Source organism: Gracilibacillus orientalis (assembly GCF_900114645.1).
GTDB lineage: Bacteria > Bacillota > Bacilli > Bacillales > Amphibacillaceae > Gracilibacillus > Gracilibacillus orientalis.
In genome coordinates, this window is record NZ_FOTR01000004.1 from 115,344 (window position 1) to 173,014 (window position 57,671).

Annotated in this window: 61 protein-coding genes, 6 tRNA genes and 1 other annotated feature (1 of these 68 only partly in view); of the genes, 50 read left to right on the forward strand and 17 right to left on the reverse strand. The window is 34.8% G+C overall.

Annotated elements, in window-relative coordinates; all coding sequences use genetic code 11:
- The 19 genes from BM121_RS08840 to BM121_RS08930 form a co-directional block, all read left to right on the forward strand.
- On the forward strand, positions 1 to 176 hold the final stretch of the coding sequence (locus BM121_RS08840) for a hypothetical protein (RefSeq protein ID WP_091483280.1). 334 nt of this gene lie to the left of the window's left edge; 176 of the gene's 510 nt are visible here — the last part of the coding sequence; the start codon falls outside the window, past its left edge; it ends in the stop codon at positions 174 to 176.
- A gap of 196 nt (positions 177 to 372) precedes the next feature.
- Positions 373 to 654: a sporulation protein YqfC gene (gene yqfC / locus BM121_RS08845; RefSeq protein WP_091483281.1), complete on the forward strand. Its 282-nt coding sequence runs from the start codon at positions 373 to 375 to the stop codon at positions 652 to 654.
- 25 nt (positions 655 to 679) lie between these two features.
- On the forward strand, positions 680 to 1,879 hold the full coding sequence (gene yqfD / locus BM121_RS08850; RefSeq protein ID WP_091483282.1) for a sporulation protein YqfD: 1,200 nt from the start codon (positions 680 to 682) through the stop codon (positions 1,877 to 1,879).
- A gap of 2 nt (positions 1,880 to 1,881) precedes the next feature.
- Positions 1,882 to 2,835 (forward strand): PhoH family protein, encoded by a 954-nt coding sequence (locus BM121_RS08855; protein ID WP_091483283.1) that lies wholly within the window; start codon positions 1,882 to 1,884, stop codon positions 2,833 to 2,835.
- Positions 2,836 to 2,974: 139 nt separating this feature from the next.
- The gene (locus BM121_RS08860) at positions 2,975 to 5,116 is read left to right on the forward strand and encodes an HD family phosphohydrolase (protein ID WP_091483284.1); all 2,142 of its coding nucleotides are present in this window, start codon (positions 2,975 to 2,977) and stop codon (positions 5,114 to 5,116) included.
- 2 nt (positions 5,117 to 5,118) lie between these two features.
- Complete coding sequence (ybeY, locus tag BM121_RS08865; protein ID WP_091483285.1) at positions 5,119 to 5,589, forward strand: rRNA maturation RNase YbeY; 471 nt, start codon at positions 5,119 to 5,121, stop codon at positions 5,587 to 5,589.
- Positions 5,590 to 5,614: 25 nt separating this feature from the next.
- Positions 5,615 to 5,929 carry a diacylglycerol kinase family protein gene (locus BM121_RS08870; RefSeq protein ID WP_245780774.1) on the forward strand — a complete coding sequence of 105 codons (315 nt, stop codon included), beginning with the start codon at positions 5,615 to 5,617 and terminating at the stop codon, positions 5,927 to 5,929.
- 126 nt (positions 5,930 to 6,055) lie between these two features.
- Entirely contained in the window at positions 6,056 to 6,961 is a 906-nt protein-coding gene (gene era, locus BM121_RS08875) for a GTPase Era (protein WP_091483287.1), read from the forward strand.
- 159 nt (positions 6,962 to 7,120) lie between these two features.
- Positions 7,121 to 7,255 carry a YqzL family protein gene (locus tag BM121_RS08880; protein ID WP_091483288.1) on the forward strand — a complete coding sequence of 45 codons (135 nt, stop codon included), beginning with the start codon at positions 7,121 to 7,123 and terminating at the stop codon, positions 7,253 to 7,255.
- Between the two features lie 25 nt (positions 7,256 to 7,280).
- The gene (gene recO / locus BM121_RS08885) at positions 7,281 to 8,033 is read left to right on the forward strand and encodes a DNA repair protein RecO (RefSeq protein WP_091483289.1); all 753 of its coding nucleotides are present in this window, start codon (positions 7,281 to 7,283) and stop codon (positions 8,031 to 8,033) included.
- 48 nt (positions 8,034 to 8,081) lie between these two features.
- Positions 8,082 to 8,256: a binding site (T-box leader), on the forward strand.
- A gap of 230 nt (positions 8,257 to 8,486) precedes the next feature.
- Positions 8,487 to 9,380, forward strand: coding sequence for a glycine--tRNA ligase subunit alpha (gene glyQ / locus BM121_RS08890; RefSeq protein ID WP_091483290.1), 894 nt, complete (start codon positions 8,487 to 8,489; stop codon positions 9,378 to 9,380).
- The gene (gene glyS / locus BM121_RS08895; protein WP_091483291.1) at positions 9,367 to 11,466 is read left to right on the forward strand and encodes a glycine--tRNA ligase subunit beta; all 2,100 of its coding nucleotides are present in this window, start codon (positions 9,367 to 9,369) and stop codon (positions 11,464 to 11,466) included. Before glyQ ends, glyS begins: the two co-directional genes overlap by 14 nt.
- A gap of 16 nt (positions 11,467 to 11,482) precedes the next feature.
- Positions 11,483 to 12,322, forward strand: coding sequence for a pyruvate, water dikinase regulatory protein (locus tag BM121_RS08900; protein WP_091483292.1), 840 nt, complete (start codon positions 11,483 to 11,485; stop codon positions 12,320 to 12,322).
- Between the two features lie 444 nt (positions 12,323 to 12,766).
- On the forward strand, positions 12,767 to 14,590 hold the full coding sequence (gene dnaG, locus BM121_RS08905) for a DNA primase (RefSeq protein WP_091483293.1): 1,824 nt from the start codon (positions 12,767 to 12,769) through the stop codon (positions 14,588 to 14,590).
- 20 nt (positions 14,591 to 14,610) lie between these two features.
- Positions 14,611 to 15,726, forward strand: coding sequence for an RNA polymerase sigma factor RpoD (gene rpoD, locus BM121_RS08910; protein ID WP_091483294.1), 1,116 nt, complete (start codon positions 14,611 to 14,613; stop codon positions 15,724 to 15,726).
- A 134-nt stretch (positions 15,727 to 15,860) separates the two neighbouring features.
- Positions 15,861 to 16,400 carry a hypothetical protein gene (locus BM121_RS08915; protein WP_091483295.1) on the forward strand — a complete coding sequence of 180 codons (540 nt, stop codon included), beginning with the start codon at positions 15,861 to 15,863 and terminating at the stop codon, positions 16,398 to 16,400.
- A 146-nt stretch (positions 16,401 to 16,546) separates the two neighbouring features.
- Positions 16,547 to 16,906: a cytochrome c550 gene (gene cccA / locus BM121_RS08920; RefSeq protein ID WP_091483296.1), complete on the forward strand. Its 360-nt coding sequence runs from the start codon at positions 16,547 to 16,549 to the stop codon at positions 16,904 to 16,906.
- A gap of 613 nt (positions 16,907 to 17,519) precedes the next feature.
- Entirely contained in the window at positions 17,520 to 18,290 is a 771-nt protein-coding gene (locus BM121_RS08925) for a tRNA (adenine(22)-N(1))-methyltransferase (protein WP_342714417.1), read from the forward strand.
- A complete protein-coding gene (locus BM121_RS08930) occupies positions 18,277 to 19,389 on the forward strand; it encodes a Nif3-like dinuclear metal center hexameric protein (RefSeq protein ID WP_091483297.1) in 1,113 nt (370 codons plus the stop codon). Before BM121_RS08925 ends, BM121_RS08930 begins: the two co-directional genes overlap by 14 nt.
- 36 nt (positions 19,390 to 19,425) lie before the next feature.
- Here BM121_RS08930 and BM121_RS08935 read toward each other — a convergent pair whose 3' ends face one another.
- Positions 19,426 to 20,370, reverse strand: coding sequence for a 4-hydroxy-3-methylbut-2-enyl diphosphate reductase (locus BM121_RS08935; protein WP_091483298.1), 945 nt, complete (start codon positions 20,368 to 20,370; stop codon positions 19,426 to 19,428).
- A 135-nt stretch (positions 20,371 to 20,505) separates the two neighbouring features.
- Here BM121_RS08935 and BM121_RS08940 point away from each other — a divergent pair, with 135 nt between their 5' ends.
- Both BM121_RS08940 and BM121_RS08945 read left to right on the forward strand, forming a co-directional pair.
- The gene (locus tag BM121_RS08940; protein WP_091483299.1) at positions 20,506 to 21,819 is read left to right on the forward strand and encodes a DEAD/DEAH box helicase; all 1,314 of its coding nucleotides are present in this window, start codon (positions 20,506 to 20,508) and stop codon (positions 21,817 to 21,819) included.
- Between the two features lie 17 nt (positions 21,820 to 21,836).
- A complete protein-coding gene (locus BM121_RS08945; RefSeq protein WP_091483300.1) occupies positions 21,837 to 22,730 on the forward strand; it encodes a deoxyribonuclease IV in 894 nt (297 codons plus the stop codon).
- 212 nt (positions 22,731 to 22,942) lie between these two features.
- Here the strand turns inward: BM121_RS08945 and BM121_RS08950 are convergent, their stop codons facing one another.
- Positions 22,943 to 23,227 carry a DUF2624 family protein gene (locus BM121_RS08950; RefSeq protein ID WP_091483301.1) on the reverse strand — a complete coding sequence of 95 codons (285 nt, stop codon included), beginning with the start codon at positions 23,225 to 23,227 and terminating at the stop codon, positions 22,943 to 22,945.
- Positions 23,228 to 23,411: 184 nt separating this feature from the next.
- On the opposite strand from BM121_RS08950, the gene BM121_RS08955 reads away from it, so the two are divergent.
- Complete coding sequence (locus tag BM121_RS08955) at positions 23,412 to 24,119, forward strand: lytic transglycosylase domain-containing protein (protein WP_091483302.1); 708 nt, start codon at positions 23,412 to 23,414, stop codon at positions 24,117 to 24,119.
- An 87-nt stretch (positions 24,120 to 24,206) separates the two neighbouring features.
- Complete coding sequence (locus BM121_RS08960) at positions 24,207 to 24,626, forward strand: DUF4190 domain-containing protein (RefSeq protein ID WP_091483303.1); 420 nt, start codon at positions 24,207 to 24,209, stop codon at positions 24,624 to 24,626.
- 50 nt (positions 24,627 to 24,676) lie between these two features.
- Here the strand turns inward: BM121_RS08960 and ispG are convergent, their stop codons facing one another.
- Positions 24,677 to 25,786 (reverse strand): flavodoxin-dependent (E)-4-hydroxy-3-methylbut-2-enyl-diphosphate synthase, encoded by a 1,110-nt coding sequence (gene ispG, locus BM121_RS08965; RefSeq protein WP_091483304.1) that lies wholly within the window; start codon positions 25,784 to 25,786, stop codon positions 24,677 to 24,679.
- A 247-nt stretch (positions 25,787 to 26,033) separates the two neighbouring features.
- Here ispG and BM121_RS08970 point away from each other — a divergent pair, with 247 nt between their 5' ends.
- The 16 genes from BM121_RS08970 (at position 26,034) to phoU (ending at position 38,779) form a co-directional block, all read left to right on the forward strand.
- The gene (locus BM121_RS08970; protein ID WP_091483305.1) at positions 26,034 to 26,687 is read left to right on the forward strand and encodes an NfeD family protein; all 654 of its coding nucleotides are present in this window, start codon (positions 26,034 to 26,036) and stop codon (positions 26,685 to 26,687) included.
- A gap of 468 nt (positions 26,688 to 27,155) precedes the next feature.
- Entirely contained in the window at positions 27,156 to 28,793 is a 1,638-nt protein-coding gene (locus tag BM121_RS08975) for a Na/Pi cotransporter family protein (RefSeq protein ID WP_091483306.1), read from the forward strand.
- A gap of 165 nt (positions 28,794 to 28,958) precedes the next feature.
- Positions 28,959 to 29,033: transfer RNA gene (locus BM121_RS08980), tRNA-Asn, on the forward strand.
- A gap of 4 nt (positions 29,034 to 29,037) precedes the next feature.
- A tRNA-Met gene (locus BM121_RS08985) sits at positions 29,038 to 29,111 on the forward strand.
- A gap of 16 nt (positions 29,112 to 29,127) precedes the next feature.
- A tRNA-His gene (locus BM121_RS08990) sits at positions 29,128 to 29,203 on the forward strand.
- A 15-nt stretch (positions 29,204 to 29,218) separates the two neighbouring features.
- Positions 29,219 to 29,295: transfer RNA gene (locus tag BM121_RS08995), tRNA-Ile, on the forward strand.
- A gap of 10 nt (positions 29,296 to 29,305) precedes the next feature.
- Positions 29,306 to 29,398, forward strand: a tRNA-Ser gene (locus BM121_RS09000).
- Between the two features lie 30 nt (positions 29,399 to 29,428).
- Positions 29,429 to 29,504, forward strand: a tRNA-Phe gene (locus BM121_RS09005).
- Positions 29,505 to 29,667: 163 nt separating this feature from the next.
- On the forward strand, positions 29,668 to 30,279 hold the full coding sequence (gene sodA, locus BM121_RS09010) for a superoxide dismutase SodA (RefSeq protein ID WP_091483307.1): 612 nt from the start codon (positions 29,668 to 29,670) through the stop codon (positions 30,277 to 30,279).
- A 212-nt stretch (positions 30,280 to 30,491) separates the two neighbouring features.
- A complete protein-coding gene (locus BM121_RS09015) occupies positions 30,492 to 31,721 on the forward strand; it encodes an MFS transporter (RefSeq protein WP_091483308.1) in 1,230 nt (409 codons plus the stop codon).
- 63 nt (positions 31,722 to 31,784) lie between these two features.
- Positions 31,785 to 33,923, forward strand: coding sequence for a peptidoglycan D,D-transpeptidase FtsI family protein (locus BM121_RS09020; RefSeq protein ID WP_091483309.1), 2,139 nt, complete (start codon positions 31,785 to 31,787; stop codon positions 33,921 to 33,923).
- Between the two features lie 272 nt (positions 33,924 to 34,195).
- Positions 34,196 to 35,227, forward strand: a complete 1,032-nt coding sequence (locus BM121_RS09025) for a PstS family phosphate ABC transporter substrate-binding protein (protein ID WP_091483310.1) — start codon at positions 34,196 to 34,198, stop codon at positions 35,225 to 35,227.
- Between the two features lie 107 nt (positions 35,228 to 35,334).
- A complete protein-coding gene (gene pstC, locus BM121_RS09030; RefSeq protein ID WP_091483311.1) occupies positions 35,335 to 36,291 on the forward strand; it encodes a phosphate ABC transporter permease subunit PstC in 957 nt (318 codons plus the stop codon).
- Positions 36,291 to 37,175, forward strand: a complete 885-nt coding sequence (pstA, locus tag BM121_RS09035; protein ID WP_091483312.1) for a phosphate ABC transporter permease PstA — start codon at positions 36,291 to 36,293, stop codon at positions 37,173 to 37,175. Before pstC ends, pstA begins: the two co-directional genes overlap by 1 nt.
- Positions 37,176 to 37,228: 53 nt before the next feature.
- Complete coding sequence (pstB, locus tag BM121_RS09040) at positions 37,229 to 38,062, forward strand: phosphate ABC transporter ATP-binding protein PstB (protein WP_091483313.1); 834 nt, start codon at positions 37,229 to 37,231, stop codon at positions 38,060 to 38,062.
- Positions 38,063 to 38,119: 57 nt separating this feature from the next.
- Positions 38,120 to 38,779, forward strand: coding sequence for a phosphate signaling complex protein PhoU (gene phoU, locus BM121_RS09045; RefSeq protein WP_091483314.1), 660 nt, complete (start codon positions 38,120 to 38,122; stop codon positions 38,777 to 38,779).
- A 35-nt stretch (positions 38,780 to 38,814) separates the two neighbouring features.
- Here the strand turns inward: phoU and BM121_RS09050 are convergent, their stop codons facing one another.
- Together BM121_RS09050 and BM121_RS09055 are read right to left on the reverse strand one after the other, a co-directional pair.
- The gene (locus BM121_RS09050) at positions 38,815 to 39,291 is read right to left on the reverse strand and encodes an endolytic transglycosylase MltG (RefSeq protein ID WP_091483315.1); all 477 of its coding nucleotides are present in this window, start codon (positions 39,289 to 39,291) and stop codon (positions 38,815 to 38,817) included.
- Between the two features lie 27 nt (positions 39,292 to 39,318).
- The gene (locus BM121_RS09055; RefSeq protein WP_091483316.1) at positions 39,319 to 39,663 is read right to left on the reverse strand and encodes a hypothetical protein; all 345 of its coding nucleotides are present in this window, start codon (positions 39,661 to 39,663) and stop codon (positions 39,319 to 39,321) included.
- A 164-nt stretch (positions 39,664 to 39,827) separates the two neighbouring features.
- Between BM121_RS09055 and rpmG the strand changes: the two genes are divergently transcribed.
- From rpmG to BM121_RS09070, 4 genes are all read left to right on the forward strand, one after another.
- The gene (gene rpmG, locus BM121_RS09060) at positions 39,828 to 39,977 is read left to right on the forward strand and encodes a 50S ribosomal protein L33 (RefSeq protein ID WP_091483317.1); all 150 of its coding nucleotides are present in this window, start codon (positions 39,828 to 39,830) and stop codon (positions 39,975 to 39,977) included.
- Between the two features lie 224 nt (positions 39,978 to 40,201).
- The gene (locus BM121_RS09065; protein WP_091483318.1) at positions 40,202 to 40,780 is read left to right on the forward strand and encodes a 5-formyltetrahydrofolate cyclo-ligase; all 579 of its coding nucleotides are present in this window, start codon (positions 40,202 to 40,204) and stop codon (positions 40,778 to 40,780) included.
- A gap of 52 nt (positions 40,781 to 40,832) precedes the next feature.
- Positions 40,833 to 41,009: a hypothetical protein gene (locus BM121_RS22035; RefSeq protein ID WP_175495374.1), complete on the forward strand. Its 177-nt coding sequence runs from the start codon at positions 40,833 to 40,835 to the stop codon at positions 41,007 to 41,009.
- A 75-nt stretch (positions 41,010 to 41,084) separates the two neighbouring features.
- A complete protein-coding gene (locus tag BM121_RS09070) occupies positions 41,085 to 42,635 on the forward strand; it encodes a rhomboid family intramembrane serine protease (RefSeq protein WP_091483319.1) in 1,551 nt (516 codons plus the stop codon).
- Between the two features lie 10 nt (positions 42,636 to 42,645).
- On the opposite strand, the gene BM121_RS09075 is transcribed toward BM121_RS09070, so the two are convergent.
- Positions 42,646 to 43,515: a hypothetical protein gene (locus BM121_RS09075; RefSeq protein ID WP_091483571.1), complete on the reverse strand. Its 870-nt coding sequence runs from the start codon at positions 43,513 to 43,515 to the stop codon at positions 42,646 to 42,648.
- 107 nt (positions 43,516 to 43,622) lie between these two features.
- On the opposite strand from BM121_RS09075, the gene BM121_RS09080 reads away from it, so the two are divergent.
- From BM121_RS09080 to BM121_RS09095, 4 genes are all read left to right on the forward strand, one after another.
- Entirely contained in the window at positions 43,623 to 45,083 is a 1,461-nt protein-coding gene (locus BM121_RS09080; protein WP_091483320.1) for a spore germination protein, read from the forward strand.
- A gap of 53 nt (positions 45,084 to 45,136) precedes the next feature.
- The gene (locus tag BM121_RS09085; RefSeq protein ID WP_091483321.1) at positions 45,137 to 45,328 is read left to right on the forward strand and encodes a YqgQ family protein; all 192 of its coding nucleotides are present in this window, start codon (positions 45,137 to 45,139) and stop codon (positions 45,326 to 45,328) included.
- A gap of 12 nt (positions 45,329 to 45,340) precedes the next feature.
- A complete protein-coding gene (locus tag BM121_RS09090) occupies positions 45,341 to 46,300 on the forward strand; it encodes an ROK family glucokinase (RefSeq protein WP_091483322.1) in 960 nt (319 codons plus the stop codon).
- 145 nt (positions 46,301 to 46,445) lie between these two features.
- The gene (locus BM121_RS09095; protein ID WP_091483323.1) at positions 46,446 to 48,341 is read left to right on the forward strand and encodes an LTA synthase family protein; all 1,896 of its coding nucleotides are present in this window, start codon (positions 46,446 to 46,448) and stop codon (positions 48,339 to 48,341) included.
- 667 nt (positions 48,342 to 49,008) lie between these two features.
- Here BM121_RS09095 and BM121_RS09100 read toward each other — a convergent pair.
- The gene (locus tag BM121_RS09100; RefSeq protein ID WP_091483324.1) at positions 49,009 to 49,188 is read right to left on the reverse strand and encodes a DUF2759 domain-containing protein; all 180 of its coding nucleotides are present in this window, start codon (positions 49,186 to 49,188) and stop codon (positions 49,009 to 49,011) included.
- 152 nt (positions 49,189 to 49,340) lie between these two features.
- Here BM121_RS09100 and BM121_RS09105 point away from each other — a divergent pair, with 152 nt between their 5' ends.
- Complete coding sequence (locus tag BM121_RS09105; RefSeq protein ID WP_091483325.1) at positions 49,341 to 49,964, forward strand: MBL fold metallo-hydrolase; 624 nt, start codon at positions 49,341 to 49,343, stop codon at positions 49,962 to 49,964.
- Positions 49,965 to 50,004: 40 nt separating this feature from the next.
- Here BM121_RS09105 and BM121_RS09110 read toward each other — a convergent pair whose 3' ends face one another.
- The 8 genes from BM121_RS09110 to comGA all read right to left on the reverse strand — a co-directional run bounded on the left by BM121_RS09110 (position 50,005) and on the right by comGA (position 54,214).
- A complete protein-coding gene (locus BM121_RS09110) occupies positions 50,005 to 50,247 on the reverse strand; it encodes a DUF2626 domain-containing protein (RefSeq protein ID WP_091483326.1) in 243 nt (80 codons plus the stop codon).
- Between the two features lie 140 nt (positions 50,248 to 50,387).
- The gene (locus BM121_RS09115) at positions 50,388 to 50,741 is read right to left on the reverse strand and encodes a hypothetical protein (RefSeq protein ID WP_091483327.1); all 354 of its coding nucleotides are present in this window, start codon (positions 50,739 to 50,741) and stop codon (positions 50,388 to 50,390) included.
- Positions 50,707 to 51,096, reverse strand: a complete 390-nt coding sequence (locus BM121_RS09120; protein ID WP_175495375.1) for a ComGF family competence protein — start codon at positions 51,094 to 51,096, stop codon at positions 50,707 to 50,709. Before BM121_RS09120 ends, BM121_RS09115 begins: the two co-directional genes overlap by 35 nt.
- A gap of 13 nt (positions 51,097 to 51,109) precedes the next feature.
- Positions 51,110 to 51,454, reverse strand: coding sequence for a type II secretion system protein (locus tag BM121_RS09125; RefSeq protein ID WP_091483329.1), 345 nt, complete (start codon positions 51,452 to 51,454; stop codon positions 51,110 to 51,112).
- Positions 51,441 to 51,881, reverse strand: coding sequence for a competence type IV pilus minor pilin ComGD (comGD, locus tag BM121_RS09130; RefSeq protein ID WP_091483330.1), 441 nt, complete (start codon positions 51,879 to 51,881; stop codon positions 51,441 to 51,443). Before comGD ends, BM121_RS09125 begins: the two co-directional genes overlap by 14 nt.
- A gap of 1 nt (position 51,882) precedes the next feature.
- Complete coding sequence (comGC, locus tag BM121_RS09135) at positions 51,883 to 52,191, reverse strand: competence type IV pilus major pilin ComGC (RefSeq protein WP_091483331.1); 309 nt, start codon at positions 52,189 to 52,191, stop codon at positions 51,883 to 51,885.
- A gap of 15 nt (positions 52,192 to 52,206) precedes the next feature.
- Positions 52,207 to 53,256 carry a competence type IV pilus assembly protein ComGB gene (gene comGB / locus BM121_RS09140; RefSeq protein WP_091483332.1) on the reverse strand — a complete coding sequence of 350 codons (1,050 nt, stop codon included), beginning with the start codon at positions 53,254 to 53,256 and terminating at the stop codon, positions 52,207 to 52,209.
- Positions 53,228 to 54,214, reverse strand: coding sequence for a competence type IV pilus ATPase ComGA (gene comGA, locus BM121_RS09145; RefSeq protein WP_091483333.1), 987 nt, complete (start codon positions 54,212 to 54,214; stop codon positions 53,228 to 53,230). The genes comGB and comGA overlap by 29 nt, the downstream gene beginning before the upstream one ends.
- Positions 54,215 to 54,325: 111 nt before the next feature.
- Between comGA and BM121_RS09150 the strand changes: the two genes are divergently transcribed.
- Both BM121_RS09150 and BM121_RS09155 read left to right on the forward strand, forming a co-directional pair.
- On the forward strand, positions 54,326 to 54,823 hold the full coding sequence (locus BM121_RS09150) for a shikimate kinase (protein ID WP_091483334.1): 498 nt from the start codon (positions 54,326 to 54,328) through the stop codon (positions 54,821 to 54,823).
- A 42-nt stretch (positions 54,824 to 54,865) separates the two neighbouring features.
- Positions 54,866 to 55,057 (forward strand): YqzE family protein, encoded by a 192-nt coding sequence (locus BM121_RS09155; protein ID WP_425432223.1) that lies wholly within the window; start codon positions 54,866 to 54,868, stop codon positions 55,055 to 55,057.
- A 28-nt stretch (positions 55,058 to 55,085) separates the two neighbouring features.
- On the opposite strand, the gene BM121_RS09160 is transcribed toward BM121_RS09155, so the two are convergent.
- Together BM121_RS09160 and BM121_RS09165 are read right to left on the reverse strand one after the other, a co-directional pair.
- Positions 55,086 to 55,883: a YqhG family protein gene (locus BM121_RS09160; RefSeq protein WP_091483336.1), complete on the reverse strand. Its 798-nt coding sequence runs from the start codon at positions 55,881 to 55,883 to the stop codon at positions 55,086 to 55,088.
- Positions 55,880 to 57,532 carry a DEAD/DEAH box helicase gene (locus tag BM121_RS09165; RefSeq protein WP_091483337.1) on the reverse strand — a complete coding sequence of 551 codons (1,653 nt, stop codon included), beginning with the start codon at positions 57,530 to 57,532 and terminating at the stop codon, positions 55,880 to 55,882. The genes BM121_RS09160 and BM121_RS09165 overlap by 4 nt, the downstream gene beginning before the upstream one ends.
- Positions 57,533 to 57,671 lie beyond the last annotated feature (139 nt).

A 57,671-nucleotide genomic window follows, 5' to 3' on the forward strand; every position in this document is an offset into this window, starting at 1 on the left:
CCATTAAGAATGGTCCGACACAAAAAGCATACCGTAAAGATAATGAAAAAGAAATTTCTCTTTCAATTGAAAAAAACTTAACGTCAAAAGGGATTGCTCAAGGTATTATTATGTCAGAAGTATTGGGGCCGCCACGTGCCTATCAAAAAAGAAAATACTATCGGAACGACCGATAAAAAAAGCCGAATGGAAAAACCATTCGGCTTTTTTCTATACATTAAAAATTCATGAAAGAACTCCACCTCACCGACAATTTTGCTAAGTGTCGGTTTAGCTGTCTTTGATCTGATTTTCTAGCACTTAACTTTACGTATAACTGTTCTTATTTTTATATATTTTCATAGAATGAAGGTGAGGGGAGGCATATGCTCAGTGAAAAAGATAAAAGAAAAATTTATGTCTGCTTTTACACGTACTTTTGATTTGCCTTCTGAAGTTACGTTGGAACTGCCACGAATTACAATGATCGGATCGATTCATGCGTACATAGAAAATCATCAAGGTCTTATCATCTTTTCTTCTACCGAATTGCTTTTAAAAGTTCACCAAGGACATGTTCGAATAACAGGAGATAACTTTGTACTGAAAACAATGATAGATAAAGACATTTTATTAGAAGGTAATATAAAAGATATTACCTTTGAGAAATCGTAAAGTCTAAATTCGGAGGGAAAGGCTTATGTTTTTCAAACGCAAAAATTGGTTATCAGGATATATTACAATTGAAATAAAAGGAGAGTATCCAGAACGTTTTTTTGATTTGTGTGCAAAATTTAATATTGCGTCATGGGATATCGAAAAAAAGAACGAAACAATAGCAATAGGAAAAATAAAATTAGCTGATTTGCCTAAACTAAGGGTAGTAAAAAGAAAGACCATTCACAAAGTATATTTTAAAGGACGCAATGGACTACCATTTTTTCTTCATCACCTGACCTATCAAAAACCACTACTAATTGGATTCTTTATCGCTATAGCAGTTATATTCTTCATGTCTAATATTGTTTGGAGAATTGATGTATCTGGCTTAGATGAAGAAATCGAAACAAAAGTCATTCATCAGTTGGAAGATTATGGTTTGGAAGAAGGCAGTTTTCAGTGGAATATAGCTTCTCCAGCAACTATCCAAAAACAGTTATTAACAGATGTTCCTGAATTATTATGGATTGGTGTGAAAAGAAATGGATCTGCTTTTCATCTGGAAGGTGTCGAAAAGACCATAGTTGAAAAAGAAGAAGAGGAAGAAGCTGGACATTTGGTAGCTACAAAAGAAGGGGTTATTGAAGATTTGTTCGTTTCAAGAGGACAACCTCTTGTAAGCGCCAATGATGTAGTTTATCAAGGAGATATTTTAGTATCTGGTTATCTTAAAGAATCTGAAGAAGATGATGATGAAAGGAAGCCTGTGGCAGCAGAAGGAGAGGTAATTGCAAAAGTATGGTATAAAAGTGAAGTAACCGTACCGTTGGACAACCAGTATCTTGTACTTACTGGTGAAATGGAACAAAAACATTACTTGCATATTTCTAAATATTTAATTCCAATTTGGAACTTTGAAAAGCCTGAATATAAACATCATCAAGTTGATGTTGAAGAAAAAAATTTTTATTTTTTGAAATGGAAACTTCCAATAAGTTATGTAAAGCAATCCATTTATGATGCAGAATTAAAAGAGGAAAAAGTAAGTAAAGAAAAAGCAAAAAATATTGCATTAGAGCAAGGTAAGAGGGAGTTAATGAGGGAAATTCCACACGATGCAGAAATTACGGATGAAAAAGTTTTGCACGAAAGTGTAGAGAGTGGTAAAGTAAAATTAACCTTGTATTATACTGTACTAGAAAATATTGCAAAGAAACAACCAATTACTCAAGGAGATTGATTATGTCAGAAGATCTAAAAATGATTGATTTACAATTAGAAAATCCAAATGAAGCACTAACACTTTTTGGGACAGAAGATCGACATTTAAAGCAGTTAGAAGAACAATTACAAGTATCGATTACTTCTCGTGGTGAGCAAATTAGTGTTTCTGGTAGTAATACAGATGTAAACGTAATTCAAGAAGTATTAAACGGACTGTTGGCTATCATTAGAAAAGGAATTACAATCACAGAGCGGGATGTTATTTATGCAATAGACCTTGCAAAAAAAGGGAAAATTAATCAATTAGAAACGTTATTCGAGGATGAGATTACAAAGAATGCAAAAGGAAAATCGATTCGTGTAAAAACACTAGGACAACGCCACTACTTGCAAACAATGAAACAGAATGATCTTGTCTTTGGGATAGGACCAGCTGGGACTGGTAAAACGTACTTGGCTGTGGTGATGGCTATCCATGCACTAAAAAATGGTAGAGTAAAGCGAATTATTTTAACCAGACCAGCAGTAGAGGCAGGAGAAAGTTTAGGATTCTTACCTGGAGATTTAAAAGAGAAGGTCGACCCTTATTTACGCCCATTATACGATGCTTTACATGATGTACTGGGTACGGAACATACGATGCGCTTAATTGAAAGAGGCACGATCGAAATTGCTCCTCTTGCCTACATGCGTGGAAGAACATTAGACGATGCTTTTGTAATTTTAGATGAAGCACAAAATACGACCAATGCACAAATGAAAATGTTTTTAACCCGTTTAGGTTTTGGATCAAAAATGGTTATTACTGGTGATGTTACACAAATTGACTTGCCCAAAGGGGTTCAGTCAGGTTTAACTGAGGCAAAAGAGAAGTTATCCAATATGAAAGGGATCGGTGTAGTCTATTTATCACAATCTGATGTAGTCCGACACCCTATTGTTCAAAAAATTATTGAAGCATATGAAAATTAAATAAACTGCTTTGAATAGTCATAAGGAGTTGTCTCAAAAGTTATGTATGTTTACACCAAAAGAATATGCGAGACTTTTCGGGCAACTCTTTTGTAGAACAGTAATGTGAAAGGTATGCCCGAAGAATGGGGGAATCAAAATGAAAAAATTTTGGTTGTTAAAGCAACAATTCGTTTCTTTTTTTCAGCATAATAGTATGCAATTAGTCACAGCATGCTTCGTTATTGCAAGTATATTCTTTGTCGTAACATTCCAAAATGTTAATACAGAAACATATGATATCGAAAAATTCTCTGCAGCTAAAGAAACGATTCGTTCCCCTATTTCGATCGAGAATACCGAAGAAACTGAACGGAGAATCAGAGAAGTTGTCCAATCTGTTGAGGAGCATTTTGAAGTTTCCGGAGAAATTACAGAAGAGCAAATTACATATATAAATGAAGTTTTCGAAGCGATTGATAAGATCGAAACAGGAAATATTGAGTTAGATTCAAAGGAAGAAAACCTGGAGACTATTTCAAATAAAGTTGCTTATCTTGAGAATTTAGTTCACGATGAACTACTACTTGAAGTTGATGCAGAAACATTTAGAGCATTATTTCAAGCTACAAATGAAGAGAGAGTGTTAGCGAAAGAATTGATTACGACAGCCCTTTACGATGCGTATTATAATGGCATTAAAGTCGAAGAAGTTGATCAAGCTATTCAGGAAGCACAGCAAAAGCTGACTTACTCTACGTTAGAAGATTCTTTTGTTGAGGCTTTACGTCCACTTATAGTATTTAGCATACAACCTAATTCATTTTTCTCTGCTGATCAAACAAATGAAGCCCAACAACAAGCAAGAAATAGTGTAGAACCCGTTATGATACGAGCAGGTGAAGTGATTGTTGAAGAAGGTCAATTGATTACTAATGAAATATACGAAGAGTTAGAAGTTACTGGGCTTTTAAACGAAGAACGGAATTTTTATCCGATGTTTGGTTTATTTCTGTTAGTTTCCTTAATTGGCTTATTTTTATTTTTTGAATTACGTCACCATATGAATAGTTCTGATTTTCATTTTCGTAAATTAATAGCAGTTGGCGTGTTAAGTATTTTTATTGTGTTAGTGATGAAAGTAGTAAGCTTTTATACAACATCGATTAATCCTTTATATTTAGTCACTCCAGTAGCCACGGTATCTATGTTATTAAAAATTTTAGTTAACGAACGAATTGCTATTGTAATGTCGATATTTTATGCTGTGATCGGCAGTGTCATATTTAATGCGGATATTCCAGGCCTGTTAAATATGGAAGCTGGAATTTTTATCATGTTCTCCCAGTTAGCTAGTATTTTCTCCTTATCGGCGATTAAAGATAGAGGATCAATTATTAAGAGCGGGTTAGCTACATCCATCGTTAATATTGTAACAATCTATTTATTTTTATTCTTATCATTTGAAAAATATACATGGTTGGATTATTTATCTTTAGGTGGGTATGGATTTCTGTCTGCTATTATCGCTACAGTGCTAACGATGGGGATGTTGCCTTTTTTTGAGTCGGGATTACGCATTTTATCCGATACAAAGCTTTTAGCTTTATCAAGTCCCAATCAATCATTATTACGCAAACTGTTAATTGAAGCTCCTGGAACTTATCATCACAGTATCATGGTAGCTAATTTAAGTGAGGCTTCCAGTGAAGCGATTGGAGCAAATGGTTTATTAGCTCGCGTTGCAGCTTACTATCATGATCTTGGCAAAACAGTCAGACCACATTATTTTATTGAAAATCAGATGGGGATGAAAAATCCTCATGACTATCTTGACCCTTATCAAAGTGCAGAAATTATTTTGCAACATCCTGTAGATAGCGCAAAGTTGCTAAAAAAAGAAAAATTACCTAACGAGATTATTGAGATTGCTCTACAACATCACGGTACGACTTTACTGAAATATTTTTATTATAAGGCGAAAGAGCGGAATGATAAAGTAAATGAAGGGGACTTTCGATATGAAGGTCCAAAGCCAAAGACGAAAGAAGCTGCAGTTGTATCCATTTGTGATTCCATTGAAGCAGCTACACGATCGTTGGCTAACCCTACTCAAGAAGAGATTGAAAAAGTTGTTTCTTCTATTTTTGAAGACCGATTATTAGACGGCCAGTTGAATGATAGTACATTAACATTTAAGGAATTGGAACAAATGAAATTAGTTATTTGTGAGACATTAAAAGGTATCTATCACTCCCGCATTCAGTACCCAAAGGAATCTAATATGAAAGAGGCGAAATAGACATGGAAATAGATTTTTATGATGAAACTGAAGAAGTATCACAGGAACATTTTGATTTAATAACCCAATTGCTTTCGTACGCTGCACAACAGGAGAAGTTGGCAGAAGATTCAGAATTGTCGATTTCGTTTGTAGATAATAAGGAAATTCAACTGTTAAACAAACAATATCGTGGACTGGATAATCCTACAGATGTATTATCATTTGCTCTTGAAGAAGAAGCTGATCAAGAAATTAGGATAATTGGGGCTGATATTCCAGTTACGCTAGGAGACATCATTATTTCTGTTGATAAAGCAAATGAACAAGCCGGGGAATACAATCATTCTTTCACAAGAGAATTAGGGTTTTTAGCTTTGCATGGTTTTTTGCATTTGCTTGGGTATGACCATATGAATGAAGATGATGAAAAGAAAATGTTTTCAAGACAAGAGGAGTTATTGAATGGGTTCGGATTATCGCGGGAGAAATAAATTTCATTTTGGTTTGCGGTATGCGTTGAAAGGACTTAAAGTTGCCATTTTGACTGAACGAAATATTAACATTCATATCATTGCGGCGATGATTGTATTTGTTGCAGGCTTACTCTATTCCATATCAATGATAGAATGGGCAATTTTATCTTTGACGGTTGGTGCAGTTATAAGTATGGAGATGATGAATACTGCCTTGGAAAGAGCTTTAGACCATTTAGAACCTGAGCATCGGCCTGCGATCGGAGTTGCAAAGGACATGGCTGCAGGTGCAGTCTTAGTTACTGCTATTGTGGCAATTCTCGTCGCAATTCTCATTTTCATGCCAAAGATTTTATGATCAAAAAATAAGGAATACACATTTTTAAACTTTACCACTAGTTTTGTCGAAAGTATGAAATCTTAGAGAAGATATAGTATTATTATGTTATAGAAAAACAACAGGAATTAAAGCGGAGGAAAAGTTATGCATAACAATTTTAAATCAGGATTTGTAGCAATTATCGGTAGACCCAATGTAGGAAAATCAACCTTTATGAATCATGTTATTGGTCAAAAAATTGCAATTATGAGTGACAAAGCACAAACAACCAGAAATAAAATACAAGGTGTATACACGGATGAGCAAAAACAAATCATATTTATTGATACCCCTGGAATTCATAAGCCTAAGCACAAATTAGGCGATTTTATGGTAAAAATAGCCGAAAATACCTTGAATGAAGTAGATGCGATTATGTTTATGATTAATGCGGATGAAGGATATGGTATGGGTGATCAGTATATTATGGATCGCTTAGAGTCGATCAAAAAACCGGTATATCTAATCATCAATAAAATTGATCTTGTTCATCCAGATCAACTGTTGCCACTTATAGACCAATATAAGGACAAGTATCCATTTAAAGAAATTATTCCTATTTCAGCTCTGGAAGGAAATAACGTAAATCATTTAATGGAAGTCATTACGGAGAACCTTCAGGAGGGTCCCCAATATTATCCGGAGGACCAAGTTACTGACCATCCTGAGCGTTTTATCATTAGTGAGTTGATACGTGAAAAGGTTTTACAATTAACAAGGGAAGAAGTACCACATTCAATTGCTGTTGTAATGGACGGTATTGATAATCGTGATGAAGATGAAAAAGTATTAGTCCAGGCTACAATTGTGGTTGAAAGAAAATCACAAAAAGGCATTATTATCGGTAAACAAGGCCAAATGTTAAAAGAAGTTGGAAAACGAGCAAGAAAGGATATTGAACGGCTATTAGGTTCGAAAGTGTATTTGGAGTTGTGGGTAAAAGTTCAAGAAAACTGGCGAAACAAAGACCATCAATTAAGTGAATTCGGTTTTAAGCAGGATGAATATTAAAAGTTGTATGATATATAATATCTCAGCTGTGAAGGTTATATAAGTTTGTTGTTTGTAGTTTGATACATGGTAAATATTTTAACTAATTGAATTAGAATTTCAGGAAAATCTAATATTGAACACAATGAAAGATTACCATAAGGAAAGGTGAGGTTTATTGTGATCGATGTACCATGGAAAATATTTAGCCAAACAGGAAATATCGAAGCGTACTTATGGATGAAACAAGTTGAGTCAGATGATTTTGACGAAGAAGAAGAAGACGATCCGTTATTTGAGGATACACATTTTTAATGAGTGAAAGGGAAAGGTGAAGCTTGTGTTTGAAAAAGTTGAAGGCTTCATTTTGAAAACACAGGATTATGGGGAAACACATAAAATTGTGACTATATTAACACCAACACTAGGAAAAGTTGGTGCTATAGCAAGAGGTGCAAAGAAAACAAAAAGTAGAATGGCTGCTATTACGCAGCCATTTATTCATGCTTCGTTTCTTATTCAGCCTGGATCAGGTCTTGCTGTTATTCAGCAAGGAGAAATGATTACTTCTTTTCGTAAAATACGGGAAGATATATTTAAGACTGCCTATACAAGTTACTTAGCAGAATTAACAGATAAATTGATCGATTCTAAAAGGTATAACCCATTTGTCTATCAACAATTATTACATACGGTCGAACGGATAAATGAAGGTAATGATGCGGAGATACTAACCATGATTTATGAATGGAAGATGTATCATGAAGCTGGATTTGCTCCTGTAGTAACAAAATGTGTTTCTTGCGGAAATCCACATAATTTAAAAGCATTTTCTATTTCAAATGGTGGGCTGTTATGCAGGAATTGCTTACGTCTAGATGAAAATGCTATCGCTATTCCCGAGAAAGTTGCTAAACTAATGGCGTTATTCGCCTGGATTGAGGTGGAACAAATCGGGAATATTTCAGTAAAGCCAGAAAATAAAATGATCCTTCAAAAAATTATGGAGCAATATTATGAAGAACATGGTGGGTATTATTTGAAGTCTAAAAGATTTTTGAACCAAATGAATCAGTTAAATGATAAATTATAATTGACAATTGGCGTAATGTTGCGTATTATGTAAAAATGAAATGAATAGCGGAATGCAAAGAAAGAGAGTAGTACTGATCATTGTCTTTCAAGCGAATTCAGGTTGGTGGAAGCTGAATAAGATCAAAATCAGGAAGGCACTCTGGAGCAACTTTTTTGAAAGTGGTCATCCTATTTCACTGGGTGACAAGTAGGGTGGAACCGCGGGCAAACCCGTCCCTATGCTTTATCTATTGATAAGGCATAGGGACGGGTTTTCAATTTTTCTAACGTTTTGAGTACAAAATCATAAACGGAGACACTCTTGCCCGAGAGAATGGGGAAAAGTCTCGCCAATTGATAATTTTCACTCGTGCGATGTCCGTAAAATTAACTGATGGAAGTCTCACTTTATAACATACTTTGCTAATTAACGATTTACAAAACGTTCTATACATAGGAGGATGAAGTACTGATGAATATTCAAGAGATGATCTTAACATTACAAAAGCATTGGTCAGATCAAAACTGTATCTTAATGCAAGCATATGACGTTGAAAAAGGGGCTGGAACGATGTCGCCAATGACCCTTTTACGCAGTCTTGGTCCGGAACCATGGAACGTAGCATATGTTGAGCCATCACGCCGTCCAGCAGATGGTCGTTATGGACAAAACCCAAACCGATTATATCAACACCATCAATTCCAAGTCATTATGAAACCTTCTCCTGACAATATTCAGGAGCTATATTTGGAATCATTAGAAAAGTTAGGTATTGACCCAGCGTATCATGATATTCGTTTTGTTGAAGATAACTGGGAAAATCCAACACTAGGTGCAGCAGGATTGGGATGGGAAGTTTGGTTAGATGGTATGGAAATAACACAATTTACTTATTTTCAGCAAATTGGCGGTTTGGAAGCGAATCCTGTAGCCGTGGAAATAACTTATGGGCTTGAACGTTTAGCTTCCTACATTCAAGATAAGGAAAATGTATTTGATTTAGAATGGACAACAGGTGTAACAGTTGGAGATATCTTCTATCAGCCAGAGTATGAACACTCAAAATATACATTTGAGGAATCCAATACCGAGATGCTTTTTGAATTATTCTCTACATACGAGGGAGAAGCAAAGCGGGCAATGGAAAAAGATTTAGTTTTTCCTGCTTACGATTACGTTCTGAAGTGCTCTCACACCTTTAATTTATTAGATGCGAAAGGTGTTATTTCGGTAACAGAACGAACAGGATATATTGGACGTGTCCGAAATTTAGCGAGAGAGATTGCTAAACTATATGTAGCAGAAAGAGAAAGACTTGGATTCCCCATGTTGAAAGGAGAAGAAAATAGTCATGAAAACAACTAATGTTTTGTTTGAAGTTGGTTTAGAAGAAATGCCAGCTCGTTTTATGAATGATACCGAAAAGCAATTAAAGAATAAAACGATCGACTGGCTGAAAAATATTCGATTAGCTTATCAAAATCTAACAATATATATTACACCAAGGAGATTCGCTGTATTAATTGAAGGGTTAGCTTATAAACAAGCAGATCAAGAAGAAGAAGCAAAAGGACCTGCTATGAAAATTGCCCAGGATGATGCTGGTAATTGGACTAAAGCAGCGATCGGTTTCTCTAAAGGTCAAGGGAAGTCTGTAGATGACCTTTATGTAAAAGAAGTTAACGGAACGAATTATATTTTTGTGAACAAATTTTTAAAAGGCAAAACACAAGAAGAGTTGTTACAAGATTTTAAAGATATTATTCTAAGTTTAAACTTTCCTAAAAATATGCGTTGGGCTGATCAAAACTTACGTTATATTCGCCCAATAAAATGGCTTGTGGCATTACAAGATGAAAAAATTATTCCTTTTGAGATAGCTGGTGTACACACAAGTAATGTGAGCTTTGGACACCGATTTTTAGGAGAAAAAATAACAATAAATACTCCATCTTCATACGCCAAACTATTAAATGACCAATATGTGATTGCGGAAACAACGAAGCGAGAAAAAATGATTACAGACGGTATTAAACAACTGGAACAGGAAAAGGGATGGAAAATTCCGGTTGATGATGATTTGTTAACAGAAGTAACTCATCTAGTAGAGTATCCAACTGTATTTTTTGGCCATTTTAGTGAGCAATTTTTGCATATACCACAAGAAGTACTTATTACATCCATGAAAGAACATCAACGCTACTTCCCTGTACAAACTGAAGAAAATCAGTTATTGCCATACTTTATCGGGGTGCGTAATGGTACAAGTGATCACATTGAAACGGTAGCAAGAGGTAATGAGAAGGTATTACGGGCGAGATTACAGGATGCACAGTTTTTCTATGAAGAAGATCAAAAACAATCGATTGACCATAACTTAAAACAATTAGATCGCATGGTTTTCCAGGAAAGCCTTGGTACAATTGCCGATAAAGTAAAACGTGTAACAGAAATATGCGAAATAATTGCAGAGGAATTAGACCTCTCTGAGCAAGAAAAGACTCAAGTTGACAGAGCTGCTAAGATAAGTAAATTTGATCTGGTTACTAACATGGTTAATGAATTCACGGAGCTACAGGGTACAATGGGAAGAAAATATGCCACCATATTTGGTGAAGATGATGTAGTAGCACAAGCAATCGAAGAACATTATATGCCAAGAAATGCCTATGATGAATTGCCAAATAGTGTTGTAGGATCTGTTGTGAGTATTGCGGACAAAATTGATACCATTGTCGGATGTTTTGCGGTAAGGTTGATACCTAGTGGTTCTCAAGACCCTTATGCTTTAAGAAGACAAGCATTAGGAATCTTGCAGATCAATCAACATAGTAGTTGGGATTTAAATATTAATCAATTACTCGAAAAGGTATTTGAATTATTTGATGCAAAAGATATTTCAAAAGCTGAAAAATCTCAGGTATTAATTCAATTAGAATCATTTTTTAAACAACGTGCTGCATATATTATGAAAGAAGCAGACATTGAAGCAGATATCATTGATGCGGTTCTTGTCAGTGAATTGTCCGATTTCTCTTTACTGTTAGAAAAAGCCCAATTATTGAAAGACAAACGTGCAGATTCTAATTTTAAAGACAAACAAGAAGCTTTTGTCCGTGTATTGAATTTAGCAACTAAAGCAGAAGGGCATATTGTTGAATCTAGTCTTTTTGAACAGGATGAGGAATATAAGTTGTATCAAACATATTTAGATATAAAAGATTATTATCAGAGTGCACTTGCCAAAAAAGATGCAAAAGCAGCGCTGGATCAATTAACACCATTAGTAAAGCCTATCCATCATTTCTTTGATAATACAATGGTAATGGCTGATAATGAAAGGATTCGTCATAATCGTTTAGCATTATTAAAAGTAATTGCCAATGAAATTAATAAATTTGCAGATTTAACCAAAGTCCAATGGAAACAAACGCAGATCGTAACGGACTGAGGAGGACATCACGTTCATGGAAAAAGCAATCATTTATGTTGTTTCTGACTCCGTCGGAGAAACAGCAGAATTTGTTACAAAGGCAGCACTCAGTCAGTTTATGAGTGAAAATGACTATGATTTATATCGCATACCATATGTAGAGAATATTGAAGTTTTGCGTGGTGCAGTTTACCACGCAAAACAATTAGGTGCGATGATTGGCTTTACGTTAGTCAACCCAATGTACAGAGAGTTTTTAATTCAGGAAGCCACCAATAAAAATGTCGAATGTGTTGATATAATGGGACCGATGCTTCAGGCAATGGAACGGAAATTTCAAAAGAAACCAAAACAAGAACCAGGACTTATTCATAAGTTGGATGAAGATTATTTTAGAAGAGTGGAAGCGATAGAATTTGCAGTCCGATATGATGATGGTAGAGACCCAAGAGGAGTAGAGCAAGCCGATATCATATTAATAGGGGTTTCTAGAACGTCTAAAACACCGTTATCACAATATTTAGCACACAAGCAATTAAAGGTTGCGAATGTCCCGATCGTACCAGAAGTAGAACCACCATCTTCATTATTTAATATTCCATCCCATAAGTGTATAGGATTAAGAATTAGTCCCGAAAAATTAAACAGCATTAGAAAAGAGCGATTAAAAAGTCTTGGATTGGACGATCAAGCTGCATATGCGAATCTAGACCGCATTGAATCTGAATTAGATCATTTTGATAAGATCATTCATCAACTTGGGTGTCCAGTTATCGATGTGTCGAATAAAGCTGTCGAAGAAATCGCTAATATCATTTTAAATTTGATCAATCAACCTTATTGGGATTTACATGATAATAAGGCGAGTGATTAAATAAGCTAAGATGTTGGAAATTAATATGAATATATATTATAATTATATTTTGTGAAAATGTTTATATTATTAATAAAATGTACATTACTGACTAATATAATAAACTTTAGTTAGTTATTTCAACATTTGATGATAAATAAAAATGTTACAACATTGTGTTATGTTTCAACATTTTTTCAAAAAAACTTTGAATCAAGCAGGAATTTGCGGTTTTGTGTAGAATAATGTAACGAGTAAGATCTTTTGTTATTCGACATTTTTTAACTCAGTGTCATCATATAAATAATGTTAATTATATTAATATGGTGTTTATATCATCTAGGTTGGAGGTATTATCTTAACAAGAGGCTGTTTAGCATAACACAGTGATAGATGTGTTTATACCAAGAATGAGAAAAATGTCGAACTTTTGAATTGAGAAGTTTTGAGAAATGGTGGTAAATAGTGGCCTATCAAGTGTCAGATGAAACAATTGAATCGCTTCGTCATGCTAATGATGTTGTCGATATTGTTGGGGAATATGTTCAATTAAAAAAGCAAGGTCGTAATTATTTTGGGCTTTGTCCATTTCACTCAGAAAATACACCTTCTTTTTCCGTTAATCAAGATAAACAAATTTATCATTGTTTTGGATGTGGTAAGGGTGGCAATGTTATTACATTTATTATGGAAATGGAAGGATACACTTTTCAACAGACTATTCGCTATTTAGCTGAAAAATCTGGTCAGTCTATTCCTGAATTAAAAGAATCATCAACTGAAAGGGTTAATAACGAGGAACAGGCGATTTTAGATGCTTACCAATGGTTAGTAAAACTTTATCATCATTTATTACGCCATTCAAAAGATGGAAAAAAAGCTCTGGAATACCTATATGACAGAGGCTTTTCAGATGAGGCAATCGATCAGTTTCAAATTGGCTATTCACCAACATCAAGAGACTTTATTGCACAATTTTTAGAGAAAAAAGGTTTCCATAAACAAGTAATGGCCAATGCAGGATTATTAACTGCTGGCAATGAAGGAAACTATTATGATCGGTTTCAAGCAAGAGTTATTTTTCCTATCCGTAATCATTTAGGTAAAACAATTGGATTTGTAGGAAGAACCATTACAGATCAGGAACCTAAATATCTAAATAGTCCTGAATCATCTTTGTTTAAAAAAAGCAAATTACTCTACAACTTTGATCTAGCTAGAAGTGAAATTCGGAAAAAAGGAGCAGTAATTCTTTTTGAAGGATCTGCAGATGTTATAGCAGCGCATCAGGCTGGAGTTATGAATGGTGTAGCATCGTTGGGAACTTCTTTAACAGAATCACATACCAGTCTTTTAAGAAGGTATGTCGATACAGTTTTACTTTGTTATGATGGCGATGATGCTGGCCAAAACGCTACTTATAAAGCTATTCAGTTATTCAAAAAAGTTGGTTGTAACATAAAAGTAGCAGCATTACCTCATAATTATGATCCAGATCAATATATTCAAGAGTATGGAAGTGACAAATTCCGAGAACAGGTAATTGGAACTGCAGATACAGAAATGGTCTTCTTAATGAAGTATTTAAAAAAGAATTTTAATTTAAAACTTGAAGGAGATCGACTGCAATATGTAGAAAGAGTAATTGGGGAAATTGCACAGTTAGAGAGTTCTATTGAACGGGATCATTATATTCGAGAATTAGCAGAAGAATTTAATCTCGCTTATGATGCTTTATCACAAGAATTAAAGTCTCGAATACGAAATATCAAAAAAAATGATGATAACCGGCAAAGGTTTGGTAATACTAATGGTGGAAATCAACAGAAATATGCACCAAAACCGTTAAATGCCTTACCACCAGCATATCAAAATGCAGAACGCCGTTTGATTGCATTTATGTTACAAAATACTCACATTGCAGAAAAAGTCAGAGAAACGATTGGATCTAAGTTCAATTCAGAGCAACATCAAATTATTGTAACCCATTTGTACGGATATTATGAAGAAGGGAATTCACCTGATCCCAGTCATTTCTTAACATATCTGGATGATGCAAATCTTCAACAAACTGTTGTTGAATTATCAATGATGGATTATTCTTGGGAAATGTCAGAGAAGGAGCTCCAAGACTATATTCGTCTTATTCAATCAGAACAGACAGAAAGCGAAAAAATAAAGCAACTACAACAACAAATGAAACAGTTAGAGAAAACAGATCCAAAAGAAGCAGCTAAGGTGGCAATGGAGATTATAAAGATAAAACAACAATCGAAAAATTGGAGTTAGTTTTGGAAGGAGGGGCACTCATGGCAGAAAACAAGCCATCACGTTCAAAAGAAGCTGAGTTAACTATTGAGCAGGCCAAAGACCAATTATTGGAATTGGGTAAAAAACGTGGTGTATTAGCATATGAGGAAGTAGCAGAAAGATTATCAAATTTTGAATTAGAATCCGAACAAATGGATGAATTCTATGAGTACCTAAATGAACAAGGTGTAGAAGTGATAGGGGATTCAGATGAAGATCCTACCATGCAACAGCTTTCAAAAGAGGAAGAATTCGATCTGAATGACTTAAGTGTACCGTTAGGAATTAAAATTAACGACCCAGTTCGTATGTATTTAAAGGAAATTGGTCGAGTCGATTTATTATCTGCCTCAGAAGAAATAGACCTTGCCAAAAGAATTGAAGAGGGTGAGGAATACGCCAAAAAAAGATTAGCTGAAGCTAACCTTCGTCTTGTTGTAAGTATCGCAAAACGTTATGTAGGCCGTGGTATGTTATTTCTGGATCTTATTCAAGAAGGAAACATGGGGCTTATTAAAGCAGTAGAAAAATTTGATTTCCGTAAAGGATTTAAGTTTAGTACCTATGCTACATGGTGGATTCGACAAGCGATTACAAGAGCAATCGCAGACCAGGCGAGAACGATCAGAATTCCTGTTCATATGGTAGAAACAATTAATAAACTTATTCGTGTTCAACGTCAATTATTACAGGATCTGGGAAGAGAACCAACTCCAGAAGAGATTGCGAAGGACATGGAATTAACACCTGACAAGGTAAGAGAAATCTTGAAAATTGCTCAAGAACCAGTATCATTGGAAACACCAATTGGTGAAGAAGATGACTCGCACCTTGGAGACTTTATTGAAGATCAAGAAGCTACATCTCCATCTGATCATGCAGCATATGAGTTATTAAAAGAGCAATTAGAAGATGTTTTAGATACACTAACAGATCGTGAAGAAAACGTATTACGATTGCGTTTCGGTTTAGATGATGGCAGAACAAGAACATTAGAAGAAGTAGGTAAGGTATTTGGCGTTACCCGTGAAAGAATTCGTCAAATTGAAGCAAAAGCATTAAGAAAATTACGTCATCCAAGTCGTAGCAAAAGATTAAAAGATTTCTTGGAATAAATTTCTAAGTGTGATAGATGAACTATCTTCTTTAAAAGAGGATAGTTCATTTTGAATTTTCACTAAGGCTATCAATGTTTCACATAATTATCCGATATAATGGTTAAAGTGAATCAGACTTGGAGATGGTATTAATGGACGAGGAACGTAAGCAAACAATTATTAATGAAATTAATTACTGGAAGAAATCTCAATTGTTACCAAATCAGTATTGTGATTTTTTACTAGCTCTATATACGGAAGGTGAAGGGGTTACTACAGAGGAAGATAAAGGAGCGAAGCAAACACCATATTACTTACTATTTTATTTTCTGGATACATTACTCATATTATTACCTTTTTTAATATTTCAGGTTACAGATAATCTTCTTGCACAAATGATTGGTATCGTTCTCACATTATGTACTGCGTTTGTTATGATAAAACTTTTTTCACGACATGATGAATTGCAAGATTCTTATGCAGTTATGATATGCTTTGTAGTGTTTTTATTTTCTACTGTGTTATGGATGACTGATTATATACGTATATCGGGAATAGTGTATATATGGATTTTTATCAATAGTATCTCTTGGATTACCTTTGGTAAGATAAAAAAACAATTTTTCTTGCAAATAGCAGGTGTTTTTATTTTAATTATTCTAACAATCATGTTAGGTTTTCACTATTTTTAGACAATTTCATGAATTTTAATGAGTATCACTTTTCTATTTGCTTATTTTGAAGTAAAATAAAGATGGTTTTCCATTATACATATTTGAAACATTTATTGGGTTGTACAAACCAAATTTGACGTGTAATTGAAGGAGGAAAAAAAACGATGAAAAAAAATCCAATTATACCTTTTGCACTTATTGCTGTTCTTGGGATTTTAGCAATGATCATTTTATCCGTAGTGGGGCAAAATGAACAAGAAAAAATTGCAAATGGTGGGGATGAAGGAGAAACAACAGAAGCAGCAGATCCAGAAGCATTAATCCAAAGCTGTATCGGGTGTCATGGTGGTGATTTAGAAGGTGGAAGTGGTCCATCTCTTAATGATGTTAATGAGAGACTAAGTGTTGAGGAAATTGAAAGTATGATTATTAACGGTTCCGATAATGGTAATATGCCTGGAGGATTAGTAAGTAATGAAGAAGCTACAGTATTAGCTGAATGGCTGTCTGAAGGGCAAGAATAAATTTGCAAAAGCTTTCTGTCTCGACAGAAGGCTTTTTTCATAAGACTATATAGTTGTAACATATGCACAAAAACCATAAACTGCGCAGTAACTAATTGCGTAGATTTGCTTTCTTCCACCTTTTTGATGGTGAGTGCTGGGAAATGCTCCGGCAGAATACTTCGCTTTCACCCGAGGGCACAAGTGCGACATCTGTTCAACTTACAGTGTCTTCTATGCCACGGGCACGGCCTCAGCCTCCTCAGAAAACAAAGAACGTTTTCTTGTGGGGTCTTCGGCTCGCGCTGTTCCTGTAGGAGTCTGCGTATTCTGCCTCCGCTTTGCGTAGTGTTCTGATTATCGAAAGAAGTGAACTTTTGGGAATATATTCTGTGAATTCTTTCTTACTTGATAAGAAATACACACTAAGCTGCGGAAAAATGCGACACTCCTGGGGAAACAGTGCGAGCCGAAGATCCACTTGGTGAAGTGATTTTCTTCACCAAGTTAGCTGAGGCCGTGCCCCCGGAAAGGGAGTGTTTTTCCGCAGCGACGAATTAGCACACTCAACTTCAGAGGAATGGAAGAAAGCTCATTAAACAGAATTTTCACAACTTCGCAGTTTGTATCTTTTGTGAATCAGAATAGAGCAGGGCCGGGTGGGTTTTATCCGGTTTTCTTATCTTTAAATAGTGAAGGGACAAGAATCATGTTATCAAAAAGACTAGAACAATTAGCTGACTATCTCCAGGAGCCTATATATTTTGCCGATATTGGTTCTGATCATGCTTATTTACCATGTTATGTTTGTGCACGGCATGAGAATGCAACTGCCATTGCTGGGGAGGTTAATCAAGGTCCGTTTGAAAGGGCAAAGCAAACCGTTAGAGAACAGGGGCTAGGCGATCGTATTGAAGTAAGAAAAGGAAATGGCTTAGAAGTAATTAGAGAAGAAGAAGAAGTCAATCAAATTACCATTGCCGGTATGGGAGGTAAACTGATCCGTACCATTCTGGAGGAAGGTAAATCTAAATTATCTGGTGTTTCACGCTTAATTTTACAACCTAATATTGATGGCCCAATCGTCCGTAAGTGGTTAATAGAGCATCAATATCAGATTGTTGCAGAAGACATTATTTCAGAAGATGGCTATATTTATGAGATCATTGTCAGCGATTATCGAAATGCTCCTATTGAACTTTCGGGAAGAGAACAATTATTTGGTCCATATCTTCTGAAGAAAAAAAGTAATGTTTTTTACGAGAAATGGTTTAATGAGAAAGAGAAACGTATGAAGCTGATTAACCAGATGAACCAAGCAACTGACTTACCTATTGAAAAAATCAAAAAGTTAGAAATAGAAATGGAATGGATAGAGGAGGTAATAGGAGATGACGACCGTTAAGGATGTAATCCGTTTATTTGAAAAATGGGTTCCTAAGCACTACGCAGAGTCTTGGGATAACGTCGGCTTACAAGTGGGGGACAAAAATCAAAAAGTTAATAAACTAATGGTCACTTTAGATGTAATAGACGCTGTTGTAGATGAGGCTATTGAAAATAACGTTGATCTCATTATTGCGCATCATCCACTATTATTCAAAGGGTTAAAGAATATTGACTTTCAAGATCCCAAAGGGCGCGTAGTTAAAAAATTAATCCAGCATAATATATCCGTTTATGCTGCACATACCAATCTTGATGTAGTCAATGGCGGTGTGAATGACTTGTTGGCAGAACGATTAGAACTTACTATGACAAAGGTTTTAGTGCCAACAGTAGAGGAACAATTTTTAAAATTTATCGTCTATGTTCCGCAAACACACTTAAATGATCTGGTAGATGCTTTAGGGGACGCTGGAGCCGGATATATTGGTAACTACAGCCATTGTACTTTCCGAACTACAGGAACCGGTGCATTCAAACCGTTAGAGGGAACTAATCCATTCCTTGGTAGACAAGGTGAAATAGAAGAAACCATTGAATATAAGGTTGAAACTATTATTAAAAAAACACAATTGTCTTCAGTCATACAGGTAGCAGAGAAGGCACATCCATATGAAGAAATGGCATATGACTTAGTACCGCTCGCTAATAAAGGAAAACAAGAGGGATTAGGTCGTATTGGTAAGCTGCCTCAGCCGATGAAGTTATCAGAGTACGCTGAAGTCGTAAAACGCAATTTAAATATTTCGACATTGCGTTATATTGGGGACCAAGATCAAATGATTAAGAAAGTTGCTGTACTAGGTGGTAGTGGTAAAGGATTTATCGATATAGCTCGTAATGCTGGTGCTGATCTATATATTACCGGCGATTTAACCTTTCACGAAGCACAAGACGCCGAAGAAGCTGGTCTTTGTCTGATTGATCCAGGTCACCATGTGGAAGAAGTAATGAAAGAAGGGGTAAAAGATTATTTCTTAACAAACCTTGATGCTTTACCAGAAAAAATAGAGGTAGACATCTCACGACTATCAACGGATCCATTTCATTATCAATAATACTGAAGAAGCAAGCGCCATAATGGCGCTTGCTTCTTATTTTTTAGCTTTTACTTTTGGTAAGATCTTGTCTTTCTGTACTTTCGAAGTGCGATCCCAAGTTTCAGGATCATTTGGGTTATATTGTTCGATAAATTTGATTACTTCTTTTGCGATTGGTGTCGGTGTAGAAGCACCAGCAGTAACGGCAACTTTGGAAACACCTTCTAACCATTCATATTGAATTTCAGATACATCAGCTATTCGATAAGCTTGAGTATCAGCTTTTTCAATGGAAACTTGAGCTAAGCGGTTGGAGTTATTACTGCGTGGATCTCCAACAACTAAAGTTAAATCGGCATCCTTTGCTTGTTCTGCTACTGCTTCCTGTCGAACCTGGGTTGCCATGCAGATTTCCTGTTCCAACTCTGTTTGTGGATATTTTTCTTGTACTCTTAACATCACATCATGAACATCCCATTGACTCATCGTAGTTTGATTTGTTACTAATATTTTTGCTGAATCGATCTTAAGTTTTTCGGCATCTTCCTGATTTTGTATTAAATGAACATGGTCCGGTGCTACACCTACTGCACCCTCAGGTTCAGGATGGCCTTTCTTGCCAATATAGACAATTTCATAATTATCTTTTACTTTATCGCGTATTAAATCATGTGTTCTCGTAACATCAGGACACGTTGCATCCAGTACAGTCAGCCCTTTTTTTTCTGCACGATTTTTTACCTCTGGTGAGACACCATGAGCTGTAAAAATAACAGTACCGTCTTCAATGTTTTCTAAAAGCTCACCGCGATTATTTCCGTCTAATGTGTAAACACCTTGTTCTTGAAAGGCGTTGGTTACATGCGAATTATGAACAATCATACCAAGTATATAAATAGGGCGAGGTAGATTGGGATCTTTCACTGCATTTTGAGCAATTACCATTGCATCGACAACTCCATAACAATATCCTCTAGGAGCAATCTTAATTACTTCCATCGTGGTTCCCCCTCTGTACTTTCTACTAGAGATCAAGTAAAATGTTAATAACGGACTTGAATTTGTCCAATACTTATATTATAAAGGTATTTGCTACAATTGACAAAGATATTTGCTAACTAGAAGGAGATTAACATGGAAAAACATTTATTTAAACAATACGCATTGGATGATTGGATGAATGAAGTGATTGGTAAGCTAGGATTTTATGAGCCAACTGCCATTCAAGCCAAGGTCATTCCAGAGGCTTTAAAAGGAAAAGACATTATCGGACAATCGGAAACCGGATCAGGCAAGACTCACGCCTTTTTGATTCCATTATTGAATAAAATCGATATCGATCAATCCAAAACACAAATTGTGTTAACCGCACCAACTAGAGAACTTGCTACTCAAATATATGATGAAGCGAAAAAAATCATGCAATTATCTAATGATGAAGATAAGTGGCGTGCGAAACTCATTATAGGCGGCACAGATAAAAAACGAATGGTGGAAAAAATGAAACAAGCACCACACATAGTGGTAGGTACACCCGGACGAATTTTAGATCTGGTTCAGGAAGGTGTATTAGATATTTATTCCGCAAAGTCTTTTGTAATGGATGAAACAGATTTAATGTTGGAATTAGGACTTATTGAAGAAATTGACCGGATACTTACAAATGCACATCCTGACATTCAAGTGATGGTGTTTTCGGCAACTATTCCGGAAAGATTACAGCCTTTTCTCAAGAAATATTTACATGCACCTCTTTATGTCAATATTGATGATCGGTTAGCTCCTGAAAATCTGGAGCATCGTTTAATTGATCTTCGACATCGCGAACAAGCTGATGTCATTTTTGAAATTTCCAAGGTAATTCAACCGTATTTAGCTATTATTTTTACGAACGGAAAGGAAAATGCTAATCAGTTAGCAAAAAATTTACAGGCTAAAGGATTAGAAGTTGGTCTCATTCATGGTGGTCTTAAACAGCGAGAACGAAAAAGAGCCCTTAAAGAAATTCAGCAGCTAAAATATCAATATATCGTAGCGACAGATCTTGCTTCACGTGGTATTGATATTAAGGGTGTAAGCCATGTAATTAATGCAAATTTACCAAAAGAGGAATCGTTCTATTTGCATCGTGTCGGCAGAACAGCTCGAGCGGGAATGGAAGGTACAGCGATAAGTCTTTACCATGAGGAAGATGTAGCACTTATTAAAAAATTAGAGAAAAAGGGATTAACTTTTACATTTTATGATGTCTCAAAAGGAGAATGGCGTGAAGCTAAAGCATGGAATGTAAGGCAAAAGCGCGAAAGACAGGAAAATGACACGGAGAAAAAAGCGTGGCAACAAGTAAGAAAACCTCAAAAAGTGAAGCCGGCTTATAAGAAAAAATTAAAAAAACAACAACAAAACGCAAAAAAGAAAATAGAAAGAAATCAATTTAAGAAAAAATAGAAAAGGTGAGAGGTATTATGTTGAAAATTGGATCACACGTATCATTGAGTGGAAAGAAAATGCTTTTAGGTTCAAGTGAAGAGGCAGTGTCATATGGTTCAACCGCCTTTATGATTTATACAGGAGCTCCACAAAATACTAGAAGAAAACCAATCGAAGAGTTAAATATTGAATTAGGTAGTCAACATATGGAGCAAAACGGTATAGTCGATATGGTTGTCCATGCACCATATATTATCAATATTGGTAATACGACAAAGAAAGAAACATTTGAACTAGGAGTAACGTTTTTAAAGAATGAAATTGATCGAACAGAAGCACTTGGCGCTAAACAAATTGTACTTCATCCAGGTTCACATGTTGGGGAAGGTGTAGATAAAGGAATAGCCAAAATTATTAAAGGATTAAATGAGGTATTGGATCCCAATCAAGATGTTCAAATTGCATTGGAAACAATGGCTGGTAAAGGGTCAGAAATTGGTCGCAATTTTGATGAATTAGCAAGAATTATCGATGGTGTAACACATAATGAGAAACTTTCGATCTGTATGGATACTTGTCACATTCATGATGCTGGATATCCGATTGTTGATGATTTTGATGGTGTCTTAAATGAATTTGATAAAATAATTGGTCTTGATCGATTAAAAGTAGTTCATATTAATGACAGTAAAAATGTACAGGGTGCCGGAAAAGACCGTCATGAAAATATTGGCTTTGGACATATTGGGTTTGAGACGATTCATAATATTGTCCATCATGATCAATTAGCAGAATTGCCTAAGATTTTAGAAACTCCTTATGTTGGAGAAGATAAGAAAAATAAAAAACCTCCATATAAATTTGAGATTGAAATGTTGAAGAATGGTTCTTTTGTTAAAGATTTAAAAGAACAGATTGTAAATCAGTAATTTCTTAACCTGACTGGAATATATTCACTTTCTAAATATCTTCCAGTTGCAATATTTAAGATTAGCCCCTTACATTTAAAATGAAAGGGGCTTTCTTTTCTTTAATCACGGAGCTAATCTTACGTAAAACCACTCACTGATGGATGTCTCTTACTTTTTTGATTGAAGGAAACATCAATTAAATCACTTTTCGTGGATTGCGTTCTTCTTAATTATTTGAAATAATCTTCTACTCCATATTCTTTAATCAATTTATGAAATAGTTGTTGGCAAGCTTTGGCGGTTTTGATGTCTGTAATTTGAGCTAGTTTTTTTAGCATTTGTGCTCGGTCTTCGGCAATTAACGGATCATAACTGCTCCTCTTTAAATGACCGGATATTAACTTCGCTTGTTCTTCAGTAATAGAAATGCGATATTTATTTGCATATTCTGTTATTTCCTTTGTACTGATTTTCTTCAATTTACTCACCATTATACGTTTAGTTAAACCGTTCATATTAAAAACTCCTTTGTAGTCGTTTCCTTATTTTATGCAATAATGTTTAAGTATTGTGCATATAGGTAATAAGAGTAGAGTGCGAATTGTTTGCAATAATCGACATTTTTCGCTAACATAAACCGCTGTAGATTAAAACTACAATGTCAAGCTATGCTTTGACAGCAAAGGAGTGTATTTTTACATGTCAAAAAAAATACAATGGATTAGCATTGTATTGGCTTTGGTGCTTATAGGTTCGAGCTATTATCAAGTAAATTCATATAAATCAGAAATGCAAGCACTGAAGAAAGATAAGGTTGAATTAAAGCAAGAGATGCAAAATGTGGAATCTCAAGCTCAATATATCTTTAATCAAGCTAATCAAAAAGAAATTGAATTAACGCACGAAACTTGGCCAAAATATTTTGATATTGCAGAAGTCATGGTGGAGGAAAGCGATGGTAAATTCTTGAGGCCATGGGCCATTTATTTAGTAAAAGAAGCAGAAACGTATGGCATCGATCCATTTATCGTCTATGAACTGTTAAAAATTGAAACAGGCGATAATTTTGATCCAGAATTAGTTGGTCCGGAAACAAAATATGGCCATGCGTACGGTATGGCACAGTTTATGAAAAATACAGCACCATGGATAGCAGATATGGCTGAAATGCCATATGAAGATGAGCTTTTATTTGATCCATATTATTCCATAAAATTATCTTTAGTCTATGTAGATTATTTATATGAACAATATGACAATTGGGACGAAACATTGACAGCCTATCATCGTGGTATGGCAGGGTTGGAACAATATAAGCTTAAAAATGGCCATGCGAATAGTGAATATGCCACACGCATTCAAACTAATGCCCAAAAGTATAAAGAATTTGTAGCATATGCGCCGTAATTGGAAAGTAGAATTTACCACGTAAGACGAAAAAGAAATAAGGCATACTAAAAATGTACCTCTAAAAGAAAGGGAGGGTATAACAGTATGCCAGAGAATCAGGATCAACAGCAGCGTGTTGAGAATGCGCCCAAAATCGATAATGGTCATATCGATGAAGCGCCGCAGTCGAAACAATTTGTAAATACTGATGAATTGTATGCAGTAGATGAGGCATATAAAAGGGAAGCTGAGGCGTCTGCTGAGTTATCAGCAAATGAATTTAACCGTCCGATTGAGTCTGAAGAACAAGAAACCGAAATGCAATCAGATGTCAATACAGCATATGGTTGGGCAGGATTAGTTTTAGCTTTAGCTTCCTTTTTTGTTTGGCCATTAATACTTGCTATTGGTGGTGTGGTCTTAGGGTTTATTTCTAAGCGACAAGGTGCCGATACGCTAGGTAATGCGTCTATCGTAACAGCGATTGTTTCTATATTAATATCGCTGATATTTGTACCGTTATAATAAAGAAGGGCAAGCCTTTTAGTAAAAGGCTTGCCCTTTCTCATGAAATATTATACTTCCTGTGTTTCTTCTTCTTCTTTTTGTTTTTGTATAAATTCTTCTGCAATTTTATCGACTTCAATCTTAAGTTCCTCAACCATCGTATCTTCAGGTACTTTTCTAATAATTTCACCATGACGGAATAATAAACCTTCACCGCGAGCTCCTGCGATACCAATGTCTGCTTCGCGAGCTTCTCCTGGACCATTTACTGCACAACCAAGTACTGCTACTTTAATAGGTGCTTTTATGGTTGAAATATATTCCTCTACTTCATTTGCAATCTTAATAAGGTCAATTTCAATTCTTCCACAAGTTGGACAGGAAATTAAGGTTGCTGCATTAGATGCTAGACCAAAGGTTTTCAATAATTCTTTGGCAACTTTTACTTCTTCTACTGGATCAGCACTTAACGAAATACGCATGGTGCTTCCGATCCCTTTACTTAGGATGGCACCCATACCAGCGGCACTTTTTATACTCCCTGCAAAAAGAGTTCCAGATTCTGTGATACCCAAATGTAGAGGATATGGAATAACTTCTGCTGCTTTTTCATAAGCTTCAATTGCTAATTTTACATCTGAAGCTTTTAATGATACAACAATGTCATGAAAATCTAGATCTTCTAAAATTTTAATATGATGAAGGGCACTTTCAACCATTCCTTCAGCTGTTGGATAACCGTATTTCTCTAGGATGTGGCGCTCAAGAGAACCAGCGTTTACTCCAATTCGCATTGGAATACCCTTTTCCTTAGCAGCATTTACTACTGCTTCCACTTTATCTCTTTTTCCAATATTACCTGGGTTAATACGAATTTTATCTGCGCCACCTTCAATTGCTTTTAGCGCAAGCTTATAATTAAAATGGATATCAACTACTAATGGAATGTTGATTCTTTTTTTGATTTCAGGAATTGCGTTAGCTGCGCGTTCGTCAGGACAAGCTACACGCACAATTTGACAGCCTGCCTCTTCAAGCCGTTCAATTTCTTTAACGGTTGCTTCGACATCGTGGGTTTTGGTAGTTGTCATGGATTGGATAACTACTTGATCTTTGCCTCCAACCATTACATTCCCAACTTTCAAAGGCCGTGTATCTTTCCGATGTATTAAAGTCATAAATAAAATCGCTCCTTTAATTCAGTTTCCCAAAATTCATGCATATAAAATGGCAAATCTCTGTTAGAGTTTATTATCAAACATTATCAGTGGCAGAAATTTATTACCATTGTCCATTATAAAGGTTAAAATAAAAAAAGAGAAGTACCAAACCTTATTCTTAAAGAAAAAATAATAATTTGAAACGAATTAATATTTCTTTTCGTATGTTATGATAGATAGAAAAAAGCTGATTTGAGGTGAATAAATGTTTCCGATAACTGCTGATTGGATGAGTTTTGTCATCGTTGCTCTAGCAACCCTTTTTCTTATTGGTGAACTACTCGTCAGTACAAAAGGCATATTTAGTATTTTAGGTTTAGGTTTTATCACTATCTATTTCGCTTCATTTTTAGATCCAGGTATGTTTTTCGTTATGATTATAATATATTTCTTTGGATTAATACTGATGATTATTGATGGAAAGATTTTAAATGATGGAACCTTGGCAGTAATTGGTCTTGTATGTATGTTCGTGTCTGTTGGATTTACCGCACCTAACATGGTTGCTGGCTTATACGCTGTAATAGGTGTGTTTATAGGTGGCATCAGTTCGTTTGCCTTTTTAAAAGTTTTTAAGAAGCGTCAAATGTGGACCAAAATAACGTTGTTTGATCAACTGACAGAAGAAGCAGGGTATTCAAGTATCAATCAATCGTACAAAGAGTTAGTCGGTAAAAGAGGAATAACAACGACAGATATGAGACCTATTGGTACGGTAATGATCGGTGATGAAGAATATAGCGCAATTACACAAGGAAAATGGGTCGCGAAAGATACCGAAGTGGAAGTCATGGATGTAGACGGAACGAAGATACTGGTAAAGGATAGTGAAAAGTTACAAAAAAAGTCTGCTGATTAAAAGTAGACTTTTTTATTTTTGTGCATTTTTGTTGTTTTAATCACCTCCGTTTACATAAACTAAACAGAAACTTCACGTAATGTGGTTCTCTCCATGTTCTTTGAATAAGTGTTAACATCTTAAGTCCACATCTACTCAAGCAAGCTTTCGCAGTGTGTCCCTGTAGCCTTTGTTAGGAGGACTCGTGCTTCAGTGGAATAATAACAAAAATTTTGTCAAAAGGTCTGTTATTATGTCCGAATATTGTTATAATGAAATTGTTTGTTAAGGTTTTGTAAATTTTAAGAAAATTACTTTACAAACCCTCAACAAATCATTAATAATGAATTGGTATGCGTGAAAAGTGTTGTCTAATTTTGTCGGTGCAATCTTAGAAATATAGAAAAAACGGGAAAGAAGGCAATACTTTTGACACATTGGTGATAATACTAAAGAAAGATAATGTTTTGTGAGAAGGGATGAACACTGTTGGATGTAAATGTACAAACTATGATTTTTGAGTTTATCGGTGGTTTGGGGATATTTCTTCTTGGTATTAAGTATATGGGGGAAGGACTTCAAAAAACTGCAGGTGATCGGTTGCAGGAAATTTTGGACAAGACAACGAGTAATCCATTTATGGGGGTACTTGCAGGTATCTTTGTAACGGTTTTATTGCAAACAAGTACAGGGACAACGGTACTTACGGTAGGATTAGTTAATGCAGGGTTCATGACGTTGAGACAGTCTATTGGCGTTATTATGGGGGCAAATATTGGTACAACAATGACTGCTTTCATTATTGGTATTGAAATTAAAGAATATGCATTGCCAATCCTTGCAGTTGGTGCACTTATGTTATTTTTCTTAAAAAGTAATAAATTATCTAATATTGGATTAACTATCTTCGGATTTGGTTCCTTATTCTTTGGACTAGATTTAATGGGATCTGGACTGAAGCCATTAAGACATATGGAAATGTTCCATGACTTAACCGTAAGTATGTCCGATACGCCTATACTCGGTGTTGTTATAGGTACAGTGTTCACTGTAATTGTTCAAAGTTCAAGTGCTACCATTGGTATTTTACAAAGCCTTATGACAGAAGGGGCAATTGAACTTAAGGCAGCATTGCCCGTGTTGTTCGGGGATAATCTTGGTACTACAATAACAGCAGTGATTGCTTCAATTGGTGCAACTGTTGCCGCTCGTCGTGCAGCATTAACCCATGTAATTTTTAATGTGATTGGAACAGTAATTGTGGTAAGTTTACTTACAGTATATACAGCTTTTATTTCCAATTTACAAGGATGGCTAGATCTTAATCCATCGATGACAATTGCGTTTGCGCATGGTATTTTCAACTTTAGTAATACGATAATTCAATTTCCATTTATTGGATTATTGGCGTTGTTAGTAACAAAGATTATTCCTGGTGAAGATACAGCCATAAAATATAAGCCACAGCATTTAGATCCAATATTTATTAACCAATCACCATCTATTGCCTTGGATCAAGCAAAGGCAGAAGTTATTCATATGGGTAAATACTCAATCAAAGGGCTTGAAGAAACAAGTATGTTTTTAAACAGCCATAATCAGAAGAATGCGGAGATGGCTTCACAGTTAGAAGGAGCATTAAATAATTTAGATCGTGAGATAACCTCTTATTTAGTAGAATTATCAGGTACCAATTTTTCGGAAGTAGAACGAAATAATCATTCTGCCTTAATTAATTCTGTACGTGATATTGAACGAATTGGAGATCATTTTGAAAACATTACTGAATTAATTAATTACAAAATATCTAATAAAGTGGATATTACAGAGCAAGGTATGATTGACCTAAACGAGATGTTTGATTTAACGATCAGCACAGTGAAAGAGGCTGTAAGAGCATTAGAAGACATGGATAGAGAAGCAGCATTAAATGTAGTACAAAAAGAAAATGAAATAGATAAAATGGAAAGAAGATATCGAAAAAAACATATTATTCGCTTAAATGAGGGAGCATGTACCGGCGCGGCAGGTATTGTATTTGCAGACATTATTAGTAACCTTGAACGTATCGGAGATCATGCTGTCAACATAGCTGATGAAGTATTAGGAGAAAGACAAAAGCACTAAATATGATCAAGATGGAAGTAGTTTTTATGACTACTTCCTCCATTTTTCATTCGTGAATAAGCTGTTTGTATAACTTTATTAGAAAAAAATCACACAAAACTATTGACGAATGTGTCCTGCTGTGATAAATTATTAAATGTCGCTTCAGTGATTACATAATTTTATTCCACAGTAGCTCAGTGGTAGAGCAATCGGCTGTTAACCGATCGGTCGTAGGTTCGAATCCTACCTGTGGAGCCATTATGGCGGTGTAGCTCAGCTGGCTAGAGCGTACGGTTCATACCCGTGAGGTCGGGGGTTCGATCCCCTCCGCCGCTATTTATAAGTAACGATGGCGATCGTGGTGAAGAGGTTAACACATCGGATTGTGGTTCCGACATGCGTGGGTTCGATCCCCATCGGTCGCCCCATTAAAATAAAATACAGGACCCTTAGCTCAGTTGGTTAGAGCTATCGGCTCATAACCGATCGGTCGCAGGTTCGAATCCTGCAGGGTCCACCATTTTTCAAACGGAGGAGTACCCAAGTTCGGCTGAAGGGAGCGGTCTTGAAAACCGCCAGGGGCTTCATCGCCCGCGGGGGTTCGAATCCCTCCTCCTCCTCCATACATATTTTTAAAGAAATACATATCTTTTGGCTCGGTAGCTCAGTCGGTAGAGCAACGGACTGAAAATCCGTGTGTCGGCGGTTCGATTCCGTCCCGAGCCACCATTTCAACAAGCTAACATAAAAGCTTGTTTTTTTATATCTGTTAAGATATAAGAAAACATAGACTGTGTAAATGCTAAATATTTGCATTTTATTTTAGTGTTTTGATACCATTTGCCATAGAGAGATTTTTATACTTTCTAATTAAATAATAGGAGGAATAAACATGGCAAACTTTACTTTACCAGAATTACCTTATGCATATGATGCATTAGAGCCTCATATTGATAAGGAGACAATGAACATTCATCACACAAAACACCACAATACTTATGTCACCAAATTAAATGCTGCATTGGAAGGCCACGATGATTTAGCAAATAAATCAATCGAAGACATTCTTGCAAACCTTGATGCTGTTCCTGAAAACATCCGTACTGCGGTAAGAAACAACGGTGGTGGACATGCTAACCATAGCTTGTTCTGGACGTTACTTTCTCCAAACGGTGGCGGTGAACCAACAGGTGAACTTGCGGACAAAATCAATGCTGCTTTCGGTAGCTTTGATAAGTTTAAAGAAGGTTTTGCTGCAGCTGGTGCCGGCCGATTTGGTTCAGGATGGGCATGGCTAGTAGTAGACAACGGTAACCTTGAAATTACTAGTACTCCTAACCAAGACACTCCTATTTCAGAAGGTAAAGCTCCAATTTTAGGATTAGACGTTTGGGAGCATGCATATTACCTTAAATATCAAAACAAACGTCCTGACTACATCGCCGCTTTCTGGAATGTAGTGGATTGGGATAAAGTAGCAAGCTTATATAACGAAGCGAAATAATTAAAATTAATCAAGAAAGGGCTATAGTTTGAAAGCTATAGTCCTTTTATTATTTATCCTTATCACCCTTTATGATTGCTCCATTTTCCTCTGAAATTTCTTCGATTTGCGCTTTTCAATCTGAGCATGACATTTTTTTCTTTAATTGATTAAATGTATATCTGCTATTATCTAGACCAAAATAAAGGTTAGATTGTAGTGAGGTGTAAAAGATGAGCGAAATGGTGAAAAGTTCTAAAAAAACAATGCCGAATAGTAAAGATCTAAAATTATTATTAACAATAGGCGGCTTATATGCACTAGCGACATTTTTATCCAATACATTTGTTAATATTTTCTTATGGAAACAATCAGGGGAATATATTGATATTGCTATTTATAATTTGTTTGTTTATATACTGCAGCCAATATCATTTGTTATCGCTGGAAAGTGGGCAAAGAAAGTAGATAGAACCATTATTATTAGAACTGGCGTTATAATTTTATCGATTTTCTATGTGACCGTATTATTAACAGGTGATAATGCTTCACGTTTTCCCTATTTGTTAGGTGCAATTTTAGGAATCGGTTATGGTTTTTACTGGTTAGCTTTTAATGTATTAACCTTCGAAGTGACAGAGCCTGAAACAAGAGATTTTTTTAACGGGATTTTAGGTACGTTGCAATCATTAGGTGGAATGATTGGTCCATTTTCTGCAGGTTTTATAATCACTAGGCTTGATAATTTTCAAGGATATAGTTTGATTTTCTTTATATCCTTTTTTTTATTTTTAATTGCTGTAGTATGTTCGTTTTTTCTAAAGAAAAGAAAAGCAACTGGCAAATTCTTTTTTAAACATGTAGCATTAGAAAGAAAGACCAATCGAAACTGGCGTAATATTTTGTATGCGCATGTTTTCCAAGGGTTAAGAGAAGGCTTATTTATTTTTATGGTGGCTATTTGGGTCTACATTGCTACTAATAGTGAATTTGCCTTAGGTGGGTTTAATTTAGCTGTCTCATTGTGTTCTTTTATCGGTTATTTTATGGTAACCAAACTCTTAAAGGTGGAACATAGAAAACACGCCATTTTGCTTGGTGGAATATTGTTATATGCAGGAGTTGGCCTATTTGTATTTCAAACAGGTTATTGGATGTTACTAGTTTATGGAATAGTCGTAGGATTTGCATATCCTATTTTTAATGTTCCGTTTATTTCATTGACGTACGACATCATTGGAAAAGCGAAAGGTGCAAAAGATTTAAGGATAGAATATATCATTATAAGGGAATTATTTGTTAATTTTGGTAGAGTGTCAGCTATATTGATTTTTATAGTCGGTGTTAGCCTGGTTGATCCTGAAACCATGATTCCCATTCTTTTGCTGACTATTGGAGGAGGTAACTTTTTTGCTTATTATTTTGTGCGAAGAACAGATTCATCAATTTATACTGTTAAATAGATAGTAAAGGTTTCTGGATCATGATATAATAGTTGGGATGTTTTTCATTAGGGGGAATGTAGGATGAACCAGCATCCGGATTTAAAAAAGAAAAAGAAATTAAAAAAGAAAAAGGCTCAATTGCCTATTCGAATAAATATATTATTTTTGAGCGTGTTTCTTGTTTTTTCATTGTTGATTGTACAATTAGGTGTTGTTCAAATACTTAATGGGGAAGAAGCACAACGACAGATTAATCAAACAGAGAACACCCCATCTGAAAAGCCAGTACCAAGAGGTAAAATGTATGATAGTGATTATAACCTGATTCTAGATAATAAAGCGATTAAGTCGATCACTTACACTCCTCCTAAAAATGGTGATACAGCAGAAGAACGGCTTGATTTAGCAGAAAATTTATCGAGATTTGTCACCATTATTAAAGATGAAGATGAACTTGAAGAAGCGATTCGAGAGCGTGATAAAAAGGAATATTGGTATTTAAAAAAAAGAGATGAAGTCGCTGGTTTGTTAACAGCAGAAGAAAGAGAAAAGCTTGAAACTGGAGAGGAGTACCAGGCTGAGCTTGATGCAATTACCGAAGAAAATTTGGCTGAATTTGATTGGACTTCTGATTTACTGAATGTACTTGCCATTAAGAAAGAACTAGATGCTGCTTACGAATTATCACCACATGTTGTAGTAAATGATGGTTTAACAGAAGCAGAATATGCACAAGTGGCAGAACACTTAAATGATTTATCAGGTATAGATGCAGTAATTGATTGGGACAGAGAACGATTGTATGAGGGAACGTTAAGTTCTTTCTTTGGTAATTTAACTTCATCTGACGAGGGTATACCACGTGAGAATAGCGATTTTTATTTATCAAATGGCTACACTTGGAATGATCGCGTTGGAACAAGTGGATTAGAAGAACAATATGAACACGTTCTGAGAGGAAGAAAGGAAAAAGTACAATATACAACGAATTCGCAAGGAGACGTGATTAACTCGGATGTTGTTGTTGAAGGTGAAAGAGGAAAAGACCTTGTCCTTTCTGTTGATATGGAATTTCAGTCTGAAGTGGATAAAATAGTCGAAGAAGAGCTTCGTACTGCTATAAATAATTCTTATAATAATACAGGGTACCTGGAGGATGCATTGGCAGTTGTGATGGACCCGCAAACTGGAGATATATTAGCATTGTCAGGTGTACGTTATGATGAGGATAACGATGAATACCTTAATCAGGCGTACAGAACCATCTATGACTCTCATGAGCCAGGTTCTGCAATTAAAGGTGCGACACTGTTAGCCGGATATCAGGAAGGTGTTGTTGATATTGGAACACATATGGCAGATGGAACGATCCAAATAAAAGGGACACCACCATTTCAATCTCATAAAGACTTAGGACCCAGCATTTCTGATGTATATGCTATTCAAGAATCTTCCAACGTATATATGGCGAGAATTGCAATGGAAATAGCCGGAGCAACCTATCGATATGAAGAACCACTTTATAACTTTGATAACAGTGCGTTTGACACGATGAGAAATTACTATAGCCAATTCGGTTTAGGAGTAAAAACTGGTATTGATTTACCGTTTGAAGCAACTGGTGTAACTGGTGCTGATCCTGCCGAAGGGAACTTACTCCACTTATCTATTGGTCAGTATGATACTTATACAACCTTACAGTTGGCACAATATGTTTCAACTATTGCCAATGATGGATACAGAATGAAACCTCGTCTGGTTGAGGAAATCAGAGAAGCAGGTAATGGAGATGGTACACCAGGTAAGATTATTGAATCCTTTAGTCCAGAAGTGCTAAATCGTGTTGACATGGATGATAAATATATAGAACGAGTGCAAGAAGGGTTTAGACGTGTATTTACAAATGGTACGGCTTCTAATCCGTGGAGTAATTTTCCTTATGAGGTGGCTGGAAAAACAGGTACAGCTCAGCGAACAAAGTATAAAGATATCGACGGAAAACCAGTGAAAGTCGATGAGACAGAGAATTTATCTTTAGTTGGGTATAGTCCTGCTGAAAATCCAGAGATTGCTTTTGCAGTCATAGTTCCTGAAAATGGAACAAATAGTAGCAGACATGCAGTTCACCATGCTATTGGTAAGAAAATTATCGAAGCCTATTATGAATTAAAAGATAAAAGTGACGAAGAAAAACAAGAACAAGTGGAAAATGATGAGTAACAGGATAAAAAAGCGGAACTAGTAATCTAGTTCCGTTTTTTTATGCACTTATGTCAGTATAATTCCTTTTAAGTAGAGGAAATTATTAAATATCCTTACAATCTAGTATCCTTCGCTTTCATTGTCTCTACGTCTTAATTTAAATAATAATGTCGAATTTACAATGTCTTAACATTGGGTTAATAGTAGGTTAATAGTTGTAAGTTACGATGTAAGAGAAGCTTAATTGACAAGCTTCTAAATCATATTGGCTATATAGGGGGAAACAAAAAATGAGTAAGTTCAAAATCATGTTGTTAGCTTTACTAGCTATCCTTACAATCGGGGTATTAGCTGCATGCGGAAGTGATTCAGAAGAATCTGACGACAATGAAGAAGCAAATGCAAGTGAAACAGACACTGAAGCAGAAGAAACAGAAGATACTGCTAGTGAAGAAGAAAATGCAGATGCTTCTGAAGAATTAGAAGGAAATGTTGTAATTGACGGTTCTGGTACAGTTTATCCGTTAATGGCAAGATTAGCAGAAGAATACATGGTTAATGAACAACCAAATGTTTCTGTTGAAGTAAGCCGTGCAGGTACTAGTGCAGGTTTTGAAAAATTCTTAGTAGAAGATGGTACAGATTTCAATGATGCATCACGTTCAATTAAAGACGAAGAACAAGCAAAAGCTGATGAACTTGGAATTGAAGTTATGGAAATTAAAACAGCTTTAGACGGTTTAACAATCGTAGTTAACCCCGAAAATGACTGGGCAACGGAATTAACTGCTGAACAAATTACCGATATTTTCGTAGGCAACGTAACAAATTGGTCTGAAATTAATTCTGACTGGCCAGATGAAAAAATCCAAGCGTATGGTCCGAATGAAAACCATGGTACTTACGAATTCTTCTATGAAGATATTTTAGAAGAACAAGATCTTGTTGGTGATATTAACCTTCAACAAGAATATTCCACGCTTGTAACACTTGTTGCAGATGATGTTAATGGAATTGGATTCTTTGGTTTTGGATACTATGACAATAACCAAGACCAAGTGCAAGCTGTAGGCATTGACTTTGGTGATGGTGCCGTTACTCCTTCTCTTGAAACAATCGGAGAAGAGGGTCCTTATGCAGACTACACTCGTCCAGTATTCACTTATTTAAATGTTAATAATGCACAAGAAAAACCAGAAGTTTATGACTATGCGGTTTATGTTGGAGAAACCATCAATGACTTTGCTGGTGAAACTGGATTTGCTCCAATTCCAGATGAAGAACAACAAGCACAACTTGAAGAAATTCAAGCTATTCAATAGAAGTAAGATTAGTATGTACTAATTATCATTAATATAATGGCTTCAATAAGATGGGGGCTTCATATGCTCTCATCTTATTGTGAGTTTAAGAAGGAGTGCTCCAAGAAATGGCAACGAACAGCGATTCAAATGTAAACAAAGCTGTTAATGTCAGTGAATTGATTGCCAAAAACAAGAAAAAGAAAAGTATAAACAATTATATGGAAAAGTTAGTTCCCACCATTCTTTTCTTGCTTGCGTCAATTACGGTTCTGACTACTATCGGAATACTATATACACTAATTAGCGAAGCAGTTCATTTCTTTATGGAAGTTCCAATATTAGATTTCTTTACTGGAACTGAATTAAAGCCACTTAGTCAAAATCCTGAATTCGGAATCTTACCTTTATTAAATGGAACAATTATTTCGTCACTTATTGCGATTCTTGTTGCAGGTCCGATTGGATTAATGTCGGCTATTTTTTTAAGTGAATATGCTTCAGATAAAGTAAGAAGAATTATAAAACCATTATTAGAGATATTGGCCGGTATTCCAACAATTGTTTATGGTTTTTTTGCATTCACTTTTGTTACTCCTTTAATTCGCACTTTTTGGCCACAGTTAGAGGCAACAAATATTCTAAGTCCTGGGCTTGTAATGGGAATTATGATTATTCCTATGATTGCATCTCTCTCTGAAGATGCAATGACTTCAGTTCCTAACGGGATTCGTGAAGGTTCGCTAGCAATGGGAACAACAAAATTAGAAACAACCGTGAAAGTTGTTATTCCAGCTGCATTTTCAGGAATCATAGCCTCATTCGTGTTAGCTATATCGAGAGCGATCGGAGAAACTATGATTGTAACAATAGCAAGTGGTAGTTCGAAAAACTTTAGCTTTGATATCACAGAATCAATGCAAACAATGACAGCATTTATCGTGGAAGTTTCTGGTGGAGAAGCTCCCGCTGGATCAACTTTACATTATAGTTTATACGCTGTTGCTTTAACGTTATTTGTATTTACGATGATAATGAATCTATTAGCAAAATATGTCTCTCGTAAATTCAGGGAGGAATATTAATGGAAAAGTTAGAAGCCTTACACCAAAATAATAAAATGAACGCACGTTTACGTAAAAATAGTATATGGAAGTCAATATTTTTCCTCTCTACATTATTTGGATTAGTTGTACTTGCTATATTAATCATCCGGGTACTCATCCAAGGTTTAGAATGGATAGATTTGGAATTCATAACCAGTCGATTATCGACACAGGCTGACAAAGCAGGTATTATGGGAGCTATTCTTGGTACATTATGGGTAATGGTAGTTGTTATTCCTGTCACACTAATTATAGGAGTAGGTTCAGCCATTTATTTAGAGTTATATTCAAAAAAAGGTAAAATTCAATCATTTATCGAAACGAATATTGCTAATCTAGCTGGAGTACCATCCATTGTTTATGGTTTATTAGGGTTAACAGCTTTTGTTCGACTAATGGATTTAGGGAATGTGGTATTAGCAGGTGGTTTAACTTTAGCATTACTTGTTTTACCGATACTCATTGTATCTGCTCAGGAAGCATTAAGAGCTGTTCCTGGCCATTTATCTGAAGCTTCTTATGGCATGGGCGCAACCAAATGGCAGACCATTCGAAAAATCATTCTACCCGCTGCTTTACCTAGTATTCTGACTGGTTCCATTCTAGCGTTGTCACGGGCAATTGGGGAAACAGCACCTTTGACAGTATTAGGGATCCCAGCATTATTAATTCCTTTTCCGCAAGGTTTATTAGATACATTTACAGCACTACCAATGCAAATTTATTATTGGACGCTTGATTCATCATTAGTTGCTGAATATGCCAATTTAGCTGCTGCAACTATTGTTATATTATTACTAATTTTGTTTATATTAAATTCTATAGCAATTATCATTCGAAATAAATACCATCAAAGAAATTAACAGATTGAATGTTGCTGTTATTCAACAAGACCAATGTTAAGGAGTGGGGGAAAATGAGTATAACTACTCAAAAGAAAGTTCAGATTGACGTGAAGAATAATGATACAACAACTGAAAGTAAAACAGAACAACCACGTGTTGTTTACGATACAAAAGATTTAAACTTATGGTACTCCGAAACCCATGCATTAAAAGATATTAATTTAGAAGTTACGGAAAATGAGGTAACAGCAATTATCGGCCCTTCAGGTTGTGGTAAATCAACCTATATTAAAACATTAAACCGCATGGTTGAGCTTGTACCCGGTGTAGGGACAACAGGCACAATAGCGTATAAAGGGAAAAATATTTTAGATAATTCTATGAAAGTAGAAGATCTACGCACTCAAGTTGGGATGGTATTTCAAAAACCTAATCCTTTTCCAAAATCAATATATGAGAACGTAACTTATGGTCCTAAAATCCATGGAATTAAAAAGAAATCGTTATTGGATGAAATTGTGGAGAATAGTTTAAGAGGTGCTGCCATTTGGGATGAAGTAAAAGATCGTTTAAATCAAAATGCCTATGGACTTTCTGGTGGACAACAACAAAGAGTTTGTATAGCCCGCTGTCTAGCGATAGAGCCAGATGTTATTTTAATGGATGAACCTACATCAGCTTTAGACCCTATTTCCACATTAAAAGTGGAAGAATTAATTAAGGAATTAAAGAAAAAGTATACGATAATCATTGTTACTCATAATATGCAACAGGCAGCACGAATTTCTGATAAAACTGTTTTTATGCTGAATGGTGAAGTAGTTGAGTTTTCGGAAACAGATCAACTTTTTTCAAATCCTAAAGATAAACGTACGGAAGATTATATTACTGGTCGTTTTGGGTAAGTCAGCAGAATATTAAAATGTATCATATCAAGAAATGATAGGGAAAGGGAGTACAAGATGGTAGGTAGAGAAGCATTCCAAGGTGAGTTACAACATCTAGAGGAACTGATAATTGAACTAGCAAAGAAAACAAAAGAACAATTGAAAGCAGCTATCGACACCTTATATGAAGCAGATGTATTACAAGCAGAACAGGTCATTCAAAAGGATAAAGAACTTGATGACTTGGATATGAAAATTAATGAAGAAGCGATTGTATTGATAGCAAGACAACAACCTGTTGCGACAGATTTGCGCAGATTAGTTGTAGCTCTTCGAATTTCAAATGATCTGGAACGTATGGCGGATAACGCAAAAAATGTGGCAAAATCTGCTATTCACTTAGGAGAGAACCACGGTATTCAAGTACATCCCTCTATTCAGGAAATGAAAAAAATAGCAGTAGAAATGATCGATTTAGCAATATTGTCATACGAAAATGAAGATATCACTTTAGCAAGGAAATTAGCCAGTTTGGATGATGTTGTTGATAATATGTATTCCACCATGTTGCGTGAATTATTAGAAGAGACCGCAACAAATCCACAAAAAATCCAACATATCATGCAAATGGCATTTAGTGGTAGGTATGTAGAACGAATTGGTGATCACGCAACAAATATTGGAGAAGACGTTATGTATTTAGTAAAAGGTGAATCACTAGACTTAAATAACTAAAATAAAACAAAGAAAGAGGAGTAGGTTTAAGTTATCTACTCCTCTGTTTGTCGTGTTAAAGTGTTAACCAATTCTTCCACCGACATTCCGCTATTAAGGTTGAATTCCCCTGTCTGAATAAATGTACTCAGCTCATTTTCTTCCATATAAGTGACGAACGCATCCTCATCAGAAATTAGTTCATTTTCATCTAGTAAATCGACAATTTCTGGGAATGTCATACCTGATTCTATCATGATTGTTGCTTCTTCCACTACTGTTTCATCCGTTTGTTCTAGTTCACTAGTATTTTGTTGTGAATCTTCTATTTCTTGTTCTAACTGATCTACCTTTGCTTCTAAATCTTCTTCATATACATAATAGCCGTCATCTTCTATTTTTTTAATAGATTCATTAATAGTGGGAGTATAAGTAGATTGCGCTTGTTCCGGTTTCTCTACATAAAATATAACACCTATTATGACAGCTGCAACTAATAATCCAAGAGAAAAGGCTCTAATGATTTGCTTCAAAGTAATCCCTCATTCTTTTAGGCTAGTTTAAAATTGTTTAATGATGGATATGACATCATATTCATTCATATTAAGTTGTTCTGCAATATAATCTGTATCTTGTCCTTGATTATATAAATCTTTCACTTTTCTCATTATTGGACTTTGTTGCGTATTAGCAGAGTTTATAGTTTGTTCAACTGAGAAATCATCAATCAATAATTCTTCTTCCAAAATATTTATTTTCTTTTTTAATTGATATGTTTCTTGTAAAGAAGAAATGGAGAATTGCTCCAGTTGATCTTCTAATTGTTTAAATTTATCTTGCATAAAAAAAGATAAAACCCATAATATTATAGCTATAATAATTACAGTACCTATTGCATAAAACATAACTTTCCTCCTAATTCTGACCATTATCTACATATACAGTTATACCATATTTTAGATTATAATAAAACATATACTTGAAATTATCGCTGCTTTTTGCTATTATATTCTAGGTAATGGTTCGATTTTGAAAAGAATGATGTATGATTTAGTTTGGAGGGAAAACCATGCGCGTTAACATTACTTTAGCTTGTACTGAAACAGGTGACCGTACGTATATTACGACTAAAAATAAACGTAAACATCCAGAGCGTTTAGAGCTTAAAAAATATAGCCCACGCTTGAAACGACATACGTTACACCGTGAAACCAAATAATCAAATGAATGGAAAAACTCTTACCACAAAATATTGGTAAGAGTTTTTCTTATATAATGGAAGGTACAAAGTTTTGGGTGTGCTCGTGCAATACTAGGAGGAAGGTCTTGTAGACGTATTGAATTCGTGTTTAATTTGGTATAGATTCTTCTTTCATGATAGTTCTATTCTATCCAATTATAATAGTGATCACACAATTAAAGTGAATTAGGCGGTGCAGATTGATGGAAAGTTTACCATTTATAAAGGAACAGCAACGGAAAAATACATTGCAGCGATGGAAACTAATCATGAATAGGAAATTTATCGAGCATTCTATTCATACGAAATTAATGCAGACAGATGTATGGGATCAGGCACAGACTATTGGTGTAACGATTTCCAAAGGATTAGAGTGGGATACCGAATATTTAATCAATAAAGCTTGGCAGCAAGGAAAAAGGATCGTAATTCCAAAATCCAATCCACACAACAACTCAATGGCGTTTTATCAATATCAAGCAGGAGACGAGTTAGAAAATGTCTGGACTGATATTTGGGAACCTTCCATATCAGATGCATTATGTATCGAGAAAAATCAAATTGACCTAATGATTGTACCAGGCGTCGTATTTAATAAGCAAGGTTTTCGGATAGGGTATGGTGGTGGTTTCTATGATCGCTATTTACAATGCTATACAGGTGCTACTGTGTCGCTCGCAGCAGATTTTCAGATTGTTGAAACGATAATTCCGGAAACACACGATAAACCAGTCGATATTCTGATATCAAACTTCGGTAAAATTTACTGTAATCATACATAATATTTTCAAAGAAGAAAATACTTTTGATAACAAACACTAGGAGTGAATAATGATGAAGGTATCAAAAGTTTTTTTCTTTTTGACTGCAATTGGAACCATTGGATATGTATTGCGTAACAGTATTATGAGTATGGTCATAAGAGTACCGATACTAAGAAGGTGGGGAGTACGAATAGCAATGAACATCCCGTTTATCCGTAATAAAATGATAGGTTCTATGTTTAAGTAAATTTCTAATCCTTATTATTATTCTAACTACTAATATTCATGATAAGATAAGAATAGTGATGAGGCAGGTGTTGACATGTTTATCAGAAACCAATTTGTCCAAAATAAACTGGTACTTCATTTAATGGAAAAAGAAGAATATGAACTCTTAACAACTTCTTCTAATCAAGAAGAATATTTGTTGTGGAAGAGAAATAAAAGAAAGACAGATATAGTGAGAGTATCATTAAAACAATATGATTGGAAAAAAGAACTAGAAGTATCTGTACAACAGGTTGAAAAAAAGGTTATACAGAATATCAAACTACCGTTATTTCAACAAAATATTTCGTTTCATCATATTTTTATTGCTGAATATCAACCTGTAGATAGTTGGAGCGATCTCAAGAAAAGAGATGTATCAACTAATAAAATTGATACTTCGTTTGTTTATATGTGGAGTCAACATCAAGATGAAGAGTTTGCTCGATTTTTTCAGAAAGCACAACTAACTCATGCATTAACTTTTTCTATCCCAGACAATTTATTAGAATTGGAATATCAAACAGAGTTATTAAAGCATCGAATTCAACAAATACATAAAACTGCTGAAAAAGAAATTTTAGCAGTTTTTAATAGAGGAAAACCGTTTCTTTCATATATTTTAATAGCGATTAATATCATGATGTTTCTCCTGTTGGAGTATAGAGGCGGATCAACAAATCTGGACACACTCATTCAATATGGTGCCAAGTATAATGTAGGTATGATAGAGGGAGAATGGTGGCGTATCATTACCTCCATGTTTTTACACATTGGTATACTTCATCTAGCTCTGAATATGCTTGCCTTATATTTTATTGGTACACTGGTAGAAAGAATTTACGGAAATATTCGGTTTATTATCATATATTTCTTTGCCGGTATTGCTGGAGGGATGGCTAGCTTTGCGCTAAATCCAAGCATTGCTGCCGGAGCTTCAGGGGCATTATTTGGTCTGTTCGGCGCACTGCTTTTCTTTGGAATCAAAAATCCGAGAATTTTTTTCAAGACAATGGGTATGAATGTCATCTTTATAATAATTTTGAATATTATTTTTGGTGTGTTTGTACCACAAGTTGACAATGGAGCACATATTGGTGGGTTAATTGGAGGTTTTATTGCTTCTGGTATTGTGATGCTACCAAAGTCAAAAGTGTTTATGCAACAGCTTATCGCGATTGTGATCTATGTTTTTTATATATTTGGACTTTTGGCATATGGATTAACCAATGATGAAGTACAGTATAACGAAACTCTGCAATTACAGCGAATACAGCAACTTCTGGAAGCAGAACAATATAATGAAGTAACAAAAATTGTTACAGAGACTTTACCATATGCAGAGCAATTAGAAGCAGAATTATTATTTTATAAGTCCTTTGCAAACATTCATTTAGAATCATTTGATCAGGCAAAAAGTGACTTAAAAAAAGTATTGGATCTAAAGTCTGATTTTGAAGAAGCATGGTATAATTTAGCTTTATTGTATCAACAAGAAGATGAATATGATAAAGCAATGGATGCCACGGAGCAATTGTTAGATCTGGACAGCGAAAATAGTAGTTATCAAGCATTATACCAAGAATTACAAAGAGCAGAAAATTAATCTCTGCTCTTTAATTTTCTACGGATAATTGTTGATATAGTGTTTCTAGTTGATTAGCTTCATTAGTAAAAAGTACAATTAAATGATCATTATTTTTATCAATCAAAATAAGAGGCATTATTTGATTGTTAGTTTTGGATTGATTAGCAATAGGTAAAATGTAGTTTTTATACAGTCCTTCCCAAAGTTGTCCGATAATACGATCAGTTTCTTCTTGACTCAATCCACTTATGGGGTGTTCTTGAAATTGAATGATACTTGTTAAAGGATACAAATCATAATCATTTATCTCAATGCTTCCTGTATCAATCCAGTCTTTCCATGCAAATTGCAACTGTTGTGATGTAGTTTTATCAATGGTTTCTTTCCATTCTTGTTGCATATGTGAATTAGGTTCTTGAAACGATTCTAATGCTGTATGTGGAGAATCAATCACATATAAATGATCATTCGACATTCTTTGAATACTTTTAATTTCATCATTTGGATAATGGATTTCACCATGATGGAAACTAATTGCTTGAAAATGACTACTATCACTTTCCTCAAAAACGACTTCTAACTCGATATCTTTCACCGATTCTTTCCATAAACCTTTTATTCCTTTCAGACGACCATCCATATATAAGAGAGAAACATCCTGTCGAAGATAAATTTCTTTGTCTAAACCGCTTCCGGCTGTCCATTTCACCATGTACTGGTCATTCCCTGTTTCTCTAAGTAAATTTAAATTTGTTTCAACAGCAGAAAATGAAATAGAGGAGTCTGGTGGAAAATACGTAATTGCTTCTTCTGTCGTACGTTGCGATAACAATAATAGTAATAAAGCCAACATCATTAATAAGCAAGTAATAATATGTAATTTTCTCGATTTAATCATGATATCCCTCATTTTATTGCTTTCAACTTGTCCAAAATCATCCCGCATTAAACAGCTCATATGGAGTAGACTAAAAATAAAATGTGATGTAGAAAGAGGGAATGAGCATGGAACAAGAGAAGCATTTGTATCATAACTATGAAAAAAATGTTCAATATATACATGATTATTTAGAGATTGATAAAAGCTTTGATCTCATTCACCTAGACGTGGAATACGCTGGAAAAAAGATGGCATTATTTTTAATTGATGGTTTAGTGAAAGATGAAATACTTCATTATCTAATGCGTTTTTTAGCAGAGTTAGAAGAAGGTGATTTAGAAGATCATACGTTGGATAAATTAATTAAAAGAAACATTCCTTATGTAGAAATTGATGTGGAAAAGGATTTGAATAAAGCTGCAGAACTTGTACTAGCAGGTCCTACAGCTCTTGTGGTAGAAGGATTAAATCGTATTATCATGATCGATGCTAGAACTTATCCCGTCAGAGGTCCTGAAGAACCAGACTTGGAAAGGGTTGTTAGAGGCTCGAGAGATGGGTTTGTGGAAACCATTGTTTTTAATACTGCTTTAACAAGAAGAAGAGTAAGAGATAGATCATTACGGATGGAATATACGTCAATTGGTAGAAGGTCAAAAACAGATATTTGTATTTGTTATCTTGAGGATATTGCTGATCCACGCAGAGTAGAAAAATTGAAAGAACACCTGGACAGGATAGATGTAGATGGATTACCAATGGCTGAAAAAACGATTGAAGAGTATTTAAGCGGAAAAACGTGGAATCCATACCCAACAATCAGATATACGGAAAGACCCGATACTGCAGCAGAACATTTGTATGAGGGCCATATATTAGTAATCATAGATGGTTCTCCCAGTGTAATAATAACACCAGCAACTTTTTGGCATCATTTACAACATGCAGAAGAGTATCGTCAAAAACCTTTTATTGGAGTTTATTTGCGAATGGTACGTTTTATTGCTGTATTCGCATCCATTTTTTTATTGCCTTTTTATTATTTATTATCAACTGAAATGGGATTACTGCCTGGAGAATTAGCATTTATTGGGCCCAAAGAGGTTGGTTTGATACCGCTAATTGTCCAATTTCTAGTGGCGGAAGTCGGGATCGATGTATTGCGAATGGCTGCAATCCATACACCATCATCTCTAGCAACAGCATTAGGTTTAGTATCAGCGATTATCATCGGTCAGATAGCAGTTGAAGTGGGATGGTTTTCAAATGAAGTAGTATTATATCTTGCTGCTGTGGTAATGGGTACTTTTGCAACGCCTAGTTATGAATTAAGCTTGGCTAATCGTGTCACAAGAATTATTTTACTCATAATTACAGCAATTTTTGGTTTGAAAGGTTTTATTATTGGAGTAACATGCTATATATTATATTTGACAAACCTCAAAACATTTTATATAGGTTATTTCTGGCCATTTATGCCCTTTGATGCAAAAGCCTTTCTTCAAGTATTAATTCGTCAGCCTGTACCAAACGATAACAAACGACCATCTTTTTTAAATCCACAAGATCCTGACCGTCAAGAATAAATTTTTATTCCTTTTTAGACTTGTCTTTGGTATAATGTTTTAGGTGATATAGAATGGATAATGTCTATGATTTAAGAAAATTACTATTAAAATTTGGAACGATCATCTACATAGGTGATCGTTTAGCTGATTTAGAACTAATGGAAGACGAAATTAATGAACTGTATCAAGTGAAGATGATCACAAAAGATGAGTTTCTTCAGGCAAAAATAATCATCACAACTGAAAAAGAAAAAATAAAATAAAGGGTGGAAATAATGGAGAAGGACTTACTAATTGGCGTTGATATTGGAGGAACAACGGTAAAGAATGCAATTATTTCCAATCATGGTGAACTGATTGCAAAATGGGAAATACCAACGAACTTGGCTAATCAAGGGGAAAATGTTCCGAAAGATATTTGGTCGTCGATTGAGAATAAACTTTCTGAATTAAATGTAAAGAAAGAACGTTGCGCAGGTCTGGGTGTAGGTGCCCCAGGTTTTATTGAGCCAGAAACGGGTAAAGTAGCTATAGCAGTCAATATTGGCTGGGAAAATTTTCAGCTCAAAGAAATTCTAGAAAAATCATCTGGCTTAAACGTATATGTCGACAACGATGCTAATATCGCTGCATTAGGTGAGAATTGGAAAGGTTCAGGTAATCAAGTCGAAAATATGTTAGCAGTGACACTTGGTACTGGCGTTGGAGGAGGCATCATTTCAAATGGCCAGATTGTTAGCGGTGCAAATGGTACTGGCGCAGAAATTGGTCATATAACTGTAGAACAAAATGGTGCAGCATGTAATTGTGGGAGAAATGGCTGTCTTGAAACTGTAACATCTGCAACAGGAATTGTCCGACAGGCAGAGGAATTAATAGCTAAAGGTAAAGCAATTTCATTGAAGAAGCGAAAAGACACAAATGGAGTCATTACGACAAAAGATATATTTGAATTAGCTGCTGCGGGTGATAAAGAAAGTAAGGCGTTATTAGATCATGTATATGATGTACTTGGATTTACATTGGCTGCTGTTGCAATCACAGTTAATCCTGCGAAGATTGTAATTGGTGGTGGAGTTTCAAAGGCAGGAAACGCATTGTTAGAACCATTAAAAAAAGCATTTGGGAAGTATACATTACCACGTACAAATGAAGCTTGTGAATTTGTTATTGCTCAATTAGGTAATGATGCAGGAGTTTATGGTGGTGCGTATCTAGTATTACAAAATAGTTAACAATTATAGATTTATATGAATAATGTAAATTAATTGTAACTTTTTTTAAGATTTATGAAACTTCTGTGTGATGTTTATCGTCTATAATAAATAGAGAGAGAGAAAAATAGAATTAGGGTTGAATCATTTTGAGGAGGATAATCACATGTTAAATAAAAAGCTGCAGATGCCTTTATATGTAATCGCAGCATTATTATTTGGATTGAAAACTTATATCGTGTATCGATTTGTATTTGATATTTCACTAGAAAATGTAATGCAAGAGTTAATTTTATTAATCAATCCATTTATAACTGCCTTTTTCATATTTGTATTAAGTATCTTCTTTAATCAAAGAAGACAATTGAAATATATTAAATATGGGATACTTCTAGGATCAGTGATATTATATTTTAATATCGTTTTTTACCGTAACTTTTCAGATTTTATAACAATACCTCTTTTATTCCAAGGAAGCAATGCTGCTGACCTTGGTACTAGTGTACTAGGTTTATTAAAGTTATGGGATGTTACGTTATTCTTAGATGTTATCATCATATGGGTTCTGGCGAAGAAATACGGATCTGAATTAACAGCATCATTTACTAAAAGATATAAAAAAATGGCTTTTGCCTTATCAATCTTATTTATAATTGGTAACTATGCATTGGCTGAGGCGGAGCGTCCTCAATTGCTCCAGAGAACATTTGACCGGGAATATTTAGTCAAAAATATAGGTGTATTTTATTACCATGTTTATGATGCTGTATTGCATTCAAAATCAAAAGCACAACGCGTGTTTGCGGATGGTAATGAATTAACTGAGATTTCCGATTATATGAAGGAAGAAACAACCACAGATGGTAATGAAGAATTACATGGTATTGCTGAAGATAAAAATGTAATTTTTATTTCACTGGAATCTCTGCAAAGTTTTGTTATAGATAATACGCTTCACGGTGAAGAAGTTACACCATTCTTGAATAGTTTGATTGATGAAAGTTATTATTTTGAAAACTTCTACCATCAAACAGAACAAGGTAAAACATCGGATTCTGAGTTTATTGTGGAAAACTCTTTATATCCATCGCCAAGAGGTGCCGTGTACTTTACGCACGCACAGAATGACTATCATTCCTTACCAGAAATAATGGGCGAGAATGGGTATAATTCAGCTGTATTCCATTCAAATAATAAAAGTTTCTGGAATCGTGATGTGATGTATGACAATATAGGTTATGATCATTTCTATGATGAAAATGCATATGAAGTAACCGATGAAAACTCTGTAGGATGGGGTTTAAAAGATAAGGATTTCTTTAAGCAATCAATTAAATATATGCAACAAATGGAAGAACCATATTACTCAAAGTTTATAACTTTAACGAACCACTATCCGTTTGAGTTAGATGAAGAAGATGCTACAATTGAAAAATATGATTCTAATTCCAATACGTTAAATAGTTACTTCCAAACAGCTAGATATATGGATGAGTCTGTAGAAGAATATTTTGATTATTTAAAAGAAGCTGGGATATATGAAGATTCCATCATTATTTTAATGGGTGATCATTATGGTATCAGTGATTTTCATAAGAAAGCAATGATGCAATATTTAGATAAAGAAGAATATACGGATTATCTGCATGTGCAATTACAACGTGTACCATTCTTTGTTCATATTCCTGGGCAAGATGGTGAAGTGATGTCTAAAATTGCAGGACAAATTGATGTAAAACCTACTATTTTAAATCTATTAGGTATTGATGATAGTAATGATCTATCATTTGGTACAGATCTATTTGACGAAGACCGTAAAGATTTTATTGCACTTCGTGATGGTAGTTTTATTACAGATGATTATGTTTATACGAAAGATCAATGTTATAACCGCCAATCAGGTGAATTGATTGACAGTACGAATCAATTATCTGGTGAAGGTGAAGATTCTGTTTGCCAACCATATGAGGAACAAGTTAATAAAGAATTAAATTACTCAGATGAGATTATTTTCGGAGATCTATTCCGTTTCAATGACTTTGAAAATGAAAGCAATAAATAAGCTATAAAGGGATGAACTGATATCAGTTCATCCCTTTTCTAATAATTAAAGAAAGTATAAAATCCTTGGTATAACAGCGTTTTGTCTTATAGAAGCGAAATAAATAAAGAGTGTTTTGAAAGGTATAGAGTGCTGGGCACAGCTCCGGAAAAATGCTTCGCTTTCCGCGGGCATGGCTTCAGCTAATTTTTTAAAATAAAATTCATTTTATTTTAAAAAATGGATCTTCAGCTCATGCATTCTCGCGCCGTGAGTCTTCGCATTTTTCCTACGCTTTAAGGATAGGCTCTACACCTATGGTGACAGCTAATATTTTGGCTTTTTATAGCGATAGAAAATAGGGTTCTACATGATGCAGTAAACGCAAAAATGATTCTATATAATAAGTTGTAGAACATAACAATAGCGCAGGCCGACCGTTTCGACTCCTGGGGAATTAGCGTGATCTGAAGATCCACTTTGAAAAGCGTTTTCCTTTTCAAAGTTAGCTGAAGAGCATGCCCCCGGAAAGCGAAACGGTCAGCCGAAGCGGTTGCCGTAGCAGATGAAAACATTTCATCATTTCTAACTTGGTTAGAGAACATTATCCTGGTTTATAAACGAAAGGACCAGGTGGGCTTTCCCGGTTTTTCTAATACACAAAAAAACGCCTTTATAAAGGCGTTTTTTAGCTTTGGAATAATGGTCGAATTAATTCCCAATATAGAGTTGCAATAGAAAAGAATCCGAATACTAATACAGAGATAGCTGCAAAAGCTACACCAAACATATTTTTGGTTTTCAATTCACGAACCACTGCAAAGGCACATAAAATCGCTACCACAAGAATAATAAATGCTAATTCCATTTTAATCCCCCTTACCTAAGTTCCATCCATTTTCATTTTTCATTATCAACTATTAACGTTATAATATGTATATAAAGTGAATCCATACTTATTTTAAAACAAAAAGAACGATTTGTCTATTAAAATATAGAGGAAAAGGAGTCGTACATAATATGAGAGTAGAGCAGATGCCTTTAGGTCCATTAGCAACCAACTGCTATATAGTATCATTCGAAGAACAAGCCATTATCATCGATCCTGCTGGTGATGGAGATAAGATTATCAATAAAGTTATAGAAATGGAAGTGCAGCCCCTTGCTGTTCTATTAACACATGCACATTTTGATCATATAGGTGCATTAGAGCATGTTAGAGATCATTACCAAATCCCTGTATATATTCATGAACTGGAGAGCACATGGTTAGAAGATCCAAACCTGAATGGGTCATCATTATTTGATGTCGGTCAAGTAAAGGCAAAAAAAGCTGACCATTTTCTGCATAATAAAGTGTATCAATTTGGAAGTATGTCCATAGAAATTCGTCATACACCTGGTCATTCACCAGGTGGGGTAGCTTTCGTCTTTCATGATGAGCAATTTGTTATTGGTGGAGACAGTTTATTTGCTGGAGCAATCGGTCGAACTGATTTACCGGGAGGAAGTTTTGAACAATTGGAGGAGAGTATCAGAGAGCAATTTTATACTTTACCGGACGAGTATATCGTATATCCTGGCCACGGTTCGGAAACGAGTGTGAAAAAAGAAAAAGAAACGAATCCATTCGTTCAATCATAGTCAAAACGCTCTGATCCTAAAAGATCAGAGCGTTTGTCATTTAATGACCAAAACCAGGAACAAGAATGAAGTTGGTATAGAAGGTAAAGCCTATAAAGAAAACTGTGCAATAAGTAGCAAATAAGTACATATACATTCTTTCAGACAATTTTAAATACCCGACACCAAGGAAAAAGATCGTTTGTGCAAGGAATAAATATGCCATTGTTTCCATATCACCAACATAAAACATTACTGTGAATATACCTGTCCAAAAAGCAAGCATACGGAAAACTCGATCCATTGTTCCCCCTCCTTTTTAAATCACTATGTATCAAACATATTATATACGAGTATTGCAAAAATGTAAATTATTCTAAGTTGTTAAAATAAAATTTTTCTTCTTTATTCATAATATGTTTGAATTTAGAACATTTTATACATTTAATCAGGAATTTCAACATGTACTTCTCTATAGCCACCTGTATCCGTGCTCATTTTAATTATATATATATTCCGGTCCTGCTCATTTGTGGGTATTGTGATATTTATAGTTCCATCAGGAAATGTATAAGAATAGGGTGGTGCTTCCTGTTCTTCAAGTATAGATGCATATGCTTTCTGATAGAGCATTTCCAATTTGTACTGTTCGTCATTTAACTGGTGTATTCTTTTCTGATTTTGGATTTGTTGAATCTGATGATACGTAAATAACAATAATAGTAAAATGAAAAAGCTTGTTAATGGAAAAATATATCCTTTCTCATTCCTGAGCTTTTTTGAGTAATATTTTTTCAATTTGTTCACCACTATCTGTAATAAGTTCTATAGCAATATCATCTCCACTGTCTGTTAAGTTAAAGTCTTTTATGTTCCGTAATATTTCTTCATGTCCACGGCTATTAACTCGCCTGCGTATTTTATCATTGTGATAGGAGATAGTGACTAAATCACCATTGGTTTGCATAAAATGAAGCTGATTATTTTTTGTTTCAATCGATAAGGCTGTCTGGGATTCAAATTCGATTACATGATGAAAATGATAAACCATTGGCAACTGTTCCTTTTCATCATGTGTCCACATAAGTAAAATCTGTGTGTACCATGATACTAATATAAATAAGAATAGAAGCGTCAGTAATGATTCCAGCAATATATAACCTCTTTCATTGAGGCATTGCATATTGACATATCGTTGTTTTCTTTTGTTTAACATTATTCCAGCTGACACATCCTTCTATCAATGAGCTTGAATATGTGATAGTTAGGGTCAATGGTGAATTAGTAATATCTTTGTATATTTCCGAACCTTGGATTGAATTTCCTAACAACGCTTCATGCATTTTGTTGGAGAGAAAATAGGTTGCTTTATCCTCTTCTCTGATAAGTTTTTTCTCGATTATTAGCTGATGTTGAATCGGCAATAAAGTAAGACAAGCTGTGAAAAAAATCATAATGGAAAGCAGGGTCTCTAACATGTAGAAACCTGCTTGGTTTTTATGTCGTTGCATCATAACATCTGCCTTTGCCGAATGGGCATGTGATATAAAAAGTTTGAAACTTTGTTTTAATTCGCATGGTACCGGGCTTTTTTATATTACCTTTATGAGAAAATTCAATGGGGAGATCCAGAGTGTTTGGTTCCACGATCCAATGTTCCGGATAAGTACGAACGAATACTTTAGTTCCAAATCCACCCTGACGAATGAGATAACGGTTTTGTTGCCGGTCAAAATGAAGATAAAAATTATCATTCTGAGAGAGCGAGAGTTGCTGTAAATAAAGAATGTCCTGATGAAATTGTTTGATAAACTGTTTGTACTGTAGGGTTTCATACGTCCTTATTGCATAACTGCCACTTATAGCTAGAATAAGGGAGCTCAAAGCCAACGCAATTAAAAGTTCTGTTAAGGTGAATCCTTTATGATTATAAAACATCTTAATTGATTTCCCGCGTTCTTAAGCCATCTTTTGCATTGTTATATTCTATAATAGTGTTACCATTATCACATTGTAATGTTTCAATATATTCTCCTTCTAATTCACTAAGGTTATCAGGCTTATTTCCATTATCCAGTTCATATGAAATTAATTGATTCTCGGCCATTTGTAACAATGCATCACAACCTTGTTCATTTATATTTTCACTTTTATTCGCTAAATTAGGTATAAATAAAATTAACAGGATACTTATCACAGCTAGGACAATTAACATTTCTATCAAGGTAAAACCTTTATTATTTTTCATTATTTTGTTCTCCTTTTACATGTAATTCATATAGTCAAACATCGGCAGCATTAAAGCTAAATAAACAAAAACAATAAATACAGCTAAAATACATAATAAAAATGGTTGTAAAAAACTGATCCACTTTTTTAGATAACTTTCGATTGATAAAATTAAATGTTCTGCGTAAATGTTAAGTTCTTTTTGAAGCTGGTCTTGATTTCGATCTTTCGACATTATTTGGGTTAATTGATCTTGTAATAATTGGCACTGGGGTAATATGGTGGAATAGTCATAGCCTTTTGCTAAATGATCACTAATGATAGTGGCATAGTAATGGATCAAATCAGCTTTTTGTTCTGATTTAATGACATCTAAGCTATCTTTTATGGTGAGTCCACTTGTTAGCAAACTGGAAAGGTGAGTAACCAATAGATAAGTGATCTGCATTCTCTTGTATTTGCTATAAATTGGGGTTCGTATAATAAGTTGGATCTTTGATTCGATCGTTATCTGTTGTTTCATAGTGATGCTGCATATGGTTAGAAAAATGGCCAACAATAAAACTGAAATTGTACCATAATAAATCATGTTAATGGCAATTTCTGCATTTTGAAAGACACCCGTGATATTTTTATTAGAACCAAGTAATTGTGAAAATGATGGAAAGATCGAATTTTTCATGAAGTAAAGAATCAATAAAAAGAAAATGAAGAGAAAAAGTGGATAACGTGAAAGTTTGCTCAGTTTCGACATAAATTCTTTTCGTTGCTTCAGCATTTGACAACAATGCTGTAATCCTTTTGAAAGGTTGCCATGTTGAATTGCAATGTTTAAGAAACTGATTATTTCTGGATTAAAGTGCACTTGTTCTAACGTTTCGGTAAAAGTTTCTCCACGCTCTAAAGCTTTTTTAATCGTAGTTACAATCGCAGTGTATTGTTTATCCCACATTAAAACATCCAAAGCATCATTAAGACTGTAACCATGGCGAAATAGTTGTTCAAAACGGTATAATATCTGATATTGATCGTGAGTGGAAAGTTTATGTTTCCACTTAAAGATTTTTGATAAAACCATAAGCATAGGCTTTTCTCCTTAAATGATCAAAACGAAAGGATTCAACGCAAGGTTTCTCCTGAAGTATTTGACGAATATGCTGTAGTTCCAAAATTTCTAGTATTGCTGCTCTTCGGTTAGCCAGTTTGCTTAAATCAAGTGATAATAATTGCATGGAAGCCACCGCCATTAAATTATGTTCTATATCAATCGGTTTGATGCCCATTTCGAGCAGTCGGTGAATCGTACCCTGTGCACTGTTGGCGTGTAATGTTGATAAAACTAAATGTCCTGTATTCGAAGCGCGGAAAGCAAATTTCGCAGTTGTTTGATCTCTAATCTCCCCAACCATTATAATATCTGGATCATGTCGTAATGCTGCTTTTAAACCCACATCATACGTCATACCTGCTTTCTCATTAATCTGTACTTGCAACACATTATCTAATGGTTTCTCGATTGGATCCTCTAACGTTATTGTTTGATAGTGATTTGTCTCCATAAATGCTTTGATAATAGCATATAAAGTTGTCGTCTTTCCTGATCCTGTAGCACCTGTAAGTAAAACGAGACCTGATTGAAAATATAACCAACTTTGAATGATTTGGAGTTGTTGAGGAAACAAAAATAATTGATGCAAGGAATGTGTGTTTTGTTGGGGTAAAAGCCGGATAGCTAAGCTTTCTAAGTTATTAGCCGGTAATGTAGATAAACGCAATGAATATGTTTGATTCTGGTATTGGTAATGAATTGTTCCTTGCTGTGGAGTTCTATTTTCACCAATATCCATTTTTCCTGTAAACTTATAATAAGAAATGATCATCATATATTGTTTTTTGGTTAATGACGTGTGAAAATTTCGCTTACCATTGCATCGAAAGAAAATTTGGATATCACTAGTTTGGGGGATAAAGTGGATATCTGAGGCATGAGCCTCGATCGCAGCCTGAAGAATACGATTGGATATGGCTGAAGCATTATTCAAATAATCATTCACCTCCATTTTTTATCATGGTACAATACTTATATTCGACATCAATTGGTTAATTCCTGCAAAATACAAAAAAGTTTTCAAAAAATGTGGAGGACGTTAAATATGAGAAGCATTTATTTAGTCGGTTTTATGGGTAGTGGAAAGACAAGTATTGCAACACATCTGCAATCAGAATTAAAATGGACTGTTCAAGATACTGATCAAATGATTGAGGACTATTATCAGATGAACATACCATCCATATTTAAAGAAAAAGGGGAAGAAACATTCAGAGAATACGAAACAAACATTTTACATCAAACAAATATAAAAAAGACAATTGTTGCTACAGGTGGGGGAATAATTGAAAAAGAAGTAAACCGGGAATGGTTACAAACGAATGGGACTGTTGTTTTTCTGCAAACGTCCTGGGAAGAAATAGAACGAAGATTAGTGGAGGACCATTCACGTCCGATATGGAACAATCAATCACGAGATAAACAAAAGCTACTGGAAGAGCGATTACCAAAATATTTTGAAGTGGCAGATTACATAATATATACAGATAGTAAAAGTGTTGAGGAAATAGCCACTGAAATTATTTCACAAATCAATGCATAAAAAAATGATTGTTGGAAAAAATGACAGTAAAATGATAAAGGTGTGATTCTGTTGGCTAGCAATGAATATGTGAAATACATGACACAAAGAATTGTGAAATATATGGATACACCGAAAGATGAACGGAAAAAACTAAAAGACGAAAGAAAACAACAGGAGATAACATACTCTAATAAATGGTTCGGTGTGTTGCCATTTGCGTTTCGGCTTTTCATTCAAAAAAGAAAAGACTAAAACATCAGTAGTCAGAGCTACTGATGTTTTAGTCTTTTATAATAAGTTGACTGGCTTCTTCAGTCAAATAAAACAGTCCTGCATTAATAATTTCTATTTCAATACGGGGTTGTAAGCGTTCGGTTAGTCTTTCTTGTTCTTTCTCAAGAATTTCTTTATTTTCTTCCTGTTGATGAAAGAAATAGTCCAGTAATTGTATTTCTTCATTTAAAGCATCTGTGGATTGTTTTACCCAACCCATATCTTCTTCAAGTAACTCATTTTCCAAATAGTGAAAAATCCTTCTAAACCCACTAACAGGTTTTATAATGGGTGAGATAGTAAAACTGTAATCACTCATTCTACGATCCATTGATAATCCATCCATATGGTTCATCATATCAGTTTTCATCACACCATTAATTAATTGAACTCCAATTGAATGGACGGATTCTTTTTTTTGTTTTCCGCAATAATGAACCATAATATTAGTAACTAACCAAGGATGTAGTGCAGTTTTTGTATCACCATCAGTTTCTTCATATAAAATGGTGAAACGGGCATTTGTTTTAATGTGATGGAATATTTGTTGAAGACGTGGACTTCCAAAATGAATCCATTCTCTGTTGTTATCTTTATTTTCTGTGCTTGTATCTAAATATAAGGACATCGGTTCTCCTTGACGGCCGATTTTGTCCATATAGTGCCAATAAAAGGGGCGATTCATTAATACCTGATCTAATTCACGATTAAGTCTTATTGTCATTTCCGTTTGGTTTTCTGTAAGAACTTCACAATCATGAATGGTAAAGTATTGATGTAAGAAGTTGTGTAAATTAGTAATCATAGTAAATTCTCCTTGGCTTCGTCGGCTTGTTGATAAGATTGAATCACAGATGTTAAATTGTTTAACTTTATTTTAGATTCGCCAACCGATCTAGACTCTTCAAAAATCTGTTCTACTTCTCTTTCTAGATTGGGAAGATGCAAATCACTTAGAATTTGTTCAAGATTACCGATGACATTCTCGAATAAATGAATTTTATTGTACAACAAATTCATTACATGTTCATCCACTGTATTTTTTAAGGCAAAATTATAAATTTTTACATCGTTTTCCTGGCCAAAGCGATGGATTCTTCCAATTCTTTGTTCAAGACGCATTGGGTTCCAAGGCAAATCATAGTTAATTAAACGATGGCAAAATTGAAGGTTTATTCCTTCTCCGGCAGCTTCTGTTGCGATCATAACTTGTGCGTGATGTTGAAACAACTGACGCATCCAATCTTTTTTGCCTTTTTTAAATCCCCCTCGATAAATGACAGATGGAATCTTTTCTTGTTGTAAGAGCCACTGCAAATAAATTTGGGTAGCACGGTATTCTGTAAATACAATGAATTTTTCATCTGATGATTTGAGTAACTCTACTAATTTTAATGCTTTAGCGTGATGTGGCAGTTGCTCAATAGATGATAATAATTCGTTTGTTTCTGGAAGTTCAACGTTGTCCTGTTGCTGCACCCATTTTTTTATGGAAAGGTAACAAGCTTCACGAGAGCTACAGAATTCCCTTACATAGGTGATGGCAGAAATAGCCGTGTTATGTTTAAAAAATCGTTCAACATGATGATAAGTATCCATCTCTTGGTCTGTAAAAGGCACCCAAATGGTTTCAATTTCACGCTTTGTCCAATGAACTCCTGTATCAGCTCTTCGGTTACGGACCATTACTTTACTGATTAATTGTTTTAAATAAGGATCTTCATCCACTTTTCGTTTTTCTTCTCGATGTTGTTTGATGAAGTCATCATAAGTTCCAAGATAGCCTGGTTTTAATAGACTGATTAAATTAAAGATATCGGTTAATTTATTTTGAACAGGTGTAGCGGTTAATAACAGGCAATATTTTTTGGATAACTGTTGGACAAAGTGAAAATTTTTTGTTTTATGGTTTTTTAATTTGTGTGCTTCATCGACAATAACAAAGTCATAGTCCTGTTCAAGAATTGTTTGACGATGCCTAGCTGATTTAGCTGTATCTAATGTACTAATCAGAATATTAGTATTTTGCCAATCGACACGTTTTCCAGACGTCACTGTAGGGATTAGAAATTTCTGATTCAATTCCAATGCCCACTGGTTAACAAGTGAAGCTGGAACTAAAATAAGCACTTTTTGAACTAAACCTCTTAACATATACTCTTTTAAAATCAAACCAGCTTCAATTGTTTTCCCTAAGCCAACCTCATCTGCTAACAAGGCTTTGCCGTTCATATGTTGAATGACTTTTTCAGCACATTTTATTTGATGTGGTAAAAATTCTAAATGTGGTAAAAACTTAGGTGCGACAAGATCTTTGAAACTAGGTACTTTCATGGTTTCAGCAATTTGATAAGATTGCTTAAATAATTGCCAATCTGCTAACTGAGACGGGGTTTTGATTGCTTCCTCATACTCTTGTATAAATGTTTCATCTCTCAAAATTGGTATACTCATAACACCCATCCTATCATTGATACATGTTGTATTGTTATTGTGGTCAGATTAGCCAGAGTTATACATATTGATTGTCAAGAATTTCTTTAGTTAAAGAATATTAAATAACACTCTCTACAAAAAAGAATGGAAGGGAGCA

What these genes read in the sequence shown, in the direction of transcription:
- yqfD (WP_091483282.1), top strand. Translation starts at nt 680, where the DNA reads ATGTTTTTCAAACGCAAAAATTGGTTATCAGGATATATTACAATTGAA.
- BM121_RS08855 (WP_091483283.1), top strand. Translation starts at nt 1,882, where the DNA reads ATGTCAGAAGATCTAAAAATGATTGATTTACAATTAGAAAATCCAAAT.
- BM121_RS08860 (WP_091483284.1), top strand. Translation starts at nt 2,975, where the DNA reads ATGAAAAAATTTTGGTTGTTAAAGCAACAATTCGTTTCTTTTTTTCAG.
- ybeY (WP_091483285.1), top strand. Translation starts at nt 5,119, where the DNA reads ATGGAAATAGATTTTTATGATGAAACTGAAGAAGTATCACAGGAACAT.
- era (WP_091483287.1), top strand. Translation starts at nt 6,056, where the DNA reads ATGCATAACAATTTTAAATCAGGATTTGTAGCAATTATCGGTAGACCC.
- glyQ (WP_091483290.1), top strand. Translation starts at nt 8,487, where the DNA reads ATGAATATTCAAGAGATGATCTTAACATTACAAAAGCATTGGTCAGAT.
- glyS (WP_091483291.1), top strand. Translation starts at nt 9,367, where the DNA reads ATGAAAACAACTAATGTTTTGTTTGAAGTTGGTTTAGAAGAAATGCCA.
- BM121_RS08900 (WP_091483292.1), top strand. Translation starts at nt 11,483, where the DNA reads ATGGAAAAAGCAATCATTTATGTTGTTTCTGACTCCGTCGGAGAAACA.
- rpoD (WP_091483294.1), top strand. Translation starts at nt 14,611, where the DNA reads ATGGCAGAAAACAAGCCATCACGTTCAAAAGAAGCTGAGTTAACTATT.
- BM121_RS08915 (WP_091483295.1), top strand. Translation starts at nt 15,861, where the DNA reads ATGGACGAGGAACGTAAGCAAACAATTATTAATGAAATTAATTACTGG.
- cccA (WP_091483296.1), top strand. Translation starts at nt 16,547, where the DNA reads ATGAAAAAAAATCCAATTATACCTTTTGCACTTATTGCTGTTCTTGGG.
- BM121_RS08930 (WP_091483297.1), top strand. Translation starts at nt 18,277, where the DNA reads ATGACGACCGTTAAGGATGTAATCCGTTTATTTGAAAAATGGGTTCCT.
- BM121_RS08935 (WP_091483298.1), bottom strand. Translation starts at nt 20,370, where the DNA reads ATGGAAGTAATTAAGATTGCTCCTAGAGGATATTGTTATGGAGTTGTC.
- BM121_RS08940 (WP_091483299.1), top strand. Translation starts at nt 20,506, where the DNA reads ATGGAAAAACATTTATTTAAACAATACGCATTGGATGATTGGATGAAT.
- BM121_RS08945 (WP_091483300.1), top strand. Translation starts at nt 21,837, where the DNA reads ATGTTGAAAATTGGATCACACGTATCATTGAGTGGAAAGAAAATGCTT.
- BM121_RS08950 (WP_091483301.1), bottom strand. Translation starts at nt 23,227, where the DNA reads ATGAACGGTTTAACTAAACGTATAATGGTGAGTAAATTGAAGAAAATC.
- BM121_RS08955 (WP_091483302.1), top strand. Translation starts at nt 23,412, where the DNA reads ATGTCAAAAAAAATACAATGGATTAGCATTGTATTGGCTTTGGTGCTT.
- BM121_RS08960 (WP_091483303.1), top strand. Translation starts at nt 24,207, where the DNA reads ATGCCAGAGAATCAGGATCAACAGCAGCGTGTTGAGAATGCGCCCAAA.
- ispG (WP_091483304.1), bottom strand. Translation starts at nt 25,786, where the DNA reads ATGACTTTAATACATCGGAAAGATACACGGCCTTTGAAAGTTGGGAAT.
- BM121_RS08970 (WP_091483305.1), top strand. Translation starts at nt 26,034, where the DNA reads ATGTTTCCGATAACTGCTGATTGGATGAGTTTTGTCATCGTTGCTCTA.
- sodA (WP_091483307.1), top strand. Translation starts at nt 29,668, where the DNA reads ATGGCAAACTTTACTTTACCAGAATTACCTTATGCATATGATGCATTA.
- BM121_RS09015 (WP_091483308.1), top strand. Translation starts at nt 30,492, where the DNA reads ATGAGCGAAATGGTGAAAAGTTCTAAAAAAACAATGCCGAATAGTAAA.
- BM121_RS09020 (WP_091483309.1), top strand. Translation starts at nt 31,785, where the DNA reads ATGAACCAGCATCCGGATTTAAAAAAGAAAAAGAAATTAAAAAAGAAA.
- BM121_RS09025 (WP_091483310.1), top strand. Translation starts at nt 34,196, where the DNA reads ATGAGTAAGTTCAAAATCATGTTGTTAGCTTTACTAGCTATCCTTACA.
- pstC (WP_091483311.1), top strand. Translation starts at nt 35,335, where the DNA reads ATGGCAACGAACAGCGATTCAAATGTAAACAAAGCTGTTAATGTCAGT.
- pstA (WP_091483312.1), top strand. Translation starts at nt 36,291, where the DNA reads ATGGAAAAGTTAGAAGCCTTACACCAAAATAATAAAATGAACGCACGT.
- pstB (WP_091483313.1), top strand. Translation starts at nt 37,229, where the DNA reads ATGAGTATAACTACTCAAAAGAAAGTTCAGATTGACGTGAAGAATAAT.
- phoU (WP_091483314.1), top strand. Translation starts at nt 38,120, where the DNA reads ATGGTAGGTAGAGAAGCATTCCAAGGTGAGTTACAACATCTAGAGGAA.
- BM121_RS09055 (WP_091483316.1), bottom strand. Translation starts at nt 39,663, where the DNA reads ATGTTTTATGCAATAGGTACTGTAATTATTATAGCTATAATATTATGG.
- rpmG (WP_091483317.1), top strand. Translation starts at nt 39,828, where the DNA reads ATGCGCGTTAACATTACTTTAGCTTGTACTGAAACAGGTGACCGTACG.
- BM121_RS09065 (WP_091483318.1), top strand. Translation starts at nt 40,202, where the DNA reads ATGGAAAGTTTACCATTTATAAAGGAACAGCAACGGAAAAATACATTG.
- BM121_RS22035 (WP_175495374.1), top strand. Translation starts at nt 40,833, where the DNA reads ATGAAGGTATCAAAAGTTTTTTTCTTTTTGACTGCAATTGGAACCATT.
- BM121_RS09070 (WP_091483319.1), top strand. Translation starts at nt 41,085, where the DNA reads ATGTTTATCAGAAACCAATTTGTCCAAAATAAACTGGTACTTCATTTA.
- BM121_RS09075 (WP_091483571.1), bottom strand. Translation starts at nt 43,515, where the DNA reads ATGATTAAATCGAGAAAATTACATATTATTACTTGCTTATTAATGATG.
- BM121_RS09080 (WP_091483320.1), top strand. Translation starts at nt 43,623, where the DNA reads ATGGAACAAGAGAAGCATTTGTATCATAACTATGAAAAAAATGTTCAA.
- BM121_RS09085 (WP_091483321.1), top strand. Translation starts at nt 45,137, where the DNA reads ATGGATAATGTCTATGATTTAAGAAAATTACTATTAAAATTTGGAACG.
- BM121_RS09090 (WP_091483322.1), top strand. Translation starts at nt 45,341, where the DNA reads ATGGAGAAGGACTTACTAATTGGCGTTGATATTGGAGGAACAACGGTA.
- BM121_RS09095 (WP_091483323.1), top strand. Translation starts at nt 46,446, where the DNA reads ATGTTAAATAAAAAGCTGCAGATGCCTTTATATGTAATCGCAGCATTA.
- BM121_RS09100 (WP_091483324.1), bottom strand. Translation starts at nt 49,188, where the DNA reads ATGGAATTAGCATTTATTATTCTTGTGGTAGCGATTTTATGTGCCTTT.
- BM121_RS09105 (WP_091483325.1), top strand. Translation starts at nt 49,341, where the DNA reads ATGAGAGTAGAGCAGATGCCTTTAGGTCCATTAGCAACCAACTGCTAT.
- BM121_RS09110 (WP_091483326.1), bottom strand. Translation starts at nt 50,247, where the DNA reads ATGGATCGAGTTTTCCGTATGCTTGCTTTTTGGACAGGTATATTCACA.
- BM121_RS09125 (WP_091483329.1), bottom strand. Translation starts at nt 51,454, where the DNA reads ATGCAACGACATAAAAACCAAGCAGGTTTCTACATGTTAGAGACCCTG.
- comGD (WP_091483330.1), bottom strand. Translation starts at nt 51,881, where the DNA reads ATGTTTTATAATCATAAAGGATTCACCTTAACAGAACTTTTAATTGCG.
- comGC (WP_091483331.1), bottom strand. Translation starts at nt 52,191, where the DNA reads ATGAAAAATAATAAAGGTTTTACCTTGATAGAAATGTTAATTGTCCTA.
- comGB (WP_091483332.1), bottom strand. Translation starts at nt 53,256, where the DNA reads ATGCTTATGGTTTTATCAAAAATCTTTAAGTGGAAACATAAACTTTCC.
- BM121_RS09150 (WP_091483334.1), top strand. Translation starts at nt 54,326, where the DNA reads ATGAGAAGCATTTATTTAGTCGGTTTTATGGGTAGTGGAAAGACAAGT.
- BM121_RS09160 (WP_091483336.1), bottom strand. Translation starts at nt 55,883, where the DNA reads ATGATTACTAATTTACACAACTTCTTACATCAATACTTTACCATTCAT.
- BM121_RS09165 (WP_091483337.1), bottom strand. Translation starts at nt 57,532, where the DNA reads ATGAGTATACCAATTTTGAGAGATGAAACATTTATACAAGAGTATGAG.